We start from the raw sequence: 57671 nt of genomic DNA, 5'->3' as shown, positions 1-57671 counted from the left end.
CGTGTCCATGGGGCACAACGACCGCATCGCCTTCGGGCTGACCATCTTCGCCTTCGGCGACGAGGAGGACCTGTACGTCTACGACACCAACCCGGCCAAGCCCGACGAATACCGCTACCAAGGCCGCTGGGAGAAGATGCGGCAGGTTGACGAGTCCATCCCGGTGCGAGGGCAGGGCGCGGCGGTGCGCCAACTGAAATTCACCCGCCACGGTCCGGTCATCCACGTGGATCCGGTGCGCCACAAGGCCTATGCCTTGCGCGCGGCCTACCTGGAATATCCGGGAACCGCGGCCTATCTGGCCAGCCTGCGGCTGAACCAGGCGCAGAACTGGAACGAGTTTGTCGCCGGCATGGAGAAGCACTACACGCCCAGCGAAAACATGGTCTATGCCGACGTCGATGGCAATATCGGCTGGTTCGGCGGCAGCATCGCGCCGATACGTCCGCGCGCCGACTGGTCCGGCATGCTGCCCGTGCCGGGCAATGGCGACTTCGAATGGCGCGGCGTACTGCCAGGCAATGCGCTGCCTCGCGCCTACAACCCGCCAGAAGGCTACGTCGCCACCGCCAACGAGTACAACCTGCCGGCCGACTACCGCTACAAGGACATGTCCGCGCGCACCTGGGCGGAGCCGTATCGCGTGCAGCGCATACGCGAGGTGCTTGCCGACAGCAAGGGCCAGACGGTCCAGGACTCGCAAGCGCTGCAGTACGACAACCTGTCGATCCCCGCGCGCACCTTGACGGGCTACGCGAAATCGCTGAATTCGGCCGATTCCGGAACGTCGCAGGCCTTGAGCCTGCTGAAGGACTGGGATGCCCGGGTGGGCACCGAGTCGCGCGCCGCGACGGTCTATGAGTTCTGGCTGCCCGAGGTGGTCAAGCGCGTGACTGAACTGTACGTGCCCGCCAACGGCCGCGCGGCCTTCGGCAACCTGTCCACGGCCAAGACGCTGGAAAAGCTGGCCACGCCGGACAGCGCCTTCGGTCCGCAGCCGCAGCAGGGCCGCGACGCGCTGCTGCTCCAGGCGTTGAACGACGGCATGCAGAAGTTGCGCGCCAAGCTCGGCCCGGACTCCTCGCAATGGCAGTGGGGCAAGCTGCACCACATCCAGTTCGAGCACAGCCTGGCCAGCTTCCTGCCGCCGGCGACCGCCAACGCCTACGGCACGCCGCGCTATCCGGTCGGCGGTGACAACGACACGGTGCATCGCGGCACCTTCCGCGCCAGCGACTTCCGCCAGATCAGCGGCTCGTCCTATCGCCAGGTGATAGACGTGGCCGACTGGGACAACTCGCGCGTGCAGAACGTGCCCGGGCAATCCGCCGATCCGCGCAGCCCGTACTACCAGAACCTGCTCAAGGACTGGGCGACCGGGGAGTATTTCCCGATGGCGTTCAGCCGCGCCAAGGTGGATAGCGAGAAGGCCGATACCTTGAGCCTGCGTCCGGTACCGCGCTGATTCAGGCGAGGCCGCCCGTGGCCGAATTGACAAGGGTGCTTACCGACGGTTGCGGGCGCGCACGGCCTGGCGCAGTTAAGGTTTCGGGGTCGTACGGAATTTCCAATCCAGGAGACTGAGGCCCCATGCATTCCACGCAACCTTACAAGACCGTTGCTCCGCGCAAGCCTGCAGCCAGCTCACCCATGGGCTGGCTGCAAGAGCGCACGCAGTTCGTCAAGGCGCTGTTGTCCAATCCCGCCGCCATAGGCGCGGTGGCGCCGTCCGGACCGGCGCTGGCCGCGGCCATTACCGCCTGCATCCCGCCCAGCGCGGGCAAAGTCCTGGAACTGGGCTGCGGCACGGGCGTCTTCACGCGTGAAATGCTGCGCCGCGGGATGGACCCCGCCAGCCTGGTGCTGGTCGAGCAGGACTCGGCCATGAGTTCCAGCTTGCGGACGCAGTTTCCAGAAGCCGCGGTGCTGCAGGTGGCGGCGCAGGATCTTTGCCGCAAGCGCCATCCGGAGCTGGACGGAATCGGCGCCGCGATTTGCGGCTTGCCGTTGCGCAACATGAGCCAGGCGCATCATCGGCAACTACTGGCCGCCGTGTTCGACGCGCTGCCTGCCGAGGGATCGATGGCCCTGTTCACCTATGGCGTGCGCTGCCCGATATCCACGGGCGTGCTAGAGGCTTGCGGCCTGCGGGCGCGCAAGGTCGGTTTCGTCCCGCTGAATCTGCCGCCGGCTTCGGTGTACAGCCTGGTCCGGCAGGCTTGAGCCGGTCCGGTCCGGCTTGGCCCAAATGGACTAGGGCAGCGTATTGCAAATAACTAATTGACACGAAAAGATCACTCAACCAACATCGCAGGCATAACTATTGGCGGCCTGGGACACGTGCGCGCGGGGTAAACAGCCACGTCGAAGCAGGCCGGCAGGGTTCGGGAACAACAACGATTCCTGACCCCAACGAGGAGACTGCGATGCGTTCATCCCTGATCGAGAGCGCGGCGCGCCGGCGCCTGTTGGCCGGCGGCGCGAGCGCCTTGGCTGCAGCAAGCTTGGGACGCGCGGCCTTGGCCGCGGAGCAGAAGGCCGCGCCGGGCGCGGCTGCGCCACCGGCTCCGGCCTCCGCCGCCAAGCCCTTGCCGCCCTATGCGGCGTGGAAGCAGCCCGACGCGATGATCGTGCACAGCGCCAACACCATAGAAACGCGTCGCGAGGCGTTCGGCAGCGGGGTGGTCACGCCTTTGCGCCAGCTCTATGTGCGCAACAACCTGCCGCCGCCGGACGAGGCGATCGTGGCCGACCGGGACGCGTGGATCATCGAGATCGCGGGAGTGGCCAAGCCCATGTCCCTGAGCGTGGGACAACTGAAGACCATGGGCCTGCAGACGCTGGCAATGGTCCTGCAGTGTTCGGGCAACGGCCGCGGCTATTTTCCGAACAAGCCCAGCGGCACGCCCTGGCAGGTCGGCGCGGCCGGCTGCGTGATCTGGAGCGGCTTGCCGGTAAGCGTGCTGGTCGAGCATTGCGGCGGATTGGCGGCGGCGGCTGTGTACATGACCGGCACGGGCGGCGAAAAGTTGCCGGACGGCCTGGATCCGAACATGGTCATGGTCGAGCGTTCGGTGCCAAAGGAGGCGATGCGGGATGCGCTGCTGGCTTGGGAACTGAACGGAGAGCCGATTCCGCTGGCCCACGGCGGCCCCTTGCGCCTGATCGTGCCGGGCTACACGGGCGTGAACAGCGTCAAGTACATCAAGCGGCTTGCGTTCACCGAAAAGGAAAGCCCGGCCGCGATCCAACAGACCGGCTATCGCCTGGCCCCGCCCGGACAGAAAGGAGATCCCAGCCAGCCTTCGGTGTGGGGCATGGGCGTGAAGTCGTGGATCAATACGCCCAGTCCGGCCGCATCCAACCTGAAGGCCGGGCGCGTGGTGGTGCAGGGAGTGGCGTTTGGCGGCACCAACGGCATCAGGCAGGTCGAGGTTTCGACCGACGGCGGCAAGAACTGGCAGAAAGCGGAACTGGTCGGCCCGGACCTCGGGCGCTATGCCTGGCGCCAGTTCGCATTGCCGGTGGAATTGGCGGCCGGCGAACACGTGCTGGCCAGTCGGGCGACCGATACCGAGGGGCGGGTGCAGGACGAAGAACGGCCGCAGAATTCCGGCGGCTATATCAACAACGGCTGGCGCGACCACGCTGTGGCCGTGGCGGTCAAGGCATGACGGCGAAGGCGCTGGCATTGCCCTGGAGGCACGCGTTTTGCGTCGGATTGTTGAGCGCCAGCCTACATGGCGGCGCGCTGGCGGCCGAGCCCGATATGGAGGCGGGCCGCGCCCTGTTTCTCGGCGCGGCGCCGGCCTGTGCGCTTTGCCATACCTTGAATGACGCGCAATCCAGCGGGGCCATCGGGCCCAAGCTCGATGAGATCAAGCCCGACGCGACGCGCGTGGAGACGGCCATCCGCAACGGTATTGGCCAGATGCCGGCATATACGACCCTGTCGGACAAGGAGATCGAAGTGTTGGCGGCATACGTGGCCAAGGCTACCGGCGCGCAGCCCTGAGCGGACATCAGACGCCGCAGCCCGATACCTATGCGCGGTCGCGAGCGATGCGCACGCGTCTGGCGCGGGCCAGGGTGGCCGCTGGCAGTTCGCCGAACGCAGTCTTGTATTGCGCACCGAAGCGCCCCAAATGCAAGAATCCAAATTGCAGCGCCACATCGGTGACCGTGCCGCCCGCGCGCAGCAGCTGCTCTCGGGCCTGTTCCAGCCGGATCTGACGCAGCCGCTTCATCGGCGATTCAGTCCCAGCCTCGCGAAAGCCTGCTTGGAGGCCTCGAATGCTGACGCCGGTTGCCGAGGCAATGTCGGAGACTGATAGCGGCTGATCGCTGTGCGCCTTGATGTACTCCTCGGCTCGGGCGACCAAGGCGCGAGGCAGCGGCTGCGGCGGACGGCTCAGCGCCGCGCTGAAATTGTGAGGATGGCCATGCAGGAGCAGCGAATTCAAGAATTGGTTCAGCGATTGCCGGGCCGTCCGCGGCAAGGGCATGTCTGTCGCCGAACCGAGCAACTGCAGCGCGTGCCTCCAGGTCGCCGAGAAATCGTCGGAAAACGGGGTTAGCTCGAATCGCAATGGGCGTTCCAAGGGGCGGCCGAGCAAATTGCTGCAGAGCGCACTGATGGCCGCGGCATCGGGCCGGAACGAAATCTGCTCGAAGTGCGGATCGAAATGAAACCGCGTTGAGATATTGGCCGACACGGGCAGGGTGAGTCCGCTGCGCCATGCCGCGCGGCTATCGGCCTGGGTGACCGATCCATTGCCGTTGACACAGGTCATGACCAGGAACAGGTCCGGAAAGTCCGCGGCATCGACATCGACATCCGCTCCGTATGCAAGCTTGACCATGCTCGCGCCTTGTTCCAGTCCGCAGGCTTCCAGCCGCATATCGATTCGATTGGCGCGCCGGCCCAGGCTCAATCCATGCGCGGCGTAAACCGCGCTGACGTGGGAGATGGCTTCTTCCATGTCTTTGGTTTGAACTCGAGTCCCTTGCATGGTCGTTCCTTTGGATTGTGCTGTAGAACAGCAGCGCGGCAGATCATCGTATTGCGCGGAGCAGGTCGCTTGGATGAGGGATATCCCCAGGGCGGGGCGTCTGCGCAATCTGGATAGTCGGACCCAAACTGGATAGCCCGTCAACCGTTCCGCATTCAACATGCGTGCAGCGTGGCAGGTAAGCGCCGCGCCAACAGCGACTGGGAGACCATGATGACTGAGCCGAGCATGCTGAAGATCCGGGCCGCGGTGACGCGCAAGAAGGGGGCCCCATTTACTATCGAAGACGTCTACTTGCGAGCGCCAAAGCTCGACGAGGTGAGAGTGCGCGTCGTCGCGTCCGGCATATGCCACACCGACATGATCATCCGCGACCAATACTATCCGGTGCCGCTGCCGGCGGTACTGGGGCACGAAGGCGCAGGGGTGGTTGAGTCGGTAGGGCCGCTGGTGCGCGACCTGAAGCCCGGCGATCGCGTCGTGCTGACCTACGGCAGTTGCGGTCGCTGCCTTTCCTGCGCGAAAGGCCTGAGCTCGTACTGCAAGGAATTTTTCTCCTTGAACTTTGGCGGCAGCGGCCGCGATGGGGGCCACGCGCTCTCGGACGCCCAGCATACGGATCTCAACGATCACTTCTTTTCCCAATCTTCGTTCGCGACATACTGCATCGCGCGCGAAAACAACGCGATCAAGGTCCCCGAAAACGCGCCGCTGGAGCTACTCGGGCCCTTGGGATGCGGTTTTCAGACTGGCGCGGGCGCCATCATCAATACGTTGCGAGTTCCGCCAGGGGCGAGTTTTGTCGCTTTTGGCGCGGGGGCCGTCGGGCTGAGCGCGATCATGGCCGCCAAGGCCTCGGGCGCCACCACGATAGTGGCCGTGGATGTCGTCGCCTCCCGGCTCCAGTTGGCGCTTGACGTCGGCGCCACGCACGCCATCAAGGGCAAACAGCTTGATGCGACGGAGGCAGTGCGGGAATTGACCGGAGGCGGAGCGGACTACGCCCTGGAAACAACAGGTATCCCGGCCGTCGCCACGCAGGCGATAGCGAGTCTGGGAGAGCTCGGCGTGGTGGGGATCGTGGGGGCTTCGCATTTAGGAACCCAAGTCGGATTCGACGTCAATGATCTGTTGATCAAGGGCAAGACCATACGCGGCATATGCGAAGGAGACAGCGTTCCCCGGAAGTTCATCCCTGATCTCATCGAGCTGCACCTGCAACAACGCTTTCCGATCGACAAGCTGATCAGGTTCTACGAGTTTTCGCAGATCAACGAAGCCGTGGCCGATAGCGAATCGGGGAAAACGTTGAAACCGGTCCTGCGCATGCCAGCCTGATATCTGCTTTGAAGAAATGGAGTATTGCGATGCATGAAGATACTGTCGAACGCTATCCTGCCTACATAGGTGACCAGACCCTCGCCACCGAGCAGACGCTCCCTGTCCTGGATGCCTCTACCGGACGGTTGCTGGCCCGGATCTCGCGCTGCGGGGCCCGCGAAGTGGACCTGGCCGTCCAGGCGGCTGTGGCCGCGCAAGTGGATTGGGGCAAGACCGCCTATGAGTACCGGGCCTTGCTCCTGTACCGGCTGGCCGACGCGCTGGAGCGAGCGGCTCCCTGGCTGGCGCGGTTGGATGCGCAGGACGTGGGGCGGCGTGTCGCCGAGACCGCCGTGGACTACCAAATCGCCGTCGCGCAGTACCGTTACTTTGCCGCTGCCATCGTCACGCATGAAGACTTTGGACGGCCCATCGACGACGGCTATCTGCTGGCGAGACGTACGCCATTGGGTGTGGTGGGACAGATCATTCCCTGGAACGTCCCCGCAATCATGGTAGCCCTGAAGGTTGCGCCCGCGCTGGCTGCCGGCAATGCCATCGTGCTCAAGCCCGACGAAAACGCCAGTCTGTCGACGCTTGAATTCGCGAAAATCGCTATGGGCATATTCCCGCCCGGCGTGATCAACGTGGTCACCGGCCTGGGCGAAGAGGCCGGCGCGGCGCTATGCGCCCACCCGCGCGTGGCCAAGCTTGCCTTTACCGGCAGCCCGGAAGTGGGGCGGCTGATCGGGCAGGCGGGCGCAAGGCGGCTGGTTCCGGTGTCGTTGGAGCTGGGCGGCAAGAGCCCGAACATCGTCTTTCCGGACATTGACGATATCGACGCCGTGGTGGACAACGCGCTGTTTGCCGCCCTCTATTGCAACGGCCAGTCCTGCCTGGCCGGGACGCGCTTGTTTCTGCATGCCGACATCTACAGCGCCTTCATGGAAAAACTGGTGCAGGCAGCCCATCGCTTGCGTATCGGCGATCCTCTGGACGAAAACGTGCATTTGAGTTGTCTGATCAACAAGCAGCAGGGCGAGAGGGTGCTTGATTACATACGGATCGGCAGGGACGAGGGCGCCCGGCTGCTGGCCGGCGGGTCGCGGGTGAAGGTCGGCGGCCATGAACACGGCTACTTCGTCGAACCCACCATCCTGGAAGCGCGCAATTCAATGCGGGTCGCCCAGGAGGAAATCTTCGGGCCGGTGCTTTCCGTGATCCGCTGGAGCAACGTCGATACGATGATCGCCGAAGCGAACGATGTCCCGTACGGTCTGGCTTCAGGCATCTACACCTCGAATCTCAAGCATGCGCTGGACACGGCCGACCGGTTGCAAGCCGGGAACGTGTGGATCAACCGATACTTCAATCTCAGCAGCGGTTCGCCGTTCGGAGGAATGAAGGAAAGCGGGATCGGCCGCGAACATTGCCGGGAAACTCTGCATATGTACTCGCAGCTCAAGGCGATTACGCTGCAGAACGCGGTGCCGGCGGCGTGGTTCGCGAGCTAACTTGGGAAAGCGCGGGAAGCCGATGGCGATCGCCAAGCCCTGGCTGGCGATGCGCGACATCCGCAGCTTGCTGCCGCGCCGCTATCAGGACTTGCCGTGGCGGAAGGCTCGTTGCAGCCGGTTGGCGGCGGCGTCCAGTAGCGGCAGGACCTCCGCGATCAACCTGTCTTTCGTGTAGTCCTTCGTGTTGACCGACACCGCCAGCCCATACCGCTGGGCGCCCGCTTCCACCAGGGCGCCAATGGCAGAATAGCCCATGCCCAGGTCTTCTTCGACCAGCGACCAGCCGCGCTTCCTGGATTCCTTGATTTCCTTTGTCAGTTTGCCGCGATGAACCAGCGTCTTGGGCGTCATTTGCGTGATGTTCATGGCGGCGACATGCGCATCGATATCTTCGGATTGCGCGATCAGCATGCGGCCCATCGCCGTGCAGTGAGCGGGCAAGCGGCTGCCGACGTGTATGTTCATCGTGACCAGCTTGCGGGTTTCGAGCGACGCGATTGAACGGGCCACCACCACGACTTCGTCGCCGTCGAGCAGGCCCAGGTGCACCGAGCCGCCGACCGCGTCTGCCAGCACCTCCATTTCGCTCTCCGCCATGAGGGGCAGGGACAGACTGGACAGCGCCGCATAGCCCAACTCCAACACCAGCGGCCGCAATTGGTAGCGCTTGGATTCCTCATCGTGGCCGACATAGCCTTCGTCCTGCAGCGTGCGTAGAAAGCGCAGGCAGGTCGCTTTGGTCAGGTTCACTCGTGTCGCAATCTCCGTGAGGGAAGGCGAGGGGATTTCATTGAATACGCGAACTATGGCGAGGCCTCGCGAAAGCGAGCGGTTTGAAACGGTCACGGTATCTCCGATTTTGCGGACTTATTGTTGCCGCAAAGACTATCGCATAAGCGTCTTGGTGTTGATGCTTCCCACGCGTGGGCACCTAGTGTAAATGGGGGGCGCGCGCCGTCCTGCGCGTGCCGCTGCCAACATGGAAAAGCGAATGATTTCAAGGACGTCCGCAGTCATGCTTCGCTGCGGTGCAGAACAACTTGTTCTTGCATGTTCAACATTTGCCCACTAGCATTGGTTTAAAGAGCGATACACAGGTTCACTTAGTGAACCACGATGATAACTAAAGGAGGCATGCATGCATACCCTATTTGGTTCCATCCGGCGCGCATTCACGGCCGCGTTGTTTGCAGTATCACTTGCCGCGCCCATGGCCCATGCGCAGGATCCCGTCAAGCTGACGCTTTGGTTCACCGATTCGCGGGCGCAGTACAAGACCTGGCTGGAAAAGTCCGCGGCGGAATTCCGCAAGACCCATCCCAACGTCAGCTTCGAAATCGTCCAGATGTCTCCGAACGACGCCTACATCAAATGGCCTGCCTCGATCGCCGCGGGCAACCAACCGGACATCACCTGGATGTTCTTCGCGTTTTCCGCCTGGGTGAATGACATTCCGGGCGGCGCCCTGGCCTCCATGGACGACGTGGTCAGCGCGCTGGGCAAGGACAAATTCCATCCCGATGGCCTGTCCGCGTGGCGCTACAAGGACAAGTACCTGGGCGTGCCGTACACGCGTCAGCCGTTCTACCTGTTCTGGCGCAAGGACAAGTTCGCGGCAGCGGGGCTGCCCGACCCGAAGACCTGGGATGACGTCATCAATGCCGCCAAGGTGTTGCACAAGCCGGAAAAGGGGGAATACGGCATCGCCATCGCGGGCAAGAACGATTGGACGGTACGCCAGAACTTCGAACTGGTGCTGTACTCGAACGGCGGCCATCTGCTGACCAAGGATGGCAAGGCCGCGTTCGACAACGATGTGGGCCGCAAGGCCATCGATATCTACACGGAGCTCTTCAAGTACACGCCGCCGGGCTCCTTGAATGCGGCCTACGCGGAAGTGAACCGGACCTTTGCAACCGGCACCGCGGCGATGGCCATCTCGCTGCCTGTGGCGCTGAGCCAGTTCCACGACGCCAATCCGGGCAAGGCGGGGCAGGTCGGGGCGCTGATTCCGTCCGACGCGGGGCTGGCCCTGACCATGCAGAACAACAAGGGCTGGTCGGTCTTCGAGAAGTCCAAGCACCAGGCCGAGGCCAAGAAGTTCGTGCAGTTCCTTTATGAAACTGAGCAGTACGCACGCGGGCTGGAGGCCAGCGCTTTGGGGGGGCTGGCGCTGTACGACGACAAGCAGGCCATCGAAATGTACTTCGACCGGGTCGGCTCGGTGAAGGCGTACCCCGATGTCGTGAAGACGCTGCTCTCCAACCATTCGGGCTACTACTCGGGTATCGACTGGTATGGACAGAATCCCAAGGGCGGCCTGGTGGGTTCCAAGGGCATCGTGGAGCGCAACCTGAACATGCACCTGGCCAAGAAGCAGGACACGGCCCAGACCGCCCAGGCCATACAGCGCGAACTGCAGGAAATATTCGACTGACGTCCCGGGGAGGGACTTCCCTCCCGCTTTTCCATCCATCGGAGAAACAGCATGCAGGATGACACCATCCTTGGCACGGGGTTGCGCGCGTTCGCGCAACGCTGGGAGCGCAATGGAAACCAGTTGATGAGCCGCCGCCTGGAAGGGGCGCTGGGGCGTGAGTTCCGCTTCGAGTGCGCGGGCGAGCCCGCCATGAGCCTGAAGCTGACGGCCGAGGCCGCCGACATCGGCCCCGCCGACCCGGCGCAACCCGCGTACGCCACCATCGCCATGGGCGCGGCGGACTGGAAGCAGGTCTTTTGCGGAAAGTGGTCGGTAATGACGGTCGTGCTGGGCGGCCGCAGCAACTTCCCCAAGCATGAACGCCGCTACATCATGCAGCTATCCATGCTGATGCAGGCACTTTTTCTCCTGGAGGCATGAATGGGCGCGTCGGAATTGCAGCAACCGCAGGGACTGTTGCGCGAACCAGTCACCATGGAATACGCCAGGTTTGTCGCCGGCTTGGGCTATGAGGCGCTGCCAGAGGCCGTGGCAACGGTGGCCAAGGACCAGATCCTCGCCACGATAGGATCTTGCCTCGCCGGCTCGCGCATGCCGGGTGCCGAATCCTTGCGCAGGGGCAGCCGGATCCTTGGCAGCGGCGAGGTCGCCACGCTGTTCGGCCTGCCCGAGAAGGTGCCCGCGCCGGCAGCGGCGCTATACAACGCGGGCACGGGCCAGATCATCGAATGGGATGACTGGGTCCTGATCAGCCACACGGGCGCCTGTGTCGTGCCCACGGCCTTCGCCAGCGGCGAAGCCTGCCGCAGCAGCGGCCGCGACGTGGTGACGGCGGTCGTCATCGGCAACGAGATCGCGGGGCGCACCTCGCGGGCCATCCAGCGCGGCGCGTACCTCGGCAACGGCATGCCCAACCATCAAGCCGAAGCGTCCCTGGTCGCCGGTCACCTGATGAAGCTCGATCCCATTGCATTGGCGCGTTCGGTCAGCCATTCGGCCTATCTGGCGATGGAAAACTGCTTCCTGGGCTGGGCCAGCGATTCCAAGGTGCTGGTCAACGGACTGCCGGCCATGTGGGGCATCGTCTCGGCAAACCTGGCCAAGGAAGGATTGATCGGCAATCTCGACATGATCGAGCATCCTGCGGGCTACCTGGCCACGGTGTCCGAGGAAGTGGACCATGCCGAACTGCTCAAGGGACTGGGGCAGGACTGGTACACCCTGACTTTGAACACCAAGCGCTATCCGTCCTGCGCCTACAACCTGGCGGCGATCGAGTCGGCCATCACGCTCAACGCCCGGCTCGGGCCGCAGGCGATGCGCAGGATCCGCAAGATCGTCATTCAATGTCCCGGCGTGACGATCTACGTCAGCGGCCGCTACCACGGCTTCGAACCGGACATCCGCGAACTGATCCGGGACGACAGGTTGAGCCACATGGGCCTGTGCTTTGACGCGGGCTATGCCGTGGCCGCCGCGCTGGTCGACGGCAAGCTCACGTACAAGCAGTTCCTCAAGGAGCGGATATTCGACCCCGAGATCGAGCGGCTGCACGGCATCGTCGAGTACCGCACCGATCCCGACATGCAGAAGGCCTACTACAAGGACTACCAGTACGGCTCGCGGGTGGAACTGCACATGGAGGGCGGCGAAGTCCTGCATGAGGAACGCAAGCAGTTGCTGGGCGCTCGCGACAGGACCTTCGACCATGTCGAGAAGTTCATGGAAGGCGCTGAGGACGTGCTGTCCTATTCCCAGGCCTGCGAGGCCGCGCAAGCGTTGCGCACGCTGGAAAAGGTCCAGGACATCAATGAAGTCGGCGCCTTGCTGCGCCCCAGGAACGGCTAACCCCAAGAGGAAACGCGAAATGAAGAATTTCTCCACCGTATGGCCGCGCGACATGGTATTCGGGCGCGGGGCGTTGAGCCAGTTGGGTGCGCGGGCGAAGGCCATGAATGTGCGGCGCATGCTGATCGTTACCGATGCCGGGCTGGTCAAGTGCGGCCTGGCGGAAAGCGTCGCGCGGACGCTGGCCAAGGACGGCATCGAATCGCGCATCTTCGGCGAAGTGCTGCCCAACCCCACGATGACCGAGGTGCGGCGAGGCGTCGAACTCTGGCGCTCCGAAGCATTCGACGGCTTGCTGGCCTTGGGCGGCGGCAGCTCCATGGATGCAGCCAAGGCCATGGCAACCACCTTGCTGTCGGGCAAGGAGATCGTGGACCAGGTGACCCATGGCGTGGACCATCTGCCAGGGGAGCCCGTGGCGTTCTTCGCCGTGCCGACGACGTCCGGCACCGGCAGCGAGGCGACCTCGGCGGCGATGGTGAAGGACGATGACGGACGCAAGTACCTGATCCGGAGCTTGCGTTGCCGGCCCGTCCTGTCGGTGCTGGATCCCGAGATCACGGCGAGCGTCCCGGCGCGCATGACCGCCGCCACCGGGATGGACGCGCTGATCCACGCCATGGGCGCCTACACGAACAGCAGCCAGCATCCGATTGCCGATGTCCTGGCGCTGGAGGCGATGCGCCTGGTCATGGACAACCTGCCGCGCGCGGTGCGGCAGGGAGACGATCTGGAGGCGCGCGAGAACATGATGCTGGCCAGCCATCTGGCGGGCATCGCCATTTCCTGCAAGGGCAACGATGCCGTGCATGGACTGTCCACGCCGGTCGAGTCCCTGCTGGACGTGACGCATGGCGAAAGCCTTTCGGCCATACTGCCGCACGTCATGGCGTTCAACCTGGAGGCGCGGCCCGATCTCTACGCCACGATAGGGCGGGCGATAGGCGCGGCAGGCAAGGACGCGGACGACCAAGCCGCCGCCCGGGCCCTGCTGGAGCGCGTGACGGCCCTGCGCGACGAGATCGGCGTGTCGCGTTCGCTGGCGCCGCTGGGCGTGAAGCCCGAAATGATAGAGCGCCTGTCGGAGCTTGCGGAGAGCAGCCGCTCCACCTTGATCAACTGCCGCAAGATGTCGCGCGGCGACATCCAGTCCATGTATCAGCGGATGCTGTGATGAGCGCGCCCGCCATATCCATGTGGCGGCCGGGCCCCAGGTTGGCCCGGCACAGCCTGCCTTATCTGCTGATGGCGCCAGCGCTCATCCTGCTGACGGCGCTGACGCTGGTGCCGCTGCTGTACTCCATTTTCCTGAGCTTCTACGAAGCCCGGCTGGGGATGGGGTTGGGGCGCTTTGTCGGCCTGGACAACTACGTTGCGGTCCTCCAGGAGGCCCGGTTCTGGATCGCGGCGTGGAATACCCTGGTCTGGGTCGCGGGCTCGGTTTCCTCGCAGATCATCGTGGGGGTGGCGTTGGCGGTGATCCTGGAGCGGCTCGTCATCGGGCGCAATTTCTTCCGCGCGGCGCTGTTCCTGCCGTGGGTGATGCCGGTGGCGGTCATCGCCTATCTATGGCGCTGGATCCTCAATCCGCAATCCGGCATCGTCAATGTCACGCTGAGGAACCTGGGATTCGACTGGGGCGCGACCTTGCCCTGGTTGTCGGAGCCGGACACGGCCATGGCCAGCGCGCTGCTGATCAACCTGTGGCGGGGCGTGCCGTTCGTGATGATCATGGTGGTTGCTGCCTTGCAGGGCATACCCAAGGACGAGTACGAAGCGGCGCGCATCTCGGGGGCTGGGGCGCTGCGGGAGTTCTGGTACGTCACGCTGCCGAACCTGAAGCTGATCATCGCCACCCTGGTGCTCCTGCGCACCATGCAGATCGCGAACAACTTCTCGCTCATGTGGCTGCTAACGGGCGGCGGACCGGCGGACTCGACGGAAATACTGCCGATCCTGGTGTACCTGAAAGCCTTTGGCGCGCACCAGTTCGGGCAGGCATCCGCGCTGGCCGTGCTGCTGCTGATCGTCCTGATGGCAGTTGCCGTCGTCTATGCGAGGGCGCTGAGGGAGAACCGCCATGCTTAGGAAGCCGACTCCGGGCGTGCTCTTCGCCTACGCCACCGTGATCGCGACCACGTTCGCCGTGCTGTTTCCCATCGTGTGGATGGTATTGACGGCGATCAAGCCCACCGCCGAAATCTATTCGCCGCAAGCGTCGTGGATCCCGGCCACGATCGACTGGTCGCATTTGCGCTCCGCCTGGCTGGAAAAGAACTTCAGCGTCTACTTCCTCAATAGCCTGATCGTCTCGACGGCCACGGCCGTCTTCAGCACCGTGGTGGCGATTCTTGGAGGCTATGCCTTGTCGCGCTTCGAGTTCAGGGGCAAGCGGGCGCTGGGCGCCTTCGTGCTGGTGATCTACCTCGTGCCGGTCATCCTGCTGGCCTTGCCGTTCTATCTGCTGCTCAGCAAGCTCAACCTGCTGGACACCAGGTTGGGGTTGATCCTGGCCGTGGCGACCTACGCCGTGCCGTTCTCGGTCTGGGTGCTCAAGGGGTACTTCGCGCAAGTGCCGCCGGAAATCGAAGAGGCCGCGATCGTGGACGGCGCCAGCCGCATCGGCGCCCTGTGGCGCGTGGTCCTGCCGGTGGCCTTGCCGGGCATCGTGGCGACTTTTCTCTTCTGTTTCATCCTGGCCTGGGACGACTATCTGTTCGGCCTGATCATCATCAACTCCGACAGCATGCGCACGCTGCCCCTGGCTGTGGGCCTGCTGGCGGCCGATTACTCGGTCACGGACGGCCAGATGATGGCCATGGGAACCATCACGACGATACCCATCATTTTCCTGTACCTGTTCTTTCAACGCTATTTCATCAGCGGCCTGACCTCTGGATCGGTCAAGGGCTAGCAATAGGAGACAAAAATGGATCAGGCAATGCCGAAGACCTTGCGCCAGAAGCCGTACCCCTTGTTGATCGGCGGCCAGGAGGTGCCCGCGGCTTCCGGGGCCACCTTCGCCAGCATCAATCCGGACAATGGCGAAATCCTGGCGCAGGTGGCGCAGGCCGGGGCCGAGGACGTGGACCGCGCGGTGCAGGCGGCCCGCCTGGCGTTTGAGGGTGCGTGGGGCCGGATGACGCCCAAGGAGCGCAGCAAGGCATTGTTGCGGTTGGCGGCGGCGCTGAACGACAAGGCCGAGATGCTCGCGCAGATCGAAATGCTGGACGTGGGAAAACCCATCAAGCAATCGCGGGCCTCGATGGCGGGGTTGGCGCCCACGCTGGAGTACTACGCGGGCGTGCTGCTGGGCATGGGAGGGGAGACGATCAATGTGTCCGACCCCACCATCATGGACTTCACCTTGCGCGAGCCCCTGGGTGTATGCGGCTTGATCGTGCCGTGGAATTATCCCGTGAGCCTGGCGGTCCTGAAGCTGGCGCCGGCGCTGGCGGCCGGCAATACCGTGGTGATCAAGCCCTCGGAGGTGACGCCGCTGTCCACCACGGAGCTGGGCCTGGCCGCGCTGGAGGCGGGCATTCCGCCTGGCGTCATCAATATCATCCATGGCACGGGGGAGGAGGCGGGCGACGCGCTGGCGCGTCATCCAGGCGTGGCGAAGATCTCGTTCACCGGCGGCACGGTGACGGGCCGCAAGATCTTCCGCGCGGCGGCGGATTCGATCAAGCGGCTGACCCTGGAACTGGGAGGCAAGTCGCCCTTGATCGTCTTCGCCGACAGCGACATCGACGCCGCCGTCACCACCGCCTACAACGACATGACGCGCAATACCGGGCAGGTGTGCGCCGCCTGCACCCGGCTGGTGGTGGAGCGCCGGGTCCACGACGAATTCATCGAGAAGCTGGGCCAGCGCATGGCGCAGGTGCGGATCGGCCGGCCCGCCGACGAAGCCACGGAAATGGGGCCCATCGTCAACGCCACGCAGATCAAGCGCATCCAGGCCTATCTGCAGGTGGCCAGCGAGGAGGGCGTGCGGACCGTGCGCGGCGTCGACCTCGGCAGTCGGCCGGAACTGAGCAAGGGGTACTACATGGACCCCGTCCTGTTCCTGGACGCGGACAACACCATGCGCGTGGCGCGCGAGGAAATCTTCGGTCCGGTGCAAACCGTCATGACCTTCGACACCGAGGACGACGCGGTGCGGATCGCCAACGACTCGCCGTTCGGCCTGGCGGCCGCCATTTTCACGCGTGACGCGGCGCGTTCCATGCGCATGGTGCGCAAGATCCAGGCGGGCACGGTGTGCGTCAACCATGGCGCCAAGGCAGCCGTCGATGCTCCTTTTGGCGGCTACAAGGAAAGCGGCATCGGGAAGGAACGCGGCATGTTGGCAATGTTGGACGACACGCAGGTGAAAAATGTCCGTTATGCACTTGTCTAAACCCAGCTCCCGGATCGAGATCGACGGGATAGCGAAGCGCTTCGGCGACAATGCCGTCCTGCACGACCTGAACTTGTCCATCGATCCCGGCGAGTTCGTGGTGCTGTTGGGACCCTCGGGCTGCGGCAAGAGCACCTTGCTGCGGCTGATCGCAGGCCTGGAAGAGCCGAGCGCCGGACGCATCCGCATCGGCGCGCGCGACGTGACGGATTTTCCGCCGCGCCGCCGCGACATCGCGATGGTGTTCCAGAGCTACGCGCTCTATGCCCACCTGAGCGTCGCCGACAACATCAGCTTTCCGCTGCGCATGCGCGACATGCCCTGGTATTACGAGATACCGCTGCTGGGTGGACTGATCCCCGCGGCGCGGGAACGCAAGCGCTCGCATCGCGATCAGGCCGCCAAGGCCGCGGAGGCCGTGGGCATGCAGCAGCTGCTGCATCGCAAACCGCGTGAACTCTCTGGCGGCCAGCGTCAGCGGGTGGCGCTGGCCCGCGCCATGATCCACGATCCTGCGGTTTTCCTGATGGACGAGCCGCTGTCCAATCTGGATGCGCAACTGCGCTCGCACACGCGGGCCGAGATCATACGCCTGCACCAGCGTCTGAAGCGCACCTTCATCTACGTGACGCACGACCAGGTCGAGGCGATGACCATGGGCACCCGCGTCATCGTCATGAACCAAGGCAGGATCCAGCAGGACGGCACGCCTGATGATCTCTACGACGCGCCGGCCAATGCGTTCGTTGCGGGCTTCGTGGGCAGTCCCGCCATCAATCTGGTGACGGCGCAGCCCGCGGCGGAAGGGTTCGCCATCAATGGTCAGGTGCTGCCCGGATCGGTCCGGTACCGCGCCGCTTCGGGATACGGCCCGTTGCCGAACAGCCTGACGCTGGGCATACGGCCCGAGTATCTCCGGATTGGGGAGGAGGGATTGCCGGCGACGATCGAACTGGTGGAGCGCCTGGGCACGGAACAGGTGGTCACCCTTCAGGCCAGTGGTGTCTCATTGCGCGTCAAGCTCGACAGCGAGGTGCGCTACCGCGCCGGCGACCGCGTCAACGTGAGCCTGGACTGGAGCCGCGTGCATCTGTTCGACGCGGACAACGGAAACCGTATTGAACCCGTGCGCGCCGAGGCGCGTCCGCTGAGGGAGAAATTCGCATGAACCCAAAGACTGTCAGGGAGCCGGCCCGCGAGGTTCCCGTGCTGGGAGAACCCGACGTGCTGGTGGCCGGAGGCGGCGTGGCGGGCATCGCCGCCGCGGCCGCTGCGGCCCGGGCCGGGGCCAAAGTGCTGCTGCTGGAGCGCTGGGGCTTTCTGGGCGGCACGGTGTCGGCGGTCACGCTGGGAGGCTTTTGCGGTGTCTGGGCGGTCACGCCCGATGAACTGATTCCCGTCGTCGACGGCCTGTTCGGTGAACTGGTGGACCGGCTGAAGCAGCGCGATGCCGTGACGGCTCCGCGGCGCTGGTCCCAAGCCGCGTCGCTGCCCTACGATCCCACCAGCGTGCGCCTGGTGGCCGACGAGATGATGGCAGCCTATGGCGTGGAGGTCATGTTCCATTCCTGGGTGGCCGATGTCGCAACCGAAGACGGCCGGGTCGCCACCGTCTTTGTGGAAAACAAGGGGGGACGCTATGCGGTGCGGCCCCGCATGGTCATCGACTGTACCGGCGACGGCGACATCGCCGCGCGTGCCGGCGCGCCATTCGAGCTGGGTTCAGGCGGGATCACGCAGTTCGGTTCCAGCATGTTCCGCATGGCGCCCGTGGATGTGGAAACGTTCGGCAAATTGAGCCGGGACGAGGTCGGCGAACGCATGGCCGCGATCGTCGCGGCCGGAACGCCATTGCCGCGGACCATGGTCGCGCTATACCCGAACCCGATAGAAGGCGTGGTGCACCTGAACGCGACCCGCGTCGCGCGCAGCGACGGCGAACCATTCGACCTGACCGATCCGATGCAGCTGTCAGAGGCGGAAAGAGAAGGGCGCCGCCAGGCCTATCTGTACGAATCCGTGCTGCGCGAGCACATGCCAGGCTTCTCGCGGGCGCGCATCATCGACATCGGCGCGCAGATCGGCATCCGCGAGACGCGGCTGATCGAAGGCGACCACGTGCTGACGGCGGAAGAAGTCCTGGGCGCCGCGAAGCCTGAAGACGGCATCGCCTGCAATGCCTGGCCGGTGGAAGTCCATGCCCAGGGGCTGAAAACCGTCTGGAAGTTCCTGGAACCCGGCGAGTACTGCCGCATCCCTTATCGCTGCCTGACGCCGGCCGGGCTGCGCAATGTGCTGGTGGCGGGGCGCTGCGTTTCGTCCACGCACGAGGCGCAGGCATCGATCCGCGTATCCGCGCCATCGATGGCCATGGGCGAAGCCGCTGGCATCGCCGCCGCCATGGCGCTGTCCGCAAGTTGCGACAGCCGCTCGGTCGAGGTCCCGGCGTTGCAGGAGGCGTTGCGGCGGGAGGGCGCGATACTTGAGCCGGCGGGCTGAGGGGCTCGCGCTCCATGAGCTGGCCGTGCGGGGAGTCGGCACGTCACGGCGCAGCTTGGCGGAGAACCTAGAAATCGACCGACGCCGACAGCATCACCGACCTCGGTGAACCCAGGCGCAGATACCCTTCGGATGCCGAGGACCAGTAGTCCTTGCCGAACACGTTGTTGACGGTCGCGCGCAGGGTGACGGGGTGGTCGAATGCGCGGGTGGCGTAGCGCATGCCCAGGTCCCAGCGCGTCCAGCCAGGAATGCGACGGCTGTTCTCCAGGTTCTGGTACTGCCAGCTGGTCGAGAGGGCGCGCGCGCTCAACGTAAGCCCGGGCGCAAACGACGGATCCCATTCCATGCCGATATTGGCCATCCAGCGCGGCACGCCGACGGCGCTATTGCCATCTGTGCCGGGCTTGGCGGTGCGGATCATCGTCGGCTGGATGTAGGTGATGCCGCCCAGCAGGCGCACGCCGCGCGCCAGTTCGCCGTAGGCATTGAACTCCACGCCGCGGTTGCGCTGTTCGCCGCTCACGTCGTAACGGGTCACGCCATCATTGACCGTCGTCAGGCCGGCTGGCTGCTTGATCTGGAAAAGGCCCAGCGTGGTGGTGACCGTGCCGAAATCGACCTTTACGCCGGCTTCGATCTGCTTGGTCTTGATGGGCGCGAAAATCTCGCCCGCGTTCGAGGCGCCGGCCGGAGCGATGGGGCCTGCCATCAGGCCTTCTATATAGTTGGCGTACAACGAGACATCGGTCCATGGCTTGACCACCAGACCGAAGGCCGGCGTGACGGCCGATTTGTCATAGCTGGAAGTCACCTGGCCGGTGGTGTAGCTGTAGTTCGTCGCCTTCACCGTCTGGTAGCGCAGGCCGGCGGTGAACTGGACCCGGCCATCGGCAAGGGAAAGCGTGTCCGCCAGCGCGACGGTCGGCAGCTTCAGCAGGGAAGTGCGCGGCGGCGAACTCGACAGTCCATCGATCGACGGCTTGGGGATCTCCGCCGGATCGTACAGATTGGATGGCGACATGCCGAAGATGTAGTAGTCGTAATAGCCGGCGCGTTGCTCGAAGGTGGAATAGCTCAGGCTGACTTCGTGCTTGACCGGGCCGGTCTTGAAATCGCCGCGCGCGCCCCAGACCGTGGAGACATTCTGTTCATAGCTGGGCCAATAGTAGGGGCGCATCAAGAGTTCGCCGTTCTGGCCAACCACTATCGGATCCGCGTACAGGTAACGGTTGTTGCTGCGCCGATAGCCCACGCCGCCGAAGACGGTCAGGTGCGGGCTGAGGTCGTACTCGGCGCGCAGCACGCCGTAGTTGTCGCGTGACTTGGCGTAGCCCCAATCGGGCGAATAGCCCTTGGACGCATCGGGTGCGCGCGGCACCGGCAGGCTGTCGCCGAAGATCAGCACGCCGGAATCGCCCGGCGCGTCGATGTTGTTGGTTTGATGGCCGGCATCCAGCGAAACACGCAAGCGCTCGCCGCGATAGTCCAGGCCGATGACCGCGACGCCCAGCTGGTTCGATTGATTCCGGACCGCGGTGTCGCCGTCCCGGTACGAACCATTGAAGCGGATGCCGAACTCGTTGTTCTCGCCAAAGCGCCTGCCGATGTCGACCATGCCGCCAAAGCGGGCATCGGACTGGTAAATCGCGGTCAGGCGGGTCAGCGGATCGTCGCCGGCGCGCTTGGCGACGACGTTGATGCCGCCGCCCACGCTGCCCCGCGGGCTCATGCCGTTCAGCAGGGCAGTGGGACCCTTGAGCACTTCCACGCGCTCGACGCCGTCCAGCGCGATGGTGCGCAGCGGCAGCATGCCGTACAAGCCGTTGAAGGATACGTCCTGGTTGCGCACCGGAAAACCGCGGATCTGGAACTCGTCGCCGGTCCCGGCCACCGAGCCTTGGCCGTCGTTGACCGTGCGTACCGAAGCGTCGTTCGCCAGCACGTCGGCGATGGAGTTGGCCTGCTGGTTCTGGATCAGTTCCGATGTATAGCTGGCGATGTTGAACGGCGTGTCCATCACATCGCGTTCGCCTAGCAGGCCGACGCGGCCGCCGCGGGCGACCTGGCCGCCGGCGTAGGGCTCGGGCAACTGCGAGTTGCCGGTCACCAGCACCGGCGCCAATGTGGTGACGGCTGCAGCTTGGGCCGTCACCGCGTATCCGCCGCCTGGCGTGGCCGCGCTGGACAGTCCGGATCCCTGCAGCAACCGCGACAGCGCTTCCCGCACCGTCATGCGGCCGGATACGGCCGGCGCCTGATGCGCGGCGATTTGGGCGCCGCCCGCCATGATGGGCGTGCTGGTCTGGCGCGACAGCATGTTGAGCGCCGTGTTCAATGGCTGCGCGGGCAGGTCGATGCCATAGAGCTGTTCCGACTGGGCCTGAGCCTGGGCTGGCGTGGGCACTGTGGCCAGCGGCAGGCCAAGTACGCTCGACAGCGCCAGGACTAGCGCGGAACGGCCCAGGAACGGCCGGCAAATACCGGATTGGTGCATTTCAACTCCGTCTATCGAGAAAATCGCCGCCCGGTGGCGGCCCTATCGATACAGAAGACGGATGAGGCGCGAAAACGGAGACAGCTGATCGAAAAAAAATCAGCGCAGCCGCAATACGACATCGCCGTTCGCCTGCGATTCCGCGCGCAGCGGCAGAATCGCTTCGAGGAGCGCCGCGGCGTTGCCGGCGTCGGCGCTGCGAAAGCGCCCCGTCAGGCGCAGGGCGTTGACCTTCGGGTCGGACGTGGTCAGCGGCCGCGTGCGAAAGGCGTTGATGGCCGGCAGGGCTTCGTCCAGGCGCTGGTTGTCGAACCACAGCCAGCCCTTGCGCCAGGCCGCGATGCTGTCCGGATCGATGCGCCGGACGGCGTCGACTTCGCCGTTGCGCCAACTGACGGCGATATTGGCGTACAGATCCAGGGGAGGGCCGCCGCGCGCCAATGTGTACCAACGGGCGTCGCGCGGAGCAGGGCGGAAGCGCACATGGCCTTCCTCCACGGCCAGGGACACGACGCCGCCCCGGTCGCTCACGGTGAACACCGTGCCCACGACCTCGACCTCGCCGCCGCGGGTGCGGACCCGGAATGGCCGGCTGGCGTCGGGGGCTACCGTGAACAGCGCCTCGCCGTGGCTGAGTTCGACCACGCGTTCGTCGCGGTACAGGCTGACGGCAAGCCGCGTGCGGGCGGCAAGGTCGATCCGCGTTCCCAAGCCGCCGCGGTCCGGCTGATCGGGCACCTGCGCCTGGGACAGCTGGCTGGAACCCGTTTCATAGGACGCCTGATATAGCGGGCGCCGCCAGTACCAGCCGGCACCGAGCATGGCCGTACAGGCGCCTGCGGCCGTCCAGCCAAGCAGGGCGCGGCGCGACAGCCGGTGATCCCCGGCGGCGGCGATGTCCTGGTCGAACCGTGCGCGCATGTCAGGCGCTACGGCGGCAAGCAGCTGCCAGCGCCGCATGGCCTCGAGATAGGCGGCCTCGTGCCGCGGCGCACCGGCGCGCCACGCGGCCAGCCGGGAGGCTGCCTGGCGCGCGCCGCGCTCGGTGGCGATTTCGGCGGTGGCGATCAGGGTGAGCGCCTGGTCGATCAGCGCCTCGTCGGGGACTTGCTGCATGGCGTCAGTTGCCGCCGTCCGCGACGGGCTCGCGGCCGTGCTCCTGCCGACCGCCGGCGGAATCGGAGTCCAAATATAGATTACGCAGGGCGTGGGAACAGTCCAGCGTCGCGCGCACCAGATGCTTGGCGACCGAGGCCTCCGTGATGCCCAACTGTTGCGCGATTTCGGCGCGGCTGTGGCCGTAGGCGCGGAACAACAGGAAGACCTGCATCCGCCGTGCGGGCAGGGACGCCAGCACCGCCGCCACGCGCTCGACCATCTGCCGTTGCGACACGACTTGTTCGGCGGACGGCGCCATTGCTTCGGCTTCCAACGGCCCATGCAGGGCCAGCCAGTTCTGCGAGACCTTGCGGCGACGCGCTTCGTCAATGCAGAGATTGTGGGCGACGCGGAACAGCAGGCCGCGCAGTGATTCGATGGCCGGGCCGTTCTTGCGGGCGTTGTTCAGGCCATTGGCGTAAACGCGTTCGAAGCTTGCCTGAGCGATGTCGGCGGCGTCGTCCGGATTGCGCAATTGGTAGTTGAGATACCGCTGCAGGTCGCGGTAGTGGCCGAGCAATTCATCGACGAATCCGCGTACCGTCGTGGCGGAGCCGGAACGTTTGACGGAACGAATTGGGGAGGATGCGGACATCGGGACTGGGAAAATGCGGCTCCGACCGGCGGAGCACGATCACGGGATTTTCAATAATGATTCCCATTATTGATACTTGAGGGCTCCCATGCAAGCAATGGTTTGCCCTGATCCGTTATACGCATAATGTATATTATGTAAAGTACGATAAATCGTTTTATCAGGCCCACCCAGGCCTGACGTTCGATCAACCACACTTCCCGATCAAGTTTCGAGGCTGCGCAGGCCTCAAAGCTTGTGCACCCATCGCAAAACGAAGCGATTGCCTTCAGCCCTGTTCTCCGCGCCTGACTCGAAGTACAGATTGGCGTACAGGATGTTGTTGCGCGAGAACGAGTACATGGCTCCGGGACCGATGCCGAATACCTGTTCGCGTCGACCGGAAACGGCGTTGCCGTTGACTTTGGTGTCGGTGAATTGCTTCAGCCAATAGCCGTTGATGCCGGCGTGCAGCTGGTCCGTGAGCGCATAGGCGGCGTTGAAGTTGATGTGCACAGCCTGCCCGGCCTGCACGTTCTTGACACCCGCTCCGTATAGGGCCGGTGACGGCGCATTGTTCTTGGCGTTCCAGAGGTAGTGCGCGTTCCACGTGACGGTGGCCCTGGGCGTGAGCCATAGGGTTGCCGCCCAATACGGGTTGACCGACCAGAAGTTTGCTCCGGGATTGATGGCGCGGTCCTGGTCGTATTTGCCGGTGGGCAGCACGACGTCCAGCTCCAGCCGGTGGGCGAATATGGGGCCGTTCTTTCCCGTCACCGGTTCGAACTGCAGGAAGGCGCCGGCCCGAAGGTCGGCAAAGCCATCCTGTGCCTTGAGCACGGCATTGTTCATGCCGTCGTTCACCTCGGCTTTGGTAAGCACCGGCAGGATGAAGCTAAGGCCCCAGTTGACGTTCTTCGAGGCGCCGTCCTGGTAGATCAGCTGCAGCGCCGTGGCGTCGACGCTGGTGGTGGATTTAGGCAGGCCGATCGCGTCCCCGCGGTTGTCGGTAATCCTGCGTCCTTCGTAGCGGGATGAATAAACCGATGCGGACCAACCCGGTCCGCCGGGAATGGGAGCGCCGTCATAGAAGGTGGTCAACCCCAGGTTGACCGTGGGCAAGTCCCCCGCTTGCGCGATGCCGGCAAATAGGGAAAATCCGCACAATGAATGTGCCAGGACACTTTTCTTTGGACAAGACGCTACCAAACAGCTCATGAAGATCTGCTCCGCTGGAATTGTTCTTTGAGGAAAATGCGCTTCGAACAGGATGCCTGCGTGCCAGTCCCGGACAAGATCGTCCGGCCGGTTTCAGGAGATGAAGCCGCGCTTCATCAGTTCAGAAAGTGATCAGTCGCTGCCTGCGTCCGCATTGAACATGTCCCGGTGCAACAGCCACTTCCCGTCCACGGACTTCCAGATAACCAGGTAGCGGCCCTTCTCGACCACTATGGGGTCGCCCGCGGGCGTTCTTGCATAAAGCTCATAACTGCCGATCTCGTTGGCCTCCTGCCCCCTGCCCTCCACTTCGACCACCTGGAATCTCGCCCCGGTGACGCCCATCCGAAAGACCTGCTCGAAGAAGCCGCCAATGGCCGCCTTGCCGTGCAAGGTCGGCTGCCCGTTGGGCATCAGCCGGGCGTCCTCGGTGTACAGCGCGATCACCCGCGCCACATCTGAACGTTCAATTGCCGCCGCCAGGGAGTGCTCGGCCGCCTGGATCTGCTCGTGCAGTGTCATGTTAGTTTCCATCTGATCTCTCCCGATTCAAGGTCGTTGGAACTCTACCGGCGAGCCGCAGCCGTGCCATGACAAAAGACGGTCATATGCTGCCAATCCATCAGCCCGACGGGATTCCTGCGCTCCATTCGCCATGGTCCGCACGGCATGGCCAGCGCAGCTCGCCAATGAGTACGGCCGTCAGGCAGGGAAAAGAGAGGAAGGGAGATCGCCCTGCGGCGGATCTTCCCTATCGATCAGCGCTCTTCCTGGGCATGCTGCGCCCTGGGCGGGAAGCCGAAATGCCTGATGAAGGCGCGGCGTAGCTGCTGTTCGCTGCTGAAGCCGCATTCCCTGGCGATCTGTTTAAGTGAGAGATGCGCTTCGCCAAGGCGGCGGTTGACTGCCTCGACCCGGAACAGCTCGACGGTTTTCGCCGGCGTGCGGTTCACGCGCTCGACATAGCGCCGCGCGAAGGTGCGCGGCGTCATGTTGGTCTGCGCCGCGAGCGCCTCGACGCTCAGGTCGGCGGCAAGATTGTTCAGCATCCAGGCGTGCAGCGCGCCGAAATCGGCGCTCGCTCCGGACTGGCTGGCAAGTGGCGCGGAGTGCTGGGCCTGGCTCGCCGGGCGCTTGAGAAAAACCACCAGGAGCTGGGCGATTTCGATGGCGGCGGAGTAGCCACGGTCTTCCTCGATGAGCGCCAGGGCCATGTCGACCCCGGCGCTGAAGCCTGCGGTACTCCACAGTGCATCGTCGCGTACGAATATCGGATCGTGTTCGACCTGCACGTCGCGGTAGCGGTCCTGCAGCAGCGAGGCTGCCTTCCAGTGCGTGGTCAGGCGATGCCGGTGGGCCAGCCCGGCTTCCGCCACCAGGAACGCTCCCGTGCATACCGCGCACACTCGGCGGGCGCTCGGGCCTGCGGTGCGCAGCCACCCGACGACATCCAATGGCACCGGCGGGTCGTTCGGCGGCCCGCCGCCGGGTACCACCAGCGTGTCGATATCGCCGGCGGCATGGCCGCCTATGGCCTCGGTGAAGATGACGATGCCGCAGGAGGTGCGGACCATGCCTCCGGCCATCGAGGCCACGACGATCCGGTAGCCGGGTAGCTGCGGCGAGACCTGATAAGTGCTGGCGATATCGAGTGCGTCACTGATGCCGGAAATGTCCGACAGCGTGACGCCGTCGAATGCCATGATGATGATCAGTCGCGGCGTGGTGGTTGGCAGCATATGACCGTTTTTTGTCAGAGGAATGGTCGTCGGCGCAGGTAGAGTTTCCAAGCTGAGACAGCCAGGAGACTCGCCCATGCTAACAGAGGCCTATTCGAAGAAACACAAGTCGCCAAGTTTCATCTTGAACGCTGAAGCTGGCCACCCTGAAGGTTGCGGTTGCCGATTGGGCAGGTCCCGCTTCTTGACGCTGGTGGAGGAATTCGCGAAGCAAGGCGATGATGGCCTGGACTGGAGAGTTCCGGTACGGCTGGTTCAACCTTTTCACTGGACTTGCGGCGCGGAATCCTATCAGCGGCAGATTTTCGCGCGCACGGCCGGAGCAACTTCCAACGTCCTGCATAGTGCGCTTTTGGCCGCATCCGTACATCCTTCCGCTGCGCCGGCAGGCGCGGAGGAATTGCACAAGGGGCGGACCGGGAACGATGGCGGCATCGACACGATTCTCATCAACGGCAGTATCTTCACCGGCGATCCCGACGTGCCCTGGTGCGAAGCGCTGGCGATCAGCGATGGCCTGGTCCAGGCCATCGGCACCAGCGCCGCGATCGCCGGCCTGGCAAGCGCCGAGGCCACGATCATCGATGCGGGCGGGCGCAGGGTCATCCCCGGCTTCAACGATGCGCACATGCATCACACGCCGGACCCGTACGGCATCCGCCTGCCGGTCGATCCCATGGCCAACCCGGCCTTGGAGGACATTCGCCCCTTGATCGAGGAAGCCGTCGCCAGCGCTCCCGCAGGCACCTGGATCTACGCGACCATGGGCGAGCGCCTGATCAACGACAAGCGCCTTGATCGCCTGGTGCTCGACCAGATTGCCCCCGGGCATCCCATCATCTTCCTGGGCATGACCAACCACACCAACGTGGTGAACAGCGCGGCAATGCAGCGGCTGGGCATCCGTGACGACGAGCCCGACCCGCTGGGCGGCCACTTCGAGCGGGTTGCTGGCTCCCGGCGCTTGTCGGGGCGGATCAACGAGTACGCGCAATGGTCGCCGCAGCGTTGCTTCGCGTCAATGGCGACCGTCGACGAAGGCGTCGCGAGCCTGCGCGCCCTCGCCGACGACTGCGTGCGCTGGGGAATCACCAGCGTCCAGAACATGTCGTGGACTCCGCCTGAGCGCTACCTGGAGATGGCCAAGAGCGCCGACCTTCCGATCAAATTGCGCCTGATCCGCTTCCCTCCCACCGGCCCCGAGGGACGGGTGCTGAGCGAGGGGCGCGGCCTTCCCCGCCATCTGGGCGCCAGGCTGGAGTTCCACGGCACCAAGTGGATCCTCGACGGAACTCCAGTCGAGGGCGCCGCGGCTATCGGTCGGCCCTATGCGCCGGACTCGCAGAACCAGGGCAGCGAGAATTTCCTGCCGTCGGAAATCCCCCGCATGCTGCAGGAAAGCCTGGGCGCCGATGAGCAATTGCTGCTGCATGCCATCGGCGCCAGGACGCTGGATAGCGTGCTGGATGCATTGGAAACTTCCAATCTCGAAGTGGACTGGGCGCTGCGCAATCTGCGCATCGAGCACGGGGACGGCTTGACCGGGACCCAGATTCCCCGGGTCAAGGCGTCGGGCGCCATGGTTGTGCAAAACCCGACGCATTTCTGGTTCTACGACGACGGTTCTGTCTTCAGTATCTTCGATGGCGCGTTCCAGAGTCTGTTGGACGCCGGCATCACGGTCGGCATCGGCTCGGACGGACCGCTCAATCCGTTCATCAATCTGCTGGCCGCGATCCAGCATCCCGCGCGCGCGCACGAAGCCATGTCGCTCGGCGATGCGGTACGCGCCTATACCCACGGCAGCGCGGTCGCGGAGGGCAAGGGACAGACCAAGGGAAGGCTCGCGCCCGGCTTCGCCGCCGACATCGCGGTGCTGTCGCAGGATATCTTCTCGATCGACCCGCAGCAGCTGCCTGCCACCCGGAGCGTCTTGACGCTGGTGGATGGCGCGGTGGTCTTCCGCGACGCCTGCATTTGACTCATGATGCGCCCGCCCGCGGGGCAGCCTGACGGAATCCCCCAGACAGCCGCCCTGCTCTTTCGGCAAGCATTGCAGCTGATCGACGGACAGTTGCAGGAAGAGGGGCTGACTCCCGGGCTTCTGGCCAAGCAATTGCGCCTGTCGCGCAGGCGCCTGTATCAGGTGTTCGAAGCGCAAGGCGAGACCGTCAGCCGCTGCATCCAGGCGCGGCGGCTGGCGCAGGTCGCCCGGGACTTGCTGTCGGAACGCCTGGAGCACCAGTCGATCACCCATATCGCTTTCAAGTGGGGCTTTTCCGATTCGGCGCACTTCAGCCGGGCCTTCAAGCGGCATTTCGCTTTATCGCCTCGCGCCTTCCGGGCGCGGGCGCCCTCCCCGGCGCCCGCGACTCGCGCGGTCAGTAGGTCAGGCACACCGACTTCAGCTCGGTAAAGCCTTCGATGGCGCTGCGTCCGAACTCACGCCCCATGCCGGACTCCTTGTAGCCGCCGAAGGGCAGATTGGGATCGACCGGAACGTGGTTGTTGACCCACACCGTACCGGCCTCTATCCGCGGGATCAGAGCCAGCGCGCGGGACAGGTCGTTGGTCCAGACGCTGGCGGTGAGACCAAAGCGGTTGTCGTTGACCATGGATACCGCGTCGTCCAGGTCGTCGAAGGCCAGGACGGACAGTACGGGTCCAAAGATTTCCTCCTGCACCACCGTCATCTTCTGTTCCAGCCCGGCCAACACGGTGGGTTGGACGTAGTAGCCTGGCAGCTGCGGCGCCATGCCTCCCGTGCAGAATTGCGCACCTTCGGCGCGCGCGATCTCCAGGTAACGCAGCACGTTGCCTTGTTGTTTGCGCGATGCCAGCGGATTGATCTGCGCCGTCGGGTCCATGCCAGGTCCGATGCTCATGCGGGAGACCTGGCTGCTCAGGGCATCCAGGAAATCGCCGTAGCGGCTCGCATGCACGTAGAACCGCGAGGCCGCGGCGCAGACCTGGCCTTGGTTGACCAGGCCACCGCCAATGGCGCCGGCAACCGCCTTTTCCAGGTCGGCATCCTCCAGTACCAGCATCGGATTCTTCCCGCCAAGCTCCAGAGTGAAGCGGGCCATGTTTTGCACGGCAGCCATGCCGACCTGCTTGCCCACCGCGGTTGATCCCGTAAAGGAAATTTTGCTGACCAGCGGATGGCTCGTCAACGCCGGACCGAGCTTGCTGCCGCGCCCTATCAGGACGTTGAACACACCTGGAGGAATGCCCGCCTCCACCGCCAGCTCCGCGACGCGTAGCGCCGTCAGTGGCGTTTCGTCCGCCGGTTTGATGACGATGGTGCAACCGCAAGCCAGCGCAGGCATGACCTTCCACAAGGCAATCATCAACGGGAAATTCCAGGGGACTATTCCAGCCACGACGCCGACGGGTTCCCGCCGCGTATAGGCACTGAAGCGGGCTCCCTGCGGCACCGGAATGGACACATCCAGGGTCTGGCCTTCGATCTTGGTAGCCCAGCCCGCCATGTAACGCATGTAGTTGACCGAGGCGCCCACTTCGATACCGCGGGAGATATGAATCGATTTTCCTTGGTTCAAGGTTTCCAGCTGGGCGAGTTCTTCACCGTTCGCCTCCACCAGATCGGCGAAACGCAGCAGGATCCGCTCGCGTTCGGAAGGCTTCAATCCCGTCCAGATGCCCGATTTGAAGGCCGCGTGGGCGGAGCGGACTAACTGTTCCACCTGGCTGGCGTCCGCGGCGTTCACTTGGCAAAGCACCTGCGCGCTGGATGGGTCGTACACGTCAAGCACCTCGCCGTTGGCGCCGGACAGTTGCCTGCCGTCGACGAAGGAACCGTGGCGGCGCGCGAGGAAGGAATCGACGCTCGCGAGTCTTGCTGTCGTGGGTGTGCTCAAGGGTATTTCCTCCGGTTGATCGGCCCAAGGGCCATTACCGCCAGGAGGCTACCCGGAGGCGCCGCTGCCATCTTGACTCAGCGTGCAACTCATCCTCAGGCGAAGGATCGCGCCGGGGACATAGGCTCGATACTCCCCTTCCTGGCGTTCAGTCGAGTGGTTGGAAGTTGGTTTTCTGAACGAATGCCTGGTAGCGCTCGGACGCGGCAGCCAGATCCTCACCGTACTGTTTGGCCTGCTTGAAGTCTGGCCGGTATTCAAGGATCCGCAAGGCGTTGAGGACACTGGCCTCTCCCATCGCCTTCTGCACGGCCTCCTGCATTCGGAGAATGGTCTTCTCCGGCGTTCCCTTTTTCGCGACAATGCCGATGGATTCCTCGAAAATGAGATCGCCATAGCCCAGTTCAGCAAGGGTTGGGACCTCGGGCGAGAATGGGGAACGGGTAGCAGTGCTCACAGCCAGGACCTTGACCTTGCCGGCTTTTGCGAGCTCGACAAAATTGCTCGACAGGTTGATCGCCACGTCCACTTCGCCAGCCAGTACCGCTTGGGTCAGTTGGGGACCACCCCGGTACAAGATGGGCTCCAATGCCAAATCCTCGGCTTTCGAGAGCAAGTTACCGACGAAGTCAGTCCCGCTCCCACGGCTGGGTACACCGAAGGTGCCTCTCTTGGTCTCCTTGGCCCAGGCGACGAATTCCTTGAGCGTCGAGAACGGCGAATCGCTGCGCGTAACCACTGAGACGTGGTAGTCGCATATCTTGCAAACAGGTACGAAGTTGTTCGGATCGTAGGAAAGCTTCTTGTAGACATGAGGAAAGGACGCGAGCATGGCAGCCGGTGTCAGGCCAAAGGCTGATCCGTCGGCAGCCTGGTTGCCCAGCCAGTCCAGGGCAATTCTGCCTCCCGCGCCGGTCTTGTTTTGAACCACTATGGGTTGATTGAGTTCGCGCTGCCCTGCCTCGGCCAACGCCCGGGCCACAAGGTCGGGTCCTCCGCCGGCGGGAAAGCCTACAACCAGGGTAATCGGTCCATTCGATTGCGCGTGCGCAGCAACCGAGCCAGTCAGCGCGGCGCCAACGCCAGCAAAGCGTACGGCAACGGCGCTGGCCCCGATCTTCGTCAAGAAATCGCGTCTTGTAGACATCTGTGTCTCCTCACAGTTAGTAGGTCACATGGGGGATGAGGCCGTTTTCAGGGCTCCACGACGTTGAAAAGCGGATCGAACGAGTCCAGTCCGGCCAGGAGAGAAAGAACAGGTCCGGCATTGCCGTCGATCCGGACGTCGCCGCTGTCGACGGCTCCTGAAAACCCGATTTCTGCCTGTAGCGCCTGAAATAGTCCCGCGCGCGTGGTCTGAAGCACCGCGTCGGCCGCGTCGCCGTGTGATCCCGGGCGATGGCTCAGCGCGCCATTGCTGAGTGTCACTTTGGTGCAGCTCTGCTCGTCGGTCATGTGCCAATCAAAACGGATGGTCTGCCCCTCGACCGCCTCGCCCACGACACGAATGGCGATGAAGTCAAAGAACAGTGGCATCGGCAGCTTGGACACCACGCCGGGGCTGATGCGGTTGCCATCCTTCTCGCGCGGCCGCAGACCCTCGCGCAGCTCACGCGCGCCGAGCAGATATGCGTTGCGCCAAGTGGCTGATTCTGCTTGATATCCCAGTTGCTCGAAGGCGTCGGCGCAGAGCTCGCGCGCTGCCCTGTTCGCCGGATCGGCAAACACCGCATGATTCATGATCTGCGCCACCCAGCGGAACTCTCCGCGCTCAAAGTCTTCACGGGCGCGGGCGATGGCGCGCTCCGCGCCGCCGGCGTACTCAATGTATTTGGCCGCGGCGGCACTCGGCGGCAATGGGTTCAGGTTGACGGGATTTCCGTCGTAGGGACCCATGTAAAAGGCATAGATCGCCTGCACGTTGTGCACCACCGCGCCGTAGTACCCCCGGGTGTGCCATTGCTTGGACAAGTCGTTGGGCATCATGAGCTGCTCGGAGATTTCCCGAGGCGTCAGCCCATGGCTCATCAATCGAAGCGTCTGATCGTGGATGTATCGGTACAGATCACGCTGTTCGCTGAGATACCTGATGACCTTTTCCTTGCCCCAGGTAGGCCAATGGTGCTGAGCCAGACACACGTCTGCCTGGCCGGCGTAGAGTTCCACGCTCTCGTCCAGGTAACTTGCCCAAGCCAGCGCGTCGCGCACCTTTGCGCCGCGCAGGGGACACAGATTGTGCATCGTGTGGCACGCATTCTCGGCCATGTTGAGCGCGCGCATCTGCGGGAAGTAGAAATTCATCTCCGCCGGCGCTTCCGTGCCCGGGGTCATCTGGAAGATCACCTCGACTCCGTCGATCACCATGCGCTCGTTGGTATGCGTGATCAGGCGCGTAGGCGGGATCAGACTGGATGTTCCGGTACCCATGCCCTTGCCCAACCCGCTGTCCACGTGAGCCCGCGGGCCGGGTTCCAGGTAGGTGCCAAACTGAAATTCAGCGCGTCTGCGCGATGGGATGCCGGCGAGCAGCGACTCCGACATGACCTCTTCCATGAAGCCTTCGGGGGCAATGATCTGCACCCGCCCTGCTTCCACATCTGCCTCGCTGACCACGCCCTTCACGCCGCCATAGTGGTCCCGATGACTGTGGCTGTACATGACGGCCGCCACTTTCCGCGGGCCGAGGTGCTTCTCGTACAACTCCAGGGCGGCGCGCGCCGGTTCTTCGAACGTCAGCGGGTCGATGACGATGAGGCCGGTGTCCCCTTCGATGAAAGTGATGTTGGCGAGGTCGAAGCCACGCACTTGATATATGCGGTCGCAGACCTTGAACAAGCCGTGAATCTTGTTGAGCCGGGACATGCGCCACAGGCTCGGATTCACGGTAAAGGGAACATATGCATCATCGAGAAAGGAATAGTCCTTTTGGCTCCAGACCACCCTGCCGCTGGCGTTGCGGACCGTTGCGTCTTCGATCGTGCCGATGAACCCCCGATTGGCATTGTCGAAGTCATCGGCGTCCGAAAAATCCAGCGATGAGCGCAAGCGTTCCTGCATGGAGACCGTGCGCGGGTGCGCTTCCTTGTGCCGGCTGTTGGTTGTGTCGTGGTTCATGTTTGATCCGCCAATCGCATGGGTCAGGCGCTAGCCTGGGTGTGGGTGAAGTCCAGCACGGTCCGGCCGACGCCGCGGTGCTGGTCCAGGTCTTGGAGAATGTTGCTGATTTCGCCAGGGGCTTTGACAGTGATCGGGGGGGCTTGCAGCTTGCCGGCCTTGGCGAGCTCGAATACGCCATGCAGGTCGCTCAAGGTCCCGACGAATGAACCGACGATGGCGATGGACCGCTGAGCCACGGGAGGCATGGGCAGAGGAACTTCGCCGCCATGCAGCCCCACCAGTACGTATGTTCCGCCTTTGCGCAGGACGGAATATGGCAGGTTGAAGGTCGCAGGCATGCCCACGAAATCTATGGCGGCAGCCAGACGTGCCTCCGTGGCTTGGTTCAGCGCGTCGCGCGCCTGCGGGTCGTCGCTGCGGACCGTTCGGGCAGCGCCCTGCACCTTCGCCGCATCCAGTTTTGCGTCGTCGATATCGCAAGCCACGATGTTCCGGAACCCCATGCCCTTCAACATGGAAATGGCAAGCAGTCCGAGACCGCCGCAGCCAATGACGGAGATCCAGTCGTCGGCGCGCATTTGCGGAATGGCTTTCGCAATGGCCGAGTAGCAGGTGACGCCGGAGCAGGCCAGCGTCGCGGCGAATGCGTGGTCTATGCCGGAGACATCGACCAGGTATTTCGGATCGGGCACGAGCAGATGCGTGGCAAACGCGCCCGGCGTGGCGATGCCCACATTTCTGGGGGTGGCGCACAGCGTGGACAGGCCTTCATCGCAGGCCCAGCACTTGCCGCAGCCGATCCACGGGTAAACCACTCGCCTGTCTCCGACGGCCACGCCGCGAGCGTCCGGGCCAACGGCCTCGACGATGCCCAGCGGCTCGTGTCCCAGCGTCAGCGGCGGATTCAGACCCCGGTCTTTGAGGTAGGCACGTTTGCCCTCCCCCAGATCGAAGTAGCCGTGCCAGAGGTGTACGTCGGAGTGGCAGACACCGGAATGCGTGATCCGGACCAGGATCTCGGTTCCAGAAGGTGTCGGCGTTTCGCGCAGGCGGACCTGCAAGGGTTTGCCGTGTTCGGTTACTTCATAGCTCAGCATGCTGTCTCCAATCTGTTGCGTCGTAAGGCGGCGCCACCCAGAGAATCCAGTTTAAGTCACGTGACTTATAAAAATCAATCATATGACTTAAAAATGAAATGCGCCTTACAATCGCAACAGATCCGACACTGCGCTCCAGTCATGCCTACACCTGCCAAAGCAAGTCCGCCGACGACCAAACATTCGTCTCGTATGCCAGCGTCGAGAGGGAAAGAGAGTGCCGCCGCCCTCATCGCTACAGCTCAACGTCTGTTCGCCGAGCGCGGCATCGATGCGGTTTCTTTCCGGGAGATCGCACGAGAAGCGGGGCAGAAAAATAATTCCGCCCTCGCCTATCATTTCGGATCCAAGGAGGCCCTGATTCAGGCAATCCTTGATGCAGGGATGCAAGAGGTCAACGTATTGCGCAATGACTACGTCGATCAGCTCTACACGTCCGGGAGATACACCGATTTGCGGGCATTGGCCGAGGCGCTGGTGAGGCCTCTTGCGACCAAGCTTCTGACGGAGAAAAAAAAGACATACAACCGTTTTCTTGCTGCCGCGCAGTTGCATCCCGACATAGACTTGGGCGCAAGTTCCACAGAGGTGGACCGGGGCTTTCGACGGGTCTATGAATTGGTTGAGGCAGCGCTGCCAAGCATTCCCGGACCGATCCTGAGACAGCGTTGGCTCGCCAGCATCAGCTTCATGATGTTTGCTTTGGCTGACTATGAGCGCCTCAGCGCCAGGCGCAGCAAATCCGGGCAGTCATTCGACATTCATCGCGCTATCGAGAATCTCATCGACATGCTGACGGGAGCATTGGCGGCTCCCGTCTCCGTGGAAGCTGCGAGTCGCCTCACGAACCCGATTCCTCCGTCTGAAAATCTGGCCGTCGACGGATAGCGCGCTTCCAACTAGGGAATTGGCGGATCGAACGCGGCCGCATAGATCGCCAAGGCGTCAGCCTGCGTAACTTCGCGCGGGTTATTCATCAGCAGACGGGTTTGCAGCATGGCATCGCTGGCCATGCGGGCCAGGTCGTCCTGTTGTACGCCGACCTCCCGCAAGCTGCGCGGGATGCCCGTGTCGGCGACCAGCCTTTCAAAATAGCCGGCAAGCGCCGCTGTCTTGGCTTCGTCGCTGCCGGTAGTGCCGGGCACGACTACCTCGGCAATCTGCGCATAGAGCTTGCTGGCGGCCGGTGCGTTGAATTTCAACACGGGCGCAAGCACCAGCGAATTCGATAGTCCGTGCGGCACATGGAAGATGCCGCCGATGGGATATGCCAGCGCATGTACGGCGCCGACCGGCGAATTGGCGAAGGACTGGCCGGCAAACATTGCGCCCAGCAGCATGGCTTCACGCGCTTCCCGATTTTTACCGTCCCGGCATGCGCTCAGGATGTTGCGGGACAACAGCTCCAGAGCCTTGATCGCCAGCATGTCCGATACGGGGTTCTTCAGGCGGGCTGAAGTGTAGGCCTCTATGGCATGTACCATCGCGTCGATCCCGGTATAGGCTGTGGCGGCGCCAGGCAGTCCTATGCTCAGCTCTGCATCAAGAACTGCGAGATCTGCGTACAGCTGCGGCGCGACCACGCCCATCTTGGCGGTGCCTCCGGTCGTCACGATGGATACCGCCGTCACTTCCGAGCCGGTGCCGGCGGTAGTCGGCATCTGCACCAACGGCAGGCGCGGGCCAGCCACCTTGCCCACGCCATACATGTCTTCCAGTGGTTGCTGACCAGGCAACAGGACGGCCAACAGCTTTGCCACATCCATTGATGAGCCGCCACCAAGGCCAAGCACCACCTGGATATCTGCCTCTCGGGCGCGCTCAGCGGCTTCGAGCACGATGTGCGCAGGAGGATCGGCGATCACATCATCGATCACGGTAACCTGCCAGTGGTGCTTGGCCAGATCAGCCAGAGCCGAGGCCAGGAGACCGCTCTCGTGCAGGAAGCGATCAGTGACAACGCACAGCCGGACCAAAGACGGATACTGCTTGCGCAGAATCGCGCCAAGCTGGCGCGCCACGCCGAATTCGGAAATGACCGTGGGGACCGTCTGGAAGTGAAAGGAGTTCATGGAACTATGCACCAAGGTTGTTGTAGCGTTTCGCGCAGGAACGAGGCCGCCCGGATTGTCATGGAGCGCCCGGTGCCGATACGGCCCGCGGATGTGACGATGCCGTGCGCGTGCGCTGGCAGATGGTGATGCTCGACGCGCACGCCGGCGGCGATGGCTCGTGCGGCATAGGCCACCCCTTCGTCGGCCAGCGGATCCAGTCCGCAGCTGAGCAGGAACATCGGCGCTGGGGACAATCGTGGCGCCAATAGCGGGGAAAGGCGCGGATCGTCCCAGGCCGTGCCGGGGCGGACGTAGTGGTTGCGGAACCAGCGCATCGAGCCAGCGGTCAGCGGGAAGCCGGACGCAATGCGGCGGTATGACGCCGTATCGCCGCGCAGATCGGTCACCGGATAGAACAGCACCCGCGCTCGCAAGCAGCAGCCCCGCGGCACCAGCGCGTCCGAGTTCGCCAGAACCGCGGCCAGATTTCCGCCCGCGCTATCACCCGCAACGCTCAGGCGCAGCGGGTCTACACCGAGCGTGTCGGCATTGTCGGAGAGCCAGCGCAACGCCGCTGCGCAATCTTCGAGCGGTACGGGGAACGGATGCTCTGGCGCCAAGCGGTAGTCGACGGCGTACACCGCCGTTTCGCTTTCGCTGGCCAGCAGCCGGCAGACGGCATCGTGCGTATCCAGGCCGCCGATCACCCAGCCTCCGCCATGCATGAAGAGTACCGGCGGCAGGATTTCGGCCGTGCTGCCGCGATATTCACGCACGCGTATCGTCCCCCCAGGGACGGGGATTTCATGATCGCGGACCACGGCGCATTCGGTACGCGGCAAGCCGTTGGCCTCACAGCCGCGCGCGTAGTTCTCGCGCGCGGTAGCCAAGGGGACATCCTGGAAAGATACCTCCCCGTTCTCCCGGTAGGCCCGGATCAGATCGCGTGCATCCGGGGCAATGGAGGATAAGGGGATATTTTCGGCGCGTTCCGCGAGGGGCTCGCTCATCTCAATGCTCCCTCGCGCATCCACAGATAGTCGTCCGCCTTCCAGCGTACGGCGGCCCGGTATTGATCCACCGTCCCGGACCAATTGTTGATGACTTTTCCTGCCTTGTTCTTGTACCAGCTGGAGCAATCGGATGAAAACGCCGACGTGGCCATGTCCGCCTGCAGCTTGCGATTGAAGTCGCGAAATACAGGGAGTTTTACCGCAAGAGCCGCGCCCTTGAGTTCGGCAGCCCGTAATGCTTCGATAATGTAGCTCTGCTGGATTTCCAGCATGGTGATGATGGAGTTGTGGTTCAGATTGGTGTTGGGTCCATAAACCAGAAACATGTTCGGGAAGTCCGGAACGGCCATGCCGAGATAGGCTGCAGCCCCCTCCTCCCAGGAATGCGACAGGCTCGCGCCAGCCGCGCCATGTATCGCGAGGTCACCGTGAAAGGCCTGGCTGGCGAAGCCCGTACCGAAAATCACGGTGTCGAAAGGCAATTCCTCGCCGTCGGCAGTCACTATCCCCTGCGCGTAGAAGCCCTTGATCGGGCGCGTTTCGAGCGTTACGTTGGGCCGGGCGAGCGCCGGATAGAAATCGTCGGAACGCAGGATGCGTTTGCAGCCTAGTTCATAGTCCGGAGTCAGTTTGGCGCGCAGTTGGGGATCGGCGACCTGGGCGGCCAGGTGCTGCCTGGCGATGCTGACGCCCTCTTGTTGGTCGTTGGTTCCGATTTGCGTGCGCCGGAACCCCCTTTCGCGAAAGTCGTGCAGTTGCTTGCGCGAGGCCTCGAATGTGCCGGGGTCGGCCTCGTAGGCGTCCAGCTGTTCTTCTGTAAAGACCTGCTGATTGCGCGGCATGATCCAGTTTGCCGAGCGCTGGAAGACAGTCAGATGCGCTACTTCGGGGGCAATCTCGGGTACGTACTGCACGGCCGATGCGGCGTTCCCGATGGACGCCACGCGCTTGCCCCGCAAGGCTGCGCCCTCGTCCCAACGCGCCGAGTGGAAGAACTTGCCCCGGTATGCGTCCAAGCCTTCGAAGGCGGGAATGGCAGGCTGGTTCAGCTGACCCCAGGCCGGCACGAAGAACGTCGCCGTGCAGCGCTCGCCGTCAGCCATCTCGAAGCGCCACAGGCTGTTCTCCGTATCCCAGCGCGCCTCGGTAACCTCACGATTCAGACGCAAATGGGCGCGCAGGCCAAAGGCGTCTTTCAGCCGGTTCATATAGCCCAGCAGTTCTTCGCGGCCAGCGTACATGCGGCTGACCCGCAGGTGCGGGAAAAACGAATAGCAATAGAGATGCGCCTCGGTGTCGCAGGCGGCGCCCGGATAGTTGTTATCCAGCCAGACCCCGCCAATATCACTGGAGCGCTCAAGAATGACAAAGTCCTCGTCGCCATTGCGGACCAGTTGGGCTCCCATGCCCAGGCCGCCGAAGCCGGCGCCGAGTATCAGGGTACGAAAATGCGGAATGCGTTCGCTCATGATGCTTCTACTCCAATTGAATCAGGCGCCGTGGCGCTCCTGGTGGGCGCGATCCACCTCGTGCAGGGAAATGTTCCTGGTTTCCGACAGCAAGCCGAGCGCCAACAGAGACACCACGACGGTTCCTGCCAGGTAGACAACGATGGGATCGGTGCTGCCGAAGTCGCGCAGCAATACCGTTGCGACCAGCGGTGCGATGGAGCCCGCGACTATCGTCGCTATCTGGTAGCAAAAGGACGCGCCCGCATATCGCATCGAGGTCGGGAAAATTTCCGAGAAATAGGCCGCCTGGGGGCCGTAGCACAACGCCTGGAAAAAAAGTCCCAGGCAAATGACGCCGAGTATCTGGATGTTGGAGCCGGAATCCAGTCCGGGAAAGTACAAGAACGCCCAGACCAGCAGTCCTGCATAGCCGAGCCCGATACACGCCTTGCGTCCGATGCGGTCAGACAGATAGCCGCCGAACAACATCGAGAAGAATTGCATGATGTTCGCGACGAACATGATGAACATCACTGTTTGCGCGGGCAGCTTGGCATGCACGGTGAGATAGGTGATCGAGAACACGACGATGATGTAGTAGACCGTGTTCTCGCCTACGCGCAGAAGGATGCTGAAGATGGACTTTCCGGGATAGGCGATCAATGCGTCCTTGAGCGAGGCGGCTTTCTTTTTGGCCGCCTTTTGCCGGAGATAGGTCTCCACAAAAATCGGCGCGTCTTCCACGGACCGGCGGATGTAATAGCCGACAAACACGATGATTCCAGAGAGCCAGAACGCCACGCGCCAGCCCCAGTCGAGAAATGCCTCCTTGGACAACAGGGACGACAGGCTGAACAGCACGATCGACGCCAGCACGTTGCCTATGCATGCCGCCGATTGCGGATAGCTTGCCCAATAGCCACGCCGGTCAGGAGGCGAATGCTCGGAAATCAACAGCACCGCCCCGCCCCATTCGCCGCCGACGGCAAAGCCCTGGATGAATCGCAGCAATACCAGCAGCGCTGGCGCCGCGAAGCCGATGGCCTGGAACCCGGGCAGGCATCCCATCAGAAAAGTGGAAGATCCAACCAGCAGCAGGCTGAACTGCAGCAGCTTCTTTCTTCCCAGTCTGTCACCGAAATGGCCAAAGACGATGCCCCCCAGCGGCCTGGCGACGAAGCCGACGGCGTAGGTCGCGAACGCCGCGATGATGGCGCTGAGCGGGCTCTCGACGTTCGGGAAGAACAAGGGGCCAAAAACAAGTGTGCTGGCCACGCCGTAAATGAAGAACTCATACCATTCCGCGACCGTGCCGGCCATCGAGGCCGCCACCACTTTCTTGATCCCGCTGGTCTCTGCTTTTTCTGGCGGATTTCCGTCTGTGGGAGCGACGATCCCGCTGCTGCTGATGGCCATGCCAATCTCCTCCTGTTAACCGCATTTCTATGTGTTTGGGTTGAGGCGCGATCGTCCGTCTTGATCGCGCTCAAATGAATATGGAATAAAATCCATGCAGGAGAAGGAAGCGTATCGCCGGCCCAAACGCGGCGTCTTGCACCAAAGCGCAAGTGACTTGCGCCAGGCTGCAAAGAGATTCCCCCAGGAGAGACACATGCAGTTGGTTTTCGATGCTCGGCAACACGAGCTTCCGCAGCGTCGCGATCTATGGCAGGAAGCGCTATGCAGCGCCTACATAGCGCTGGATGCCGAACTGCCGGGTACGAATGGTTATCAAGGCAGTTTGTGCAAGGCAGATTTCGGCCCGGTATCCATCACCGACATCCAGCTGTCTCCACACAGGATCCGGCGGCGCAAGCAGCATCTCGCTCAGCTCGACAAGGACTGCTACTACTTGCAGATCCTCCAGAAAGGCCGCGCACAGCTCGCCCAAGGCGGTCACGAGCTGCCGTCAAACCCCGCGGTCGCGGCATTGTTCTATTCTGGCGAACCCTATGACCTGCAATGCCTCGCCGAGATACGCGCGCTCTATCTGGAAATTCCAAGGGAAAGCCTGAAAGGCCGCATGGCGCGCCAGGATCTGCCGATTGCAGGCAATGTCAGTATCGGTAACGGTATTGGCAAGCTCGCTGCACAGTTGTGCGCGAACTTGGTCGCGGAAAGCCTGGCCATCGCCGCGACCGACAAGCCGCAGCTCGGCGCGGAATTGCTGAACATCGTTGCCCTCGTGCTGGATCGAGACCCGGTTCCGGACACCGATGGCGATCCGCACCGGCTAGCCCGGTTGAGCTTGATTCAATCCTGGATCGAACAGCATTTGTCGGACCCCGGGCTGTCGCTGGAAGCAATCGCCAAGCATCACCACATCTCGGTTCGGTTGCTGCATCATTTGTTCCGCGAAGTGGGAGCCTCCCCCGCGGATTGGATCTGGAGCCGACGGCTTCAGAAGTGCCATGACCTGATCTGTTCTCAGCAGGAATTTCACCGCTCGATCACGGACATTGCGTACTCGCTGGGCTTTAGCAGCTCCTCGCATTTCAGCAATGCGTTCAAGGCTAAGTTCGGCATGCGCCCCAGCGAAGCGCGGCGGAAGTAAGCCGCGACCGCTGATCACCGTGGAGCGCCTTACGCTCTATGGCGACTTAACTTCAGCGCGGCCCCAATGCTTCGGCCAATTGCGTGCCCTGGGGCATGCCGTTGAACTTCCTTATCGAGCCATCGTTCTCCCGGACCACGATGCCAGGCGTGCCGCGAAACCCGGTCGATATCATCAGCATGTGGTTGTCTTCGAGTATCCGGAGAACCGCGTCGGGGACGCTGGCGGCGGGTTTGATGCCGCCCTGGTCAAACTTGTGTTCATTCTCAGTCAACGCGGCCGATGGATCGGACGCGCCAAGAATCGCCGCCGCCTTGGCTGGGCTGTCTGCACGGATCACGCCTACGAGCAGATGGCGAAGTTGGACTTTGCCTGCCTGCACCCAGGGACGAGCGGCTTCCCAGAACTGGTGGCAATAGGGACAATTCGCATCGGAGAAGGTATAGATAATGCGGGGCGCGTTGGATTTTCCATCCTGCACCCAGGTAGCGGACTCCAGTCGGGCCCAAGTCTTCTCGCCCATGGGCTTTTCAACCAGCTCGCGAAGCTTCGTCCTGTCGATGGGCTTGCCATTGGCGTCCAGGCGCGTACCCACGATGGCGTTGCCATCGCGGGTGACATAGATCGCAACGGGACGTTCTTCTGCCGTGCCCGCGAACGCACGCAAGCCGCCTTCCACCTCGAATTCTGCGATGACGGTGAGGCCTTGCGCTTCCAATGCCTGGATGGCTGGCGGCCGGTCCCCGTTCTGCGCCTGGCTATAGCCGGCCGCCAGCATGAGCGGGATGGCTGCGATCGACGAAAAGCGCATACGCAATGCAAACATGGTCATTCCTTATTTGGGTAAATCTTGAGCGTCGTTCGAGGGAAGATCGAAACGGCGTGACATCTTGTCCTTGAGACTGGCCATGGTGATCTCGCCTAGATGCGAATCCACCAGACGTCCCTCCGCGTCAAAGAACAGGGTCGTGGGCAAGCCGCGCGAGTTCATTGCCTGCATGGACGCGGATGCCGGGTCGAGCAGAACGTCGTTCAATGCCAGGCCTTCGCTGTCGAGAAAGGCCCGCGCCAGTTGCGCGCTCTCCCCCTGATTGATCAGAACGATGCCGACACCGGGGAACTCAGACTGCGCCTTTTCCAGCACGGGCATCTCACGGCGGCAAGGCGGACACCAACTTGCCCAAAGGTTGACGACCATCGGCTTGCCCTCGTACGACCTCAACGCGATGGGTTGGCCATCCAGCGTCACCAACTGCACATCAGGCAGGCGCGGCGACTCGTAGAGCAGTGAAAACACGGCGCCGCCTGCGAACCAGGCGACTACCCCGGCCAATACCCCGGCGTAGATGGGGCGGCGCGGCACAGACATGGACCGGGTTCGCCACCAGATGAACGCAATCGTCGCCGGCGCCCCAACCCACCAGTAATATCCACCATCGCCGATTGCAATCATCGACATGGGCGCCGCGAAATAGTCTTCCCACCAGAAGGCGATGTATCCCAGGCGGGCTGCCACGATGCCCCAAAAAACCGCGTCGAGCAGCACGGCGCCGGCAAGCCGATGAGAGGCGTCCGGCAAGCGTTTGGCCAGCGCGCGGGTCACCAGCCAGGAAAGCAGTATCGCCGCAACGACACCAATGCTTTGAATGGAGAACGGACCGATACCTATCATGGCGTGCCCACCTGGTTCAGATGCCCCAGGAAGTCAGCTGCGCTGACCTCACCCACCACACGCAGGTCTCTGCGCTCCGTGCCGTCAGGCCCCACCAGGATAAGCGTGGGCGGTCCCATGACGCCCCAGTGCTTGAGCAGGGCCTGATCGGTGGCGTCGTTGCGCGTCACGTCGGGCCGCAGTACCTGCATGCGCGCCAGCCGCTGCGCCACAGCCGGGTCGCCAAACACATTGCGCTCGATCACGTGGCAACTGATGCACCAGTCGGCGTAGAAATCGATCAAGGTCCATTGGCCCTGCGCAGCCGCTTGCGCCAGGCGCTTATCGACGTCGTCGACAGACTTGGCCTGGACGTAGGCCGGTTTGGCGGTCGCTGACGCGGCCGCCGAAGACGCGGCGCGCAGATGCGCCAACGGCTGCGACGCCGACTCGCCTCCCGACGCGGCGCCCACAAGCATGAAGATGGACCATAGGCCGGCAATGGCTCCCAGTGTGCGCAAGGCCCACATCAGACGCAGCCTTTGCGCCAGCGCTTGCGCCCAGGCCAGCAGGCCGATGGCGATAGACAATATCCAAGCTCCCGACAGCATCAGGCTTACGGTAGCTGGCAGGAACCGGTCGAGCATCATCACCGCCATTCCGACCATGACGTAGCCGAAGGCGACACGTACGCTATTCATCCAGGCGCCGGGCTTGGGCAGTATGCGGGCGCCGCAGACAGCGATCGCCAGCAGCGGCAGACCCATGCCCAGGCCCAGGGAAAACAGCGCCAGGCCGCCATACAGCGCGCTGCCCGTCTGACTGATATAGAGCAGAGCCCCCGCCAAGGGCGCGGTCATGCAGGGGCCGACCAGCAATGCCGACAAGAAACCCAGCGCCGCAGCGCCGACCACATTGCCGCCAGAACGTCCCTGGTTGGCGGATCCGAGCCGGTTCAACAATACGGACGGCAAGCGCAACTCGAACAGTCCGAACAAGGAACTGGCGAGAATCAGGAACAAGGCCGCAAACGCTCCCAGCAGCCAGGGCGATTGCAGGGTCGCCTGGAGATTGGCGCCTGCCAAGCCAGCCGCGACACCCACGGCAGCGTAGGTGCCGGCCATGGCCAACACATAGAACAGGGACGTGATGAAGGCGCGCCGCGGCTTGGCCTGGTTGCCGACGACCATGCTGGAGATGATGGGAATCATCGGCAAGGTGCAAGGCGTGAAAGCCAGCAGCAGGCCGAAGCCGAAGAACAGCAAGGTGCCTGCGATCGGCCCCAGCGTCGCAAGACGTTGGGCGGCAGCCTGGTCCTCGGCAACGTTGGCGCCGCCGCTTGCGCCCGCCTCCCGTGGAAGGGCGCTTGCCGGAGGTGGGACAGCGGGAGCATCGGCGGCTGCAGAGGCTTCAGCCGCCGTCACGGGCAAATTCACGGCCATGGTCTGCGGTGGATAACAGATCCCCCCTTCCGCACACCCTTGCCAATGCAGCGTCAGCGGACCTGTCACGGAGGCAGGAAAACGCAGGCGCAGCGCATCTCCGAGATAGATTTCCGTATTGCCAAAGAACTCATCATTCTTGGGCGTGCCTGGAGGGAGATCCAGGCGGACCTCCTCGCCCTGCCCGGAAACCAGCTTCAACGAGTGACGATAGACATAGTAGCTATCGGCAATGCGCCCTTGCGCCGTCAGCTCCCTTCCCTGCCGCTGCACTTGCGCCAGTTTGAATACATCGACCGGATCCAGGAATTCGGCTTCCTCCTTCCAGGAAAACAGTCCAGTACTCGCCCACGCACTGCCGATTGCGAGCAAACACAGAAAGACAATCGCCAGTACTCGCCGATATACAAACAACCTGATTCCTCCGGGCAATAGTCGGCCCCCCGGACCACCGGCATGCAGAGGTGAAAGGGAGCATATCCAGCGATGATGAAGGAGATCGATTAACTGAAACTAAAGAAGGGAACGCAGGCGCGGAGAGCTTGGAAATCCAGGAGCCGACCTTGCCTGGGTCAACAATTTCTGGCCTAACATATGGATCCTTGGCGCAGCGGATTGGGATGCAAATGCGGGTATTGCTGGTAGAAGACGACGAACTGATCGGCAAGGGAATTGTGGCTGGCTTGCGCGCGCACGGCATCGTGGTGCATCACGTTTGCACGGCAGTCGAAGCTGAAGCCGCCCAAAGCGGGAATTCCTTCAATGCCCTGGTGCTCGACCTGGGGCTTCCCGACCGTGACGGCATGGAGTTGCTCTCCGTTGTGCGCGCCATGGAGCCGTGTTTGCCCGTGCTGATACTGTCCGCCCGGGATGCCATAGAGCACAGGATTGCGGGCCTGCACCAGGGCGCCGACGACTACATGACCAAGCCGTTTGATCTGCGCGAACTGGCGGCGCGCCTGCATGCGCTGGTCAGACGCACACAGGGGCGCGCAGCCCAGATCATTGCGGCGGGACCGTTGCGCCTGGAACCTGAAAGCGGGCTTGCCTGGCTGCAAGATCAAGCCATCTCGCTATCGCGTCGCGAGGTGGATCTGCTGGCTCATCTGGCCACTGCCGATGCGAGATGGATTTCTCCTGATCTGCTCAATGAACGCCTGTACGGGTTGGGCGAGGAAGTAAGCAGCAACGCCCTCAACGTCCATATTCACAACCTGCGCCGCAAGCTTGGAGCTGAAGTGATTGAAACTTCGCGTGGATTGGGATACAGGCTGGGTTGGAGACTCAACGCATGAGCTTGCGTCTTCGTGCCGTCCTGATCGCAGGGATTTCTCTGATGGTTTTATGGGCCGTGGCAGCCGCCTGGATGATGCTGGGAGTGCGTGCCGACGTGGCTCGTACACTGGACGGCCGGCTGGCCATGTCGGCACGCATGGTCTCTGGCCTGCTCGCAGGCTCGGTGATAGATCCCAACGCCAAGCCGACGGATTTCACGCAGGCTGTCCGTGTCAATGGCAGCGAGGGAATCGCTTGCGAGATTCGCGCGCTTCGCGGTGAAGTCCTGGCGCGCACCAGCGGCAGCCCGGCCTCGGACTTCGAAAGCCTGCCTGGCGGTTACAGCACGCGCATGATAGAGGGGCAAGAATGGCGGATTTATGTGCTTCGTGACGACGGCTACCAAATAACGACAGCGGATCGCGTTGATCAAAGAAACACGCTGATCAATGAGTTGCTGTTTGCGGCAGGCGTGCCATTCCTGATCGCACTTCTGGGCGGATTGGCTGCTCTGTGGATCGGCATTGGGCAAGGCCTTGCGCCGCTGCAAGCCTTACGCATGCAGTTGCGGGCCAAAGAGACAGACGACACCACGCCTATTGCCGTCGCGAAGCCGCCAACGGAGCTGCGTCCGGTCCTGGATGCGATGAACGGACTCTTGGGACGCCTGGCCCAGGCGCTCTCAAGCCAGCGAGCGTTTACGGATGCGGCAGCGCATGAGTTACGAACCCCTCTGACCGTGATCGATACTCACCTGCAAGTGGCCAGACTGACTGAAGGCGAAGAAGCAGAGTCTTCACTTTGTAGCGCCGAAGAAGGCGTCAAGCGCCTGCGGCGCACCCTCGACCAAATGATGGTGCTTGCTCGTGCCGAGGCATCGATCCACCTGGAAGACAGGTGCGCATCCATGCAGGCAGTCATCTCCAGCGTCATCAATGCCACAACTGTCGAGGCACAGTCGCGCTTGGCGCTTTCCATCCATGGTTCCGATAGTGGTAGTTCGATTCCCCGTGGGATGCTGGAGGCTGCCGTCCGCAACCTTCTGGACAATGCAATCCGCTACTCTCCCGAAAACATGACCGTCGAGGTCGTGGCGAACTTCGAGTCGTCCGCTCGACAATGCCGCCTCGTCGTAGCCGACCGAGGGCCGGGGCTCAGTGACGATCAGGTAGCCAACATTGGGCGACGCTTCTGGCGCGGCGACCAAGGCCGAAGCCGCAACGACGGCGCTGGTCTGGGTATCTCGATCGTGCATGCCATTGCCAAGCGATTCGGGGGGGCGTTGAGTCTAAAGCCCCGAGAAGGCGGGGGGCTGATTGCAGAACTTGTGCTTCCATGTTCCCCGCTTTCTCAATGAACTCTTATCGTTGCGCTTGCGGGTGAAATTCCTGGGGAGCAATGGGAGTTGCTGAGGATCCAGCTGAAGTAAACATACGATTTCGGACACCGGAGCAATGGCCCTTTCCTGTTATTGAACGGGCTATGGGCTGCAACTTCTGAAGGTTGGGTCGGACTACTTTCGCTGGGTGTTTACTTGACTGGACGGCAAGCTCCCCCGCTCGGCCTTAGTTGCGGCCAGCCATCACGCCGCCATCCACGTCCCAGATGGCGCCGGTGATCCAGCCCGCCTTTTCCGACAGCAGGAACGCCACGGCTTCAGCGACGTCCTGCGGCGTACCCACGCGGCCGATGGGATGGAAGCTGTTGAAACCTTGCAGCGCGTCGTGCACCTCGGCCTTCGGAATGAAGCCTTCATAGATCGGCGTCTGCACCACCGCCGGTGACACCGCATTGACCCGGATGTGCTTGGGCGCCAGTTCCATTGCCAGATGCTGGGTCAGGGAATGAAGGCCAGCCTTGGCCATTGAGTAAGCCGAAGACGGCGTGGCCGCGATGGCCTGTTTGGCCCACATCGAGCCGATGTTCACGACGGCCCCGGGGCGCCCATTGGCGACGAGGTTGGCGACAACCCTTTGTGTAATGAAGTAGATCGCCTTGTTCAGAGCCATGTATTGGTCATAGTCGGCATCCGTGTGCTCAAGAAAAGGCTTCGGGAAGAACACGCCTGCCGCATTGACCAGCAAATCGACGTCCGGATGCTGTTCGTCAATGGTCTTGAGCAGTGCGTCCAGGCCTTCGGCCGAAGCCAGATTGGCAGTGACGGCAGCGACTGGTCCTCGCGCCGAGAGTTCCTGGCGGGCTTCCTCGGTTTTCTCCGGCCGATGGCCCACGATTACGGCGCTGCCGCCCTGGGACAGCACGGTCCGGGCGGTTTCCAGGCCCATGCCGCTGGTGCCGCCAACGACCAACAGCTTCCTTCCGTTGAATTGATTGCTCATAGTGAGACCTCTTTGATTTGCCCGACGGCGGGCTTGAATGGGAAACGCGGCACTTCAAAAAAGAAAAGCTATCTATATGCATCGACTTTCCATGGAAGCGCCAGAATGCCGATCAGGGTTCACATATAGTCAGTCCCTGATCTGTATGACATTCTTCCCTCCTCCCCTTGCCTCGACAAATGAGATAAAGTGTCTATTCACTAAAGAAAACCTTTATCGAAATGAAGTCGCCAGTCCATTTGAATGCCCTACGCGCCTTCGAAGCCAGCGCCCGCCACCAAAGCTTTTCCGCTGCCGCGGCCGAACTCAACGTAACGCCCGCCGCCGTGGGCCAACTCGTTCGAACACTGGAAGAATGGTTAGGCACACCGCTGTTCCGGCGCAGCAATAGCGGCCGGGCCAGACTCGTGGTCACAGAGGCGGCGCAACGCGCTCTGCCCGATATTCGCGCAGGTTTCGACAGGCTGAGCCTGGGGATGGAAAAGCTGAAGGAAGGGTCCGCGAGCGGCGTGCTCACCGTGGCGGTCAGCCCGGCTTTCGCGGCCAAGTGGCTGCTGCCAAGAATCGATAGTTTCCAGAGCGCGTGGCCCGATACCGATGTGCGCTTGGACACGAACCTCAAGCCCGTGGATTTTGTCGCGCAAGGCGTGGACATTGGCGTGCGTTACGGCATGGGCCAATGGCCAGGCCTGGTCGCGGAAAAGCTGATGGACGAAGAGATTTATCCCGTCTGCTCGCCTGAGTTGTTGCGCCGGCGCGGAGGGTTTGATGGGCCTGGCGATTTGTCGCGCGAAACGCTGATTCACGATTTATCGATGGACGGCCACACCGGGTTTCCTACTTGGGAAACCTGGTTTCAAGAGGCTCAAGTATCCGACATCGGCACCTCGCGCGGCATGAAGATCAACAACTCGGCAGCGGTACTGCAGGCGGCGGCAGAGGGGCACGGCATTGCATTGGCTCGTAGCGTGATGGCTCGGGACGATCTGGCGGCAGGCAGGTTGATAAGGCTCTTTCCGGAGATCGAGGCGGCATCCTCGCTGGCCTACTACGTGATCTATCGCGCCGAGTGCGCCAGCTTGCCCAAGTTGGCGGCGTTCCGGGACTGGCTGAAGAACGAGGCTGCGCGCTAGCGTAGGTAGTTGCCGCCTGAAGCTCGGCCCGGATGGAGCTTGTACAAGGCGTCGGGACCATAGCCGTCGCCGTAACGCGGCGCCTCATAGACCGTGACGGCGAGACCCCAGGCCGCGAGCGCCAGCACGCTCAAGACCAAACTGATCCGGTAATAGAGAAACAAAGCGCGACTCCTGCTGGAACTCAGTCCTGGCGGAAAAATGTCGTACGACAGTTACGGGCTAGGGAACCGGGAATTTGGCGAGCCCTGCCGGCGCAACGAGCGCCTGCGCCACCAGAGCCAGATCCCGCTGAGGCCCAATGCTCCCAAGCCCAGTCCGAGCAATGCAACGATGGCTTCTCCCGCAACCCCGCCCAGTTCTCCCGTATGCAGCGGATAAAGCACGGAATTGATCCGCGCGCCCGGATCGAGTTGGCTCCAGCGCTGCGCCGCCAGTACTTTGCCGTCGCGCGGGTCGAGCCAGACGGTGGACCGTCCGTTGGGATGCGGATCGTCCGGCACGATCATGCGGATGGCCAAGGGCCGGTCGGTGCGCGGGGTGTAAAGAAAATAGCCTATCGCGCCGTCCGGGAATGCGGCCTGGGCGGCGGCGGCCAGTTCGTCCAGGGATCGAGGCTGGATGGAGCCTGCGGGCCGCGCCGGCAGCTTGGGCGCGATGACCGGGGTCTGGCCGCTGGCCAGCGTGATCCAGCCGCCTATCGGGCGCCAGGCCATGTAGGCGCCGCTGGCCATGCATACGGCCAGCGCCAGCGCCAGGATGGCGCCGCCGTTGCGGTGCAGGTCGAATAAGGCGCGCAGCGCGCCCTTGTTGAACGCCATGCGCAAGGACGGCGGCCATTTGCGGGGCCACCAGACGACCAGCCCGGATACCATCAGGACCAGATAGGCCAGCGCTGTCCAGGCCAGCACGGCTTTGCCGGTCTGTTCCAGCATCAGGGCGCTGTGCAGTTTGTAGACCAGGGCGACGATGCCCTCGTTCTCTCCCCTCCTGCCCTGTTCTCGGCCGCTGGCCGGATCCAGATAGACCGTGCCGTCCCAGGCGTCCGGCGCCCTGACCCTGACTTGCATGGTTTCGCCCGGTTCGCGCGGCGGACGGAAGGTGTAGGAAGCTTGCGGGCCGAACTCGGCGGCCAGATTGCGGCGCAAGGAATCGAACGATGCCGGCTGGCCGGCGCTGGCGCTACCGACTTGGAAGAACTCCGGATGCAGCAGTCTGTCCAGCGGCCGGGCGGCCACCAGGAAGGCGCCGGTCAGCCCGGACAGGATCAGGATCCCGCCCAGGCCCAGCGCCACCCAGCGATGGCAGAGCAGCCAGATGCGCCTGGGCATCAGTAAGCCAGGCGCGCCTGCAGGTAGACCATGCGCGGCGCGCCGACCATGCGGCCGCCGTTGGTGTCGACGTTGCGGGTGTAGTAACGGCGGTCAAACAGATTGTTCACGCCGACCGCCAGCTCGCTGCCCTTCCATTGCGGCAGCTTGTAGCTGAGCTGCGTATTCCAGACGCTGAAGCCCGGCACCCGGCCATTGCTGGCGTCGGCGTTCTCGTCCTCGGTGTTGGCCGTGTCCGAGTACTGGCCGCTCTGCGCCATGGTGTACAGGTTAAAGGTCCAGTTGTTGCGGGTGTAGCGCCCGCCCAGCGTGCCGGTCTGGCGTGAATAGAACGGCACGTCCTTGCCTTCGAACTCGCCGGATTTCTGGATGGCGCGCACGTAGGTGTAGTTGGCGTAGAGATTCAGGCCGGCGAGCGGTCCGGACTTGTCGAAGTCGTAGTCGATGGCGAATTCGACGCCGTTGTGGGTGGTTGCGCCCAGATTGCGGAACACGGCCGGGTTGGTGCCGGGGATCGACAGGATCTGGTTGTCGAAGCGCAGGTCGAAGACCGTGAATTCGGTGTGGGTCTGTTCGCCCGAGTAGCGCAGGCCGGCTTCGATGGTCTTGGCGACCTCGGGGCTGAGCGGATTGGACGCCGACATCGAGTTCAGCTGCGTGTACTGCACCGCGCCGAACGAGGTGTTGTAGTTGGTGTAGAGCGTCAACGCATCGTCAACCAGATAGGCGACGTTCAGCGACGGCAGCCCACGGCTGTTGCGCAGGTCGAACGGCGTGTCGTTGGCGGTGCCGCTGGGCTGGCGATTGGTGCGGATGTGCTCATAGCGCACGCCGGGCGTTATGCGCCATTTGCCGAAGGCGATGCGGTCGTCCAGGTAGATGGAGTGCGCTTCGGTCTCGTTGTCGAAGACCTGGGCTGCGCCGATGCGCTGGCCGGTCGCCAGCGATTCCGAGTAGCGCCGGTCCTGGCCGGTTTCGTGGATGTAGCGATAGCCGATGGTCACGTCGTGCGTGGTCGGGCCCCATTCCAGGCGCTGCGTGTAGCGCGGCTCTATGCCCAGCACCTGGTTGTTGCGCGGCTGGTAGTCGTTGCGGCCCGCCGTGGGGTTGATCAAAGAACTCTGGCGCGAGCTGTCGTAGTGATAGACGCGGGCCTCGAACTCCTGCGTGTCGGAGATGGAATTCAGGTAGCCGATGTCGACCTGGTCGCGTTGGCCTTTCCAGTAGTCGGTCGGATGGGTATTCTGGAACGGATCATCGCGGTACTGCGCCATGGTCAGGCCGCCCGGTGTCATGGACTTGACGTCGTAATGCGCGAACTTGCCGTAGATTTCCGAGGTCGGGGTCAGCTCAAAACGCCATTTCAGCGCCACGTCGTTGTAGCGGTCGTGGCTGGCATCGCGCCATTGTTCGCCGTCCATGCCGGAGTACATCAGCGCCACCCCCAGTCCGTTTTCGAACTGCGTGCCCATGAAGCCGGTGTACTGGGTATTGGTGCCGCCCTGGCTGAAAACGTTGTAGCGGGCGGAGGCCTCGGCGGCGAGTCCGGGGGTAGTCGGAATTGAGCGGGTCTTGAAGTTGATCACGCCGCCCACGTTCTGCGGGCCATAGCGCACTGCCCCGCCGCCGCGCACCACGTCGATGGCCTCGATGTTGCCCAGGCTGGTCGGCGACATCACCAGGTTTGGCTGGCCGTATGGCGCCATGGCCATGGGGATGCCGTCCAACAGCATGGTGGTGCGAAACGAATTGCGCGGGTTCAGGCCGCGGATGCCGACATGCAGGCCCACCGAACTGCCGCTGGCGCTGGTGCTGCCGCTGATCTGCACGCCGGGCACGCGCCGCAGCACGTCGGCCACGCTGGTGGCGCCGCTGTTCTGAATCTCGTCGCGCTTGACCAGCGTGCGGGCGCCGCCGAAGGTCTGCACGCTGTTCTCCAGGCCGGTGCCCAGCCAGTCGCCGCTGACCTGGATCGACTCCAGCGTATTGGCGTTGCCGGCAGGCGCGCTGCCTGCCGCCGCAGCCTTGGCGGCGGATGCCGCCGCCCGCACCACATAGCCCTGGCCGCCCTGCTCCATCGCTGCGAGGCCGGTGCCGGCCAACAGCCTTGCCAGCCCGGAATCCACGCCGTAGCTGCCATCCAGGCCCTGGGTCCGCAGCCCGTCCGTGTCCTCGGGCCGGAAGGACACCGTGATGCCGCCTGCCTTGGCGAAGGCGGAAAGCGCCTGGTCCAAGGGGCCTGCCGGGATGTGATAGTCGTGCACGGCGGCCGGCGCGGCGCTTTGGGCTGCCGCGGGCGGGGCCGCGGCGAAAGCGGCCGCCAGGCTCAGCGTCAATCCGGCTAGCCGCAGGACTCGGGTTTGGGTTTGGTCTTCGACTGCCACGTGGTCACATCCCTACAGGTCATCAATGCGCGGTATGCCGGATGAGGCCCAGGGAAAGGGACAAGCGTGGCCTGGCAAAGTTGTAAACAAGTGAAACTTCAACGGTCTGGCGCCGCGTCAGCGCGTCAGCGTGACCCAATAGGACGTGCGCGCCACGACACGCAGATCCAGAGTCTTGGCCACGACGGCAAGCAGCGCGTCAGTGTCTTGCAGACGGAATACGCCGGACACCCGCAGCCCGCCCACTGCGGGGTCGCAGCGCAGCACGCCGCGCCGGTAGCGCGATACCCCGGCCAGCAGCGAGTCCAGGCGCATGTTGTCGGCTTCAATGACGCCGCGCGTCCATCCGGGCGAATCCGACCCGGCTGGCGCGCTGGGCAGAAAGGCGTTGGATGTGAAGCGCACCGACTCTCCGGCGTTGAAGATCCGCTCCGGATTCCCATTCCTGAGATTGACGGCGACGCGGTGCTCCAGCACGGTCAGTTCGGTCAGGGCGTCACCATTGTCCAGTTGTCGGACGACAAAGCGGGTGCCCAGGGCGCGCAAGCGGCCCTGGGGCGTCTCGACGATGAAGGGCCGCGCCCTGGCCGCCCGGTCGGCCGCCGTGCGCACATAGACTTCGCCGCCGCGCAAATGCAGCAGGCGCGTCTCGTCGGAGTAGCGCACATCCATGGCCGTATCGGTATTCAGATGGACCTGGCTGCCGTCGGCCAGGACCAGATTGTGGCTTTCGCCCACGGCCGTGTGATACGCGCCTGCTGGCCGAGCATTCAGGCGATAGGCCAGCAAGGCAGCGGGCGGTAGCGTCAGCCCCAGGGCTGCCAGCGTGCGCAGCACCGTGCGCCGGCTGACCTGCGGCGGGCGCGTCAAGAGCGGCACGCCGAGCGAGGCCGGCACCGCGCCGAACTGCTGCATCAGATGTTGGGCCCGCTGCCAGGCGCGCTCGCGCTCGGGATTGCCGTGGCGCCAGCGTTCGAAGGCGGCATGATCCGCCGGCCCGGCCTCGCCGGAGTGCAGGCGCACCAGCCAGCCCGCGGCCTCTCGGATGACCGAGGCATCAAGCGGCTTGGATTCGGCGGCGGCCACCGTCAGGCCTCCAGCATGGTCAGGCAGATTTCGAAGCCTTGGGCCATGTAGCGCTTTACCGTGCGGTCGCTCAAACCGGTGCGGGCGGCGATCTCGACGTAGGTAAGGCCTTCCAGCTGCGACAGGACGAACACCTCGCGCGCCTGCGGCGCAAGATTCCCGAGCATGCGGTCCAGCTGTTGCAGCGCTTGCTGCACGCCCAGCAGCATGTCGGGCGAGGCCTCCAATTCGGGAGGCAGCGCGGCCATGGCTTCGAGCCAGGCGCGCTCCAGCGAGCGGCGGCGCCAGTGATCGTTGAGCAGGCCCCGGGCGATGGTCGTCAGGTAGGCCCTGGGCTGGCGCAGCGTGCGGACTTCCTCGGGATTGCGCAGCACGCGCAGAAAGGTGTCGTGCGCGAAGTCCGATGCCTCGTCGCCATGGCCGAGGCGATGCCGCCACCATTGGCAGAGCCATTCGTAGTGGTTTTCGCAGAGTAGCTGGAGCGGCTGGAGGGGGTTGGACATGCTCGAACGCCCCGATAGGCAGCGCGATGACACGGAACGGCGGCCTGCCGGGCGGTGGCGCCGGCGGCCAATTTGGCTAAATGATACCAAGAACCGTTCGCAGTATCGAGCTGACGGCGGCGCTGCCGCGACGTATGGGCCTCAGGCGTACATCAACTGCGGAATCCCAGCCAAAGCCGATCCTTCGTAGAAGGCCACGAGATCCTTGAACGAGGTCGTGTAAGCCTTGCCGCCATTCGGGTCCACAACCCGCGCGCTCAAGCCCTGGAAGTCTGCCGTGTCGCCTTTGAATCCGGAGAGGACGATGGCATGGCCCATCTGGGCGTTGCTCGAATATCCCAAAAGCAAGATCGGCCCCGGACTGAGCAAACTGCTCCACGCATCGGGCGTCATGGACTTCAAGCCATCCGTGCGGACCTTCAAAGCGGCGGCGAAAGGGACCACGCGATCAGCGGTGATCGGGGATTTGGTGTCGTACATGGGTTTCCACATTCCGCCGAGCTCGCCGGCGAGTTGCGCCATCGTGACGGGCACTCCTCGCGTCGCCGACATCAGCATGGCGGCGGACGCGAGCCAGCACAGATTCGACAAGCCCTGGTCTACGGGCACGATTCTGTTCGTATGGTCTATATCGACAGGCGCGGCAAGCGCCGAGCGGGATATGCATGCCGCAGTGGCCGCGATGATGAGCTGACGTCTTTGCACCATGGCTGGTTCCCCTTGCAAGTACGCGCGATTTCCACGCCGGATCCCGCCGGGGCGCACTTCGGACGCGTCTGGCGGAAGATCGTCCGATTTCAGCTGCCGTGCACTTTGTCGTCCATACTCAAAACGAAGTATTGGAATCCCGGCGGGGAACCGGGATTGCGCATTGCCCATGCGAGGCAAGCCCGTCTCGGGCGCTCAGAACGGCACCATCACCTTCAAGGTGCCGCGGTGGCTTTGTATGTGGGACGAAAAGTCTCCGTCGTACTGCACCCGGAAATCGATGCCGCCCGCGTTCGACACCTGCAGGCCCGCGCCGATCCGGCCGATGACGTCGTCCATGGGCACCGAAGTCTCGAAGGCGCCCGAGCCGGCGGGCGCGCCCTGCAAGCGCGCCTTGACCGTGTATTCGTCCTTGGACAGGAACGACACGCCGCCATACATGTAAGGGCGCATGGTCGCGCCGTTCTTCAGCGCTACCTTGCCGCCCAGCTCCAGCGTCGGCGACAGCGCCATGACGAACTGGTTGCTGCTTTCCACGTCCAGATGCAAGGCATCGCGAGATTCGCTATAGCTGGGCATGTGGGTGTAGAACGCATCCAGGTCCACATAGGGTTTCAGGTAGACGCGCTCGGTGGCGTAGGTGCGTGCAATGCGCAGGCGCAACGCCGCGCCATAGACGTCCAGGTCCGAGTCCGCCGTGCTCTGCATGCCGGGGATGCGGATGCTGCGGTTGATGTCGTACTGGCCGTAGCCGCCGCCCAGGGCCGCGGACAAGGTCCAAGGGCCGGCTTCGCGCTTGACCACCATGCCCGCGTAGCCGCTGTCGCCCTTGCCGCTGACCCGTCCGTCATCGCCGCTCAAGTGGCTGTTCTCATAGGCCACGGATCCGCCCAGGAACCAGCCCGGGCTCACTTGTCGCTGGCCGCCGAACTGGTAGGTGACGCCATCGAACGAAAAACCGGATACGCCGCCGTCGCCATCCTGGTCGGTACTGAGCCCGGACACCTGGCCCCAGACACAATCCTGCTCGCCAGTCAGCGCATCGCCGCCCTGGAAGGCCGGGCACGACATCATTGCCCCGGTAAAGCGCGCCATGCTGGCCTGCATCTGCGCGGCGGGCGCCACGGTGACGCCGGGCGACAGGTCGGACAGCCGGTTCGAATAGGTGTCCGCGCCTTCCCTCGACGCCATGTCCAGCGTCGCGAACAGGGACGCCATGGCGGCATTGCCGCCCAGATTCCAGGCGCCCTGCAGATGCCCGGCCACCGAGCGCTGGTTGGCTGCCAGCTGCATCGACGGCGCGGCGAAATCGGCCTGGACGGCGCGCACGCGCACATCCTTGCCATCCAGCCTGGCGTCATAGTCGATCACTGGACTGTCCTTGGCCGCCGGGCTGCCCAGGACGCCGCCGTGCAGCGTCGCCACGGTGACTTCGTGGTCGGGCAGCAGCGTGATGGGTTGCACGTTGACCTGGCCGTTCAGCCGGGTGTCTCCCTGCACCACCAAGCGCGGCGATTTGAGATTGGCGAAGTCCACGTCCGCCTGCAGGATGCCGCCGGCCTGCAGGTTGAAGTTGCCTGCCACCGTCAGCCTGTCGAACGCGCCGGACCTGCCTATGGCCACCAGGCCCGCATTGTCGATATTGGCCTGGTAGAGCGTGGCGTCGCTGAGAATACCGGTCTTGGCGTTCCAGACGTTGCAGGCGATGCCGCCTGCCGCGCCGCCGCATTCGATGTTGCCGAGGATGGCCCCCGCATTGTTGACGGAGAGGCTGGCGCTGGCCATGCCGCTCGGGAAGCTCGCGGTTTTGGCTTGCTGCAGGGCGGCGCCGTCGTAGCGCACGGCGCTGCCGCCGGAGCCGGCCGTGATCGTGCCTGCCGTGCCCACGGTCAGCGTGTTCTGCTTGTCTCCCGCGATCCAGACGCCGTAGGCGCCCGCGCCGCCGCTGACGGAGCCATTGACGGTGACCGCGACCTGCCCCGAACCCTGCGGCCCCGCGCTTTGCGCAAAGATGCCGGTAGCGCCGGCGCCGGTGGCGGCAATACTGCCGATCTGCGTCACCGAGACGTTCCCGCCGGATCCCGTGCTGCCCGTGCCCGCCGTGCTGCCCGCGAAACCGCCTTCGGCATTGCCGCCCAGCCCGCCGCCGCCGCCGATGGACTGGGCGATCACGCCGTAGGCATTCGCGCCCTGGGTTGCGATGTTGCTGGCGACATTGAGGTTGACCGTTCCCCCGCTGCCGCTGCCACCGGTCTGCCCGCTGCCTGGCGTCCAGCCTGCGGCCCCCAACTGGATGCCCTTGCTGGTATCGCCGGCTATGCCTCCGCCGCCGCCGATGGATTGCGCCACCACGCCATGGGAGCCCGCGCCGCTGGTCGAGATATGGCCGCCCGCGTTGAGGGCCAGCGTCACGGCTCCGCCATCG

General features: G+C 63.6%; 49 protein-coding genes (1 of these 49 running past the window's edge). 22 read left to right on the top strand and 27 right to left on the bottom strand.

What is annotated here, in order from left to right; genetic code table 11:
- From WBB14_RS05055 to WBB14_RS05040, 4 genes are all read left to right on the top strand, one after another.
- Nucleotides 1-1465: the 3' portion of a penicillin acylase family protein gene (locus WBB14_RS05055; RefSeq protein WP_424238843.1), read on the top strand. The gene continues 998 nt to the left of window position 1, outside the view; 1465 of the gene's 2463 nt are visible here — the last part of the coding sequence; its start codon lies off the left edge, out of view; the stop codon is at nt 1463-1465.
- Between the two features lie 125 nt (nt 1466-1590).
- Entirely contained in the window at nt 1591-2223 is a 633-nt protein-coding gene (locus WBB14_RS05050) for a class I SAM-dependent methyltransferase (RefSeq protein ID WP_424238842.1), read from the top strand.
- A 203-nt stretch (nt 2224-2426) separates the two neighbouring features.
- Nucleotides 2427-3674 carry a sulfite oxidase gene (locus tag WBB14_RS05045; RefSeq protein ID WP_424238841.1) on the top strand — a complete coding sequence of 416 codons (1248 nt, stop codon included), beginning with the start codon at nt 2427-2429 and terminating at the stop codon, nt 3672-3674.
- On the top strand, nt 3671-4015 hold the full coding sequence (locus tag WBB14_RS05040) for a c-type cytochrome (protein ID WP_424238840.1): 345 nt from the start codon (nt 3671-3673) through the stop codon (nt 4013-4015). The genes WBB14_RS05045 and WBB14_RS05040 overlap by 4 nt, the downstream gene beginning before the upstream one ends.
- A 28-nt stretch (nt 4016-4043) precedes the next feature.
- On the opposite strand, the gene WBB14_RS05035 is transcribed toward WBB14_RS05040, so the two are convergent.
- On the bottom strand, nt 4044-4982 hold the full coding sequence (locus tag WBB14_RS05035; protein WP_424238839.1) for an AraC family transcriptional regulator: 939 nt from the start codon (nt 4980-4982) through the stop codon (nt 4044-4046).
- A gap of 258 nt (nt 4983-5240) precedes the next feature.
- On the opposite strand from WBB14_RS05035, the gene WBB14_RS05030 reads away from it, so the two are divergent.
- Both WBB14_RS05030 and WBB14_RS05025 read left to right on the top strand, forming a co-directional pair.
- The gene (locus WBB14_RS05030; RefSeq protein ID WP_424238838.1) at nt 5241-6350 is read left to right on the top strand and encodes an NAD(P)-dependent alcohol dehydrogenase; all 1110 of its coding nucleotides are present in this window, start codon (nt 5241-5243) and stop codon (nt 6348-6350) included.
- 29 nt (nt 6351-6379) lie between these two features.
- Nucleotides 6380-7846 carry an aldehyde dehydrogenase family protein gene (locus tag WBB14_RS05025; RefSeq protein WP_424238837.1) on the top strand — a complete coding sequence of 489 codons (1467 nt, stop codon included), beginning with the start codon at nt 6380-6382 and terminating at the stop codon, nt 7844-7846.
- Nucleotides 7847-7930: 84 nt separating this feature from the next.
- On the opposite strand, the gene WBB14_RS05020 is transcribed toward WBB14_RS05025, so the two are convergent.
- Nucleotides 7931-8695 carry an IclR family transcriptional regulator gene (locus WBB14_RS05020; RefSeq protein WP_424238836.1) on the bottom strand — a complete coding sequence of 255 codons (765 nt, stop codon included), beginning with the start codon at nt 8693-8695 and terminating at the stop codon, nt 7931-7933.
- A gap of 292 nt (nt 8696-8987) precedes the next feature.
- On the opposite strand from WBB14_RS05020, the gene WBB14_RS05015 reads away from it, so the two are divergent.
- The 9 genes from WBB14_RS05015 to WBB14_RS04975 are packed head-to-tail and all read left to right on the top strand — an operon-like array spanning nt 8988 to nt 19041.
- Nucleotides 8988-10286: an ABC transporter substrate-binding protein gene (locus WBB14_RS05015; protein ID WP_424238835.1), complete on the top strand. Its 1299-nt coding sequence runs from the start codon at nt 8988-8990 to the stop codon at nt 10284-10286.
- 51 nt (nt 10287-10337) lie between these two features.
- Entirely contained in the window at nt 10338-10709 is a 372-nt protein-coding gene (locus WBB14_RS05010) for a hypothetical protein (protein ID WP_424238834.1), read from the top strand.
- Nucleotides 10710-12137 (top strand): MmgE/PrpD family protein, encoded by a 1428-nt coding sequence (locus WBB14_RS05005; RefSeq protein ID WP_424238833.1) that lies wholly within the window; start codon nt 10710-10712, stop codon nt 12135-12137.
- A gap of 19 nt (nt 12138-12156) precedes the next feature.
- Nucleotides 12157-13311, top strand: coding sequence for an iron-containing alcohol dehydrogenase (locus WBB14_RS05000; RefSeq protein WP_424238832.1), 1155 nt, complete (start codon nt 12157-12159; stop codon nt 13309-13311).
- The gene (locus WBB14_RS04995; protein ID WP_424238831.1) at nt 13311-14225 is read left to right on the top strand and encodes a carbohydrate ABC transporter permease; all 915 of its coding nucleotides are present in this window, start codon (nt 13311-13313) and stop codon (nt 14223-14225) included. Before WBB14_RS05000 ends, WBB14_RS04995 begins: the two co-directional genes overlap by 1 nt.
- Nucleotides 14218-15051 carry a carbohydrate ABC transporter permease gene (locus WBB14_RS04990; RefSeq protein WP_424238830.1) on the top strand — a complete coding sequence of 278 codons (834 nt, stop codon included), beginning with the start codon at nt 14218-14220 and terminating at the stop codon, nt 15049-15051. The genes WBB14_RS04995 and WBB14_RS04990 overlap by 8 nt, the downstream gene beginning before the upstream one ends.
- A gap of 15 nt (nt 15052-15066) precedes the next feature.
- A complete protein-coding gene (locus WBB14_RS04985) occupies nt 15067-16542 on the top strand; it encodes an aldehyde dehydrogenase family protein (protein ID WP_424238829.1) in 1476 nt (491 codons plus the stop codon).
- Nucleotides 16535-17710 carry an ABC transporter ATP-binding protein gene (locus WBB14_RS04980; RefSeq protein ID WP_424238828.1) on the top strand — a complete coding sequence of 392 codons (1176 nt, stop codon included), beginning with the start codon at nt 16535-16537 and terminating at the stop codon, nt 17708-17710. The genes WBB14_RS04985 and WBB14_RS04980 overlap by 8 nt, the downstream gene beginning before the upstream one ends.
- Nucleotides 17707-19041, top strand: coding sequence for an FAD-dependent oxidoreductase (locus tag WBB14_RS04975; RefSeq protein WP_424238827.1), 1335 nt, complete (start codon nt 17707-17709; stop codon nt 19039-19041). The genes WBB14_RS04980 and WBB14_RS04975 overlap by 4 nt, the downstream gene beginning before the upstream one ends.
- A gap of 67 nt (nt 19042-19108) precedes the next feature.
- Here the strand turns inward: WBB14_RS04975 and WBB14_RS04970 are convergent, their stop codons facing one another.
- The 6 genes from WBB14_RS04970 to WBB14_RS04945 all read right to left on the bottom strand — a co-directional run bounded on the left by WBB14_RS04970 (nt 19109) and on the right by WBB14_RS04945 (nt 26227).
- Nucleotides 19109-21538: a TonB-dependent siderophore receptor gene (locus tag WBB14_RS04970; protein WP_424238826.1), complete on the bottom strand. Its 2430-nt coding sequence runs from the start codon at nt 21536-21538 to the stop codon at nt 19109-19111.
- Nucleotides 21539-21637: 99 nt separating this feature from the next.
- Entirely contained in the window at nt 21638-22654 is a 1017-nt protein-coding gene (locus WBB14_RS04965; RefSeq protein ID WP_424238825.1) for a FecR family protein, read from the bottom strand.
- Between the two features lie 4 nt (nt 22655-22658).
- Nucleotides 22659-23291 carry an RNA polymerase sigma factor gene (locus WBB14_RS04960; RefSeq protein ID WP_424238824.1) on the bottom strand — a complete coding sequence of 211 codons (633 nt, stop codon included), beginning with the start codon at nt 23289-23291 and terminating at the stop codon, nt 22659-22661.
- 228 nt (nt 23292-23519) lie between these two features.
- A complete protein-coding gene (locus WBB14_RS04955) occupies nt 23520-24392 on the bottom strand; it encodes a SphA family protein (RefSeq protein ID WP_424238823.1) in 873 nt (290 codons plus the stop codon).
- 228 nt (nt 24393-24620) lie between these two features.
- Nucleotides 24621-25010 (bottom strand): YybH family protein, encoded by a 390-nt coding sequence (locus WBB14_RS04950; protein WP_424238822.1) that lies wholly within the window; start codon nt 25008-25010, stop codon nt 24621-24623.
- Nucleotides 25011-25246: 236 nt separating this feature from the next.
- On the bottom strand, nt 25247-26227 hold the full coding sequence (locus WBB14_RS04945; protein WP_424238821.1) for a GlxA family transcriptional regulator: 981 nt from the start codon (nt 26225-26227) through the stop codon (nt 25247-25249).
- Between the two features lie 76 nt (nt 26228-26303).
- Here WBB14_RS04945 and WBB14_RS04940 point away from each other — a divergent pair, with 76 nt between their 5' ends.
- Entirely contained in the window at nt 26304-28208 is a 1905-nt protein-coding gene (locus WBB14_RS04940) for an amidohydrolase (RefSeq protein WP_424238820.1), read from the top strand.
- Between the two features lie 3 nt (nt 28209-28211).
- A complete protein-coding gene (locus WBB14_RS04935) occupies nt 28212-28643 on the top strand; it encodes a helix-turn-helix domain-containing protein (RefSeq protein ID WP_424238819.1) in 432 nt (143 codons plus the stop codon).
- On the opposite strand, the gene WBB14_RS04930 is transcribed toward WBB14_RS04935, so the two are convergent.
- From WBB14_RS04930 to WBB14_RS04915, 4 genes are all read right to left on the bottom strand, one after another.
- Entirely contained in the window at nt 28609-30108 is a 1500-nt protein-coding gene (locus tag WBB14_RS04930) for an aldehyde dehydrogenase family protein (protein ID WP_424238818.1), read from the bottom strand. The genes WBB14_RS04935 and WBB14_RS04930 overlap by 35 nt on opposite strands.
- A gap of 148 nt (nt 30109-30256) precedes the next feature.
- Entirely contained in the window at nt 30257-31255 is a 999-nt protein-coding gene (locus WBB14_RS04925) for a Bug family tripartite tricarboxylate transporter substrate binding protein (RefSeq protein ID WP_424238817.1), read from the bottom strand.
- Between the two features lie 47 nt (nt 31256-31302).
- Nucleotides 31303-33222 carry an alkyl/aryl-sulfatase gene (locus WBB14_RS04920; RefSeq protein WP_424238816.1) on the bottom strand — a complete coding sequence of 640 codons (1920 nt, stop codon included), beginning with the start codon at nt 33220-33222 and terminating at the stop codon, nt 31303-31305.
- A gap of 23 nt (nt 33223-33245) precedes the next feature.
- Nucleotides 33246-34322: an alcohol dehydrogenase gene (locus tag WBB14_RS04915; RefSeq protein ID WP_424238815.1), complete on the bottom strand. Its 1077-nt coding sequence runs from the start codon at nt 34320-34322 to the stop codon at nt 33246-33248.
- Between the two features lie 141 nt (nt 34323-34463).
- Between WBB14_RS04915 and WBB14_RS04910 the strand changes: the two genes are divergently transcribed.
- Nucleotides 34464-35210 carry a TetR/AcrR family transcriptional regulator gene (locus WBB14_RS04910; RefSeq protein WP_424238814.1) on the top strand — a complete coding sequence of 249 codons (747 nt, stop codon included), beginning with the start codon at nt 34464-34466 and terminating at the stop codon, nt 35208-35210.
- A gap of 11 nt (nt 35211-35221) precedes the next feature.
- Here WBB14_RS04910 and WBB14_RS04905 read toward each other — a convergent pair whose 3' ends face one another.
- From WBB14_RS04905 to WBB14_RS04890, 4 genes are read right to left on the bottom strand one after another with little or no spacing between them, the layout of a single operon-like run.
- Nucleotides 35222-36394 carry an iron-containing alcohol dehydrogenase gene (locus WBB14_RS04905; protein ID WP_424238813.1) on the bottom strand — a complete coding sequence of 391 codons (1173 nt, stop codon included), beginning with the start codon at nt 36392-36394 and terminating at the stop codon, nt 35222-35224.
- Nucleotides 36391-37386 (bottom strand): alpha/beta hydrolase, encoded by a 996-nt coding sequence (locus WBB14_RS04900; protein WP_424238812.1) that lies wholly within the window; start codon nt 37384-37386, stop codon nt 36391-36393. The genes WBB14_RS04905 and WBB14_RS04900 overlap by 4 nt, the downstream gene beginning before the upstream one ends.
- Nucleotides 37383-38858, bottom strand: coding sequence for a flavin-containing monooxygenase (locus tag WBB14_RS04895; protein WP_424238811.1), 1476 nt, complete (start codon nt 38856-38858; stop codon nt 37383-37385). Before WBB14_RS04895 ends, WBB14_RS04900 begins: the two co-directional genes overlap by 4 nt.
- Before the next feature lie 21 nt (nt 38859-38879).
- The gene (locus WBB14_RS04890; RefSeq protein WP_424238810.1) at nt 38880-40256 is read right to left on the bottom strand and encodes an MFS transporter; all 1377 of its coding nucleotides are present in this window, start codon (nt 40254-40256) and stop codon (nt 38880-38882) included.
- Between the two features lie 196 nt (nt 40257-40452).
- On the opposite strand from WBB14_RS04890, the gene WBB14_RS04885 reads away from it, so the two are divergent.
- On the top strand, nt 40453-41394 hold the full coding sequence (locus tag WBB14_RS04885; protein WP_424238809.1) for a helix-turn-helix domain-containing protein: 942 nt from the start codon (nt 40453-40455) through the stop codon (nt 41392-41394).
- 52 nt (nt 41395-41446) lie between these two features.
- Here WBB14_RS04885 and dsbG read toward each other — a convergent pair whose 3' ends face one another.
- Genes dsbG through dsbD form a run of 3 tightly spaced genes read right to left on the bottom strand, consistent with a single transcriptional unit; the run spans nt 41447 to nt 44901 of the window.
- Nucleotides 41447-42220, bottom strand: coding sequence for a thiol:disulfide interchange protein DsbG (gene dsbG, locus WBB14_RS04880; RefSeq protein ID WP_424238808.1), 774 nt, complete (start codon nt 42218-42220; stop codon nt 41447-41449).
- A 9-nt stretch (nt 42221-42229) separates the two neighbouring features.
- Nucleotides 42230-43066 (bottom strand): prolipoprotein diacylglyceryl transferase family protein, encoded by an 837-nt coding sequence (locus tag WBB14_RS04875; RefSeq protein WP_424238807.1) that lies wholly within the window; start codon nt 43064-43066, stop codon nt 42230-42232.
- Nucleotides 43063-44901 carry a protein-disulfide reductase DsbD gene (gene dsbD, locus WBB14_RS04870; RefSeq protein ID WP_424238806.1) on the bottom strand — a complete coding sequence of 613 codons (1839 nt, stop codon included), beginning with the start codon at nt 44899-44901 and terminating at the stop codon, nt 43063-43065. Before dsbD ends, WBB14_RS04875 begins: the two co-directional genes overlap by 4 nt.
- Before the next feature lie 212 nt (nt 44902-45113).
- Here dsbD and WBB14_RS04865 point away from each other — a divergent pair, with 212 nt between their 5' ends.
- Both WBB14_RS04865 and WBB14_RS04860 read left to right on the top strand, forming a co-directional pair.
- Nucleotides 45114-45782 carry a response regulator gene (locus WBB14_RS04865; protein WP_424238881.1) on the top strand — a complete coding sequence of 223 codons (669 nt, stop codon included), beginning with the start codon at nt 45114-45116 and terminating at the stop codon, nt 45780-45782.
- Nucleotides 45779-47119 (top strand): ATP-binding protein, encoded by a 1341-nt coding sequence (locus tag WBB14_RS04860; protein WP_424238805.1) that lies wholly within the window; start codon nt 45779-45781, stop codon nt 47117-47119. Before WBB14_RS04865 ends, WBB14_RS04860 begins: the two co-directional genes overlap by 4 nt.
- 208 nt (nt 47120-47327) lie before the next feature.
- On the opposite strand, the gene WBB14_RS04855 is transcribed toward WBB14_RS04860, so the two are convergent.
- Nucleotides 47328-48101: an SDR family NAD(P)-dependent oxidoreductase gene (locus WBB14_RS04855; RefSeq protein WP_424238804.1), complete on the bottom strand. Its 774-nt coding sequence runs from the start codon at nt 48099-48101 to the stop codon at nt 47328-47330.
- A 221-nt stretch (nt 48102-48322) separates the two neighbouring features.
- On the opposite strand from WBB14_RS04855, the gene gcvA reads away from it, so the two are divergent.
- Complete coding sequence (gene gcvA, locus WBB14_RS04850; RefSeq protein WP_424238803.1) at nt 48323-49234, top strand: transcriptional regulator GcvA; 912 nt, start codon at nt 48323-48325, stop codon at nt 49232-49234.
- Here gcvA and WBB14_RS04845 read toward each other — a convergent pair.
- The 7 genes from WBB14_RS04845 to WBB14_RS04815 form a co-directional block, all read right to left on the bottom strand.
- Nucleotides 49231-49398: a hypothetical protein gene (locus WBB14_RS04845; protein ID WP_424238802.1), complete on the bottom strand. Its 168-nt coding sequence runs from the start codon at nt 49396-49398 to the stop codon at nt 49231-49233. The two genes, gcvA and WBB14_RS04845, sit on opposite strands and share 4 nt — an antisense overlap.
- Before the next feature lie 51 nt (nt 49399-49449).
- Nucleotides 49450-50565 (bottom strand): PepSY-associated TM helix domain-containing protein, encoded by a 1116-nt coding sequence (locus tag WBB14_RS04840; RefSeq protein ID WP_424238801.1) that lies wholly within the window; start codon nt 50563-50565, stop codon nt 49450-49452.
- A complete protein-coding gene (locus WBB14_RS04835; RefSeq protein WP_424238800.1) occupies nt 50565-52949 on the bottom strand; it encodes a TonB-dependent siderophore receptor in 2385 nt (794 codons plus the stop codon). The genes WBB14_RS04840 and WBB14_RS04835 overlap by 1 nt, the downstream gene beginning before the upstream one ends.
- Before the next feature lie 117 nt (nt 52950-53066).
- Complete coding sequence (locus WBB14_RS04830; RefSeq protein ID WP_424238799.1) at nt 53067-54035, bottom strand: FecR domain-containing protein; 969 nt, start codon at nt 54033-54035, stop codon at nt 53067-53069.
- A 2-nt stretch (nt 54036-54037) separates the two neighbouring features.
- The gene (locus WBB14_RS04825; protein WP_424238798.1) at nt 54038-54538 is read right to left on the bottom strand and encodes a sigma-70 family RNA polymerase sigma factor; all 501 of its coding nucleotides are present in this window, start codon (nt 54536-54538) and stop codon (nt 54038-54040) included.
- A 141-nt stretch (nt 54539-54679) separates the two neighbouring features.
- Nucleotides 54680-55246, bottom strand: coding sequence for a papain-like cysteine protease family protein (locus tag WBB14_RS04820; protein ID WP_424238797.1), 567 nt, complete (start codon nt 55244-55246; stop codon nt 54680-54682).
- Nucleotides 55247-55441: 195 nt separating this feature from the next.
- A partial coding sequence (locus WBB14_RS04815) for an autotransporter outer membrane beta-barrel domain-containing protein (protein ID WP_424238796.1) occupies nt 55442-57671 on the bottom strand: 2230 nt, incomplete at its 5' end.

Source organism: Achromobacter sp., assembly GCF_049647645.1.
Taxonomy (GTDB): domain Bacteria; phylum Pseudomonadota; class Gammaproteobacteria; order Burkholderiales; family Burkholderiaceae_B; genus Achromobacter.
Note: the sequence above shows the minus strand (reverse complement) of the source record. Positions and strands in the feature narration are given on the sequence as shown.

What these genes read in the sequence shown, in the direction of transcription:
- WBB14_RS05050 (WP_424238842.1), top strand. Translation starts at nt 1,591, where the DNA reads ATGCATTCCACGCAACCTTACAAGACCGTTGCTCCGCGCAAGCCTGCA.
- WBB14_RS05045 (WP_424238841.1), top strand. Translation starts at nt 2,427, where the DNA reads ATGCGTTCATCCCTGATCGAGAGCGCGGCGCGCCGGCGCCTGTTGGCC.
- WBB14_RS05040 (WP_424238840.1), top strand. Translation starts at nt 3,671, where the DNA reads ATGACGGCGAAGGCGCTGGCATTGCCCTGGAGGCACGCGTTTTGCGTC.
- WBB14_RS05035 (WP_424238839.1), bottom strand. Translation starts at nt 4,982, where the DNA reads ATGGAAGAAGCCATCTCCCACGTCAGCGCGGTTTACGCCGCGCATGGA.
- WBB14_RS05030 (WP_424238838.1), top strand. Translation starts at nt 5,241, where the DNA reads ATGCTGAAGATCCGGGCCGCGGTGACGCGCAAGAAGGGGGCCCCATTT.
- WBB14_RS05025 (WP_424238837.1), top strand. Translation starts at nt 6,380, where the DNA reads ATGCATGAAGATACTGTCGAACGCTATCCTGCCTACATAGGTGACCAG.
- WBB14_RS05015 (WP_424238835.1), top strand. Translation starts at nt 8,988, where the DNA reads ATGCATACCCTATTTGGTTCCATCCGGCGCGCATTCACGGCCGCGTTG.
- WBB14_RS05010 (WP_424238834.1), top strand. Translation starts at nt 10,338, where the DNA reads ATGCAGGATGACACCATCCTTGGCACGGGGTTGCGCGCGTTCGCGCAA.
- WBB14_RS05005 (WP_424238833.1), top strand. Translation starts at nt 10,710, where the DNA reads ATGGGCGCGTCGGAATTGCAGCAACCGCAGGGACTGTTGCGCGAACCA.
- WBB14_RS05000 (WP_424238832.1), top strand. Translation starts at nt 12,157, where the DNA reads ATGAAGAATTTCTCCACCGTATGGCCGCGCGACATGGTATTCGGGCGC.
- WBB14_RS04995 (WP_424238831.1), top strand. Translation starts at nt 13,311, where the DNA reads ATGAGCGCGCCCGCCATATCCATGTGGCGGCCGGGCCCCAGGTTGGCC.
- WBB14_RS04990 (WP_424238830.1), top strand. Translation starts at nt 14,218, where the DNA reads ATGCTTAGGAAGCCGACTCCGGGCGTGCTCTTCGCCTACGCCACCGTG.
- WBB14_RS04985 (WP_424238829.1), top strand. Translation starts at nt 15,067, where the DNA reads ATGGATCAGGCAATGCCGAAGACCTTGCGCCAGAAGCCGTACCCCTTG.
- WBB14_RS04975 (WP_424238827.1), top strand. Translation starts at nt 17,707, where the DNA reads ATGAACCCAAAGACTGTCAGGGAGCCGGCCCGCGAGGTTCCCGTGCTG.
- WBB14_RS04970 (WP_424238826.1), bottom strand. Translation starts at nt 21,538, where the DNA reads ATGCACCAATCCGGTATTTGCCGGCCGTTCCTGGGCCGTTCCGCGCTA.
- WBB14_RS04965 (WP_424238825.1), bottom strand. Translation starts at nt 22,654, where the DNA reads ATGCAGCAAGTCCCCGACGAGGCGCTGATCGACCAGGCGCTCACCCTG.
- WBB14_RS04960 (WP_424238824.1), bottom strand. Translation starts at nt 23,291, where the DNA reads ATGTCCGCATCCTCCCCAATTCGTTCCGTCAAACGTTCCGGCTCCGCC.
- WBB14_RS04950 (WP_424238822.1), bottom strand. Translation starts at nt 25,010, where the DNA reads ATGACACTGCACGAGCAGATCCAGGCGGCCGAGCACTCCCTGGCGGCG.
- WBB14_RS04945 (WP_424238821.1), bottom strand. Translation starts at nt 26,227, where the DNA reads ATGCTGCCAACCACCACGCCGCGACTGATCATCATCATGGCATTCGAC.
- WBB14_RS04940 (WP_424238820.1), top strand. Translation starts at nt 26,304, where the DNA reads ATGCTAACAGAGGCCTATTCGAAGAAACACAAGTCGCCAAGTTTCATC.
- WBB14_RS04935 (WP_424238819.1), top strand. Translation starts at nt 28,212, where the DNA reads ATGATGCGCCCGCCCGCGGGGCAGCCTGACGGAATCCCCCAGACAGCC.
- WBB14_RS04925 (WP_424238817.1), bottom strand. Translation starts at nt 31,255, where the DNA reads ATGTCTACAAGACGCGATTTCTTGACGAAGATCGGGGCCAGCGCCGTT.
- WBB14_RS04920 (WP_424238816.1), bottom strand. Translation starts at nt 33,222, where the DNA reads ATGAACCACGACACAACCAACAGCCGGCACAAGGAAGCGCACCCGCGC.
- WBB14_RS04915 (WP_424238815.1), bottom strand. Translation starts at nt 34,322, where the DNA reads ATGCTGAGCTATGAAGTAACCGAACACGGCAAACCCTTGCAGGTCCGC.
- WBB14_RS04910 (WP_424238814.1), top strand. Translation starts at nt 34,464, where the DNA reads ATGCCTACACCTGCCAAAGCAAGTCCGCCGACGACCAAACATTCGTCT.
- WBB14_RS04905 (WP_424238813.1), bottom strand. Translation starts at nt 36,394, where the DNA reads ATGAACTCCTTTCACTTCCAGACGGTCCCCACGGTCATTTCCGAATTC.
- WBB14_RS04900 (WP_424238812.1), bottom strand. Translation starts at nt 37,386, where the DNA reads ATGAGCGAGCCCCTCGCGGAACGCGCCGAAAATATCCCCTTATCCTCC.
- WBB14_RS04895 (WP_424238811.1), bottom strand. Translation starts at nt 38,858, where the DNA reads ATGAGCGAACGCATTCCGCATTTTCGTACCCTGATACTCGGCGCCGGC.
- WBB14_RS04890 (WP_424238810.1), bottom strand. Translation starts at nt 40,256, where the DNA reads ATGGCCATCAGCAGCAGCGGGATCGTCGCTCCCACAGACGGAAATCCG.
- WBB14_RS04885 (WP_424238809.1), top strand. Translation starts at nt 40,453, where the DNA reads ATGCAGTTGGTTTTCGATGCTCGGCAACACGAGCTTCCGCAGCGTCGC.
- dsbG (WP_424238808.1), bottom strand. Translation starts at nt 42,220, where the DNA reads ATGTTTGCATTGCGTATGCGCTTTTCGTCGATCGCAGCCATCCCGCTC.
- WBB14_RS04875 (WP_424238807.1), bottom strand. Translation starts at nt 43,066, where the DNA reads ATGATAGGTATCGGTCCGTTCTCCATTCAAAGCATTGGTGTCGTTGCG.
- WBB14_RS04865 (WP_424238881.1), top strand. Translation starts at nt 45,114, where the DNA reads ATGCGGGTATTGCTGGTAGAAGACGACGAACTGATCGGCAAGGGAATT.
- WBB14_RS04860 (WP_424238805.1), top strand. Translation starts at nt 45,779, where the DNA reads ATGAGCTTGCGTCTTCGTGCCGTCCTGATCGCAGGGATTTCTCTGATG.
- WBB14_RS04855 (WP_424238804.1), bottom strand. Translation starts at nt 48,101, where the DNA reads ATGAGCAATCAATTCAACGGAAGGAAGCTGTTGGTCGTTGGCGGCACC.
- gcvA (WP_424238803.1), top strand. Translation starts at nt 48,323, where the DNA reads ATGAAGTCGCCAGTCCATTTGAATGCCCTACGCGCCTTCGAAGCCAGC.
- WBB14_RS04840 (WP_424238801.1), bottom strand. Translation starts at nt 50,565, where the DNA reads ATGCCCAGGCGCATCTGGCTGCTCTGCCATCGCTGGGTGGCGCTGGGC.
- WBB14_RS04825 (WP_424238798.1), bottom strand. Translation starts at nt 54,538, where the DNA reads ATGTCCAACCCCCTCCAGCCGCTCCAGCTACTCTGCGAAAACCACTAC.
- WBB14_RS04820 (WP_424238797.1), bottom strand. Translation starts at nt 55,246, where the DNA reads ATGGTGCAAAGACGTCAGCTCATCATCGCGGCCACTGCGGCATGCATA.